Source organism: Streptomyces sp. NPDC107559 (assembly GCF_055657365.1).
Map to the genome: position 1 here is coordinate 626,754 of NZ_JBVKBD010000002.1, position 55,657 is coordinate 682,410.

The window sequence follows — 55,657 nt, forward strand, 5'->3', positions numbered from 1 at the left end:
TGACGCGGCGCCACCGCACGCCCGTCGAACCTTCTGAAGGAGACAGAGCATGACCCAGACAGCCTCGTGGATCCGGCGTCTCGACGCCTCGAGGGGCGCCGCGGTGCCGGATCTGCAGCTGGTCTGCTTTCCGCACGCAGGGGGATCGGCGGGCTTCTACCGCCCGCTCGCAGCCGAACTGGCCGGCCACGCAGAGGTGCTCGGGGTGCAGTATCCGGGACGCCAGGACAGGTATTCGGAGCCCGTGGTCACGGATGTCCACCAGCTCGCCGACCAGGTGGCAGAGGTGCTGGCGCAGGAGGACGGGGGCCGGCCGCGAGCTCTGCTCGGCCACAGCCTCGGCGCGGTCGTCGCCTACGAAGTCGCCGCTCGGCTGGGCGACACCGCCCCGGTCGCGCTCATCGTGAGCGGCCGGCCGGCACCCTCGCGTATCCGCCGGACCACCGCGTACCTGCTGGCGGAGGACGCGCTGATGGAGCAGGTGATGTCGCTCGGAGGTACCGAGAGCGAGTTGCTGGAGCATCCCGAACTGCGCTCTCTGCTCCTGCCGTTGATCCGGGGCGACTATCAGGCCAGTGAGACCTACCGGTTCCGTGGCGGCCCGCCGCTGCACTGCCCGGTCGTGGCCGTGACGGGCGACGGCGACCCGCTGACCCCCGTCGCTGACGCCCGGGTGTGGGCCGAGCACACCACAGGTCCGTTTCGACTGCACGTCCTGAGCGGCGGGCACTTCTTCCTCAACGAACACTGGGCGGCCGTCGCCCGCACCGTCCGTTCCAGCACGGAGGCGGTTCTCGCATGACCTCGGCGACACGGACCTCCCATGGCCCAGAGGATGCCTGACGGGGCTGTTGGCCGGTTTGTGACGACCTGGTCGTCACCGCCTGCGCTTTGGCCCCACACTGAGCCCGACCCTGGCCGGATCGGCCCTGCGATTTCCGCCCTTCACCATGAACCGAGGAGCCATCAATGAGCACAGCCCGCGTCGACCGTGTGCCGGACGCGGTCACAGTCCCGGCCGGCAGCTCGTGTGCCGACGCCGTCGCCACGGCCAAACTGTCCATGACCGGGCCGAACGCGATTGTCGCGGTCCGTGATGCCGACGGCCTGCTCCGGGATCTCTCCTGGGAACCTGGGGAGGAGGTAAAAGTCCTTCCCGTTCCCATGTCCAGTCCCGACGGACTGAACATCCTGCGGCACTCGACCGCGCATGTTCTCGCCCAGGCCGTACAGAGTCTCTATGCCGAAGCGAAGCTCGGCATAGGGCCGCCGATCGAGAACGGCTTCTACTACGACTTCGATGTCGCGAAGCCGTTCCAGCCGGACGATCTGGAGCGGATCGAGATTCGGATGCGGGAGATCATCAGGGGAGGCCAGCGCTTCCGGCGCCGAGTATTCCCGTCGATCGAGGCGGCGAAGCGAGAGCTCCACGACGAGCCGTACAAACTCGAACTGGTGGATCTGAAAGGTGATGACGGCGCCCCTTCAGCCTCTGACTCCCCGTCGGGGGAATTGGCCGTCTACGACAACCTTGACGCGCGCTCGGACGAGATTTGCTGGTCCGACCTCTGCCGAGGCCCACACCTCCCCTCGACCAAGTTGATCCAGGCGTTCAAGTTGACTCGCTCGGCGGCCGCGTACTGGCGGGGGAGTGAGGCCAACCCACAGCTGCAGCGTGTCTACGGGACGGCCTGGCCGACTCGGGAGGAGCTGAAGGAGCATCTGCGGCAGCTGGAGGAGGCGGGCAGACGCGATCACCGCAGGATCGGCGAGGACCTTGATCTCTTCACCTTCAGCAAGGAGATCGGAAAAGGACTCCCGCTGTGGCTGCCGAACGGCACGATCATCCGGGATGAACTCGAAGGCTGGGCGCGACAGACGGAGCGACGTCTGAAGTACCGGCGAGTGGTCACACCGCACATAACCAAGGACGAGCTTTACTACCTCTCGGGGCATCTTCCTTACTACCGCGAGGATCTCTACGCGCCGATCGACATCGAAGGTGAGCAGTACTATCTCCGGCCGATGAACTGCCCACACCACCATATGGTGTACAAGTCGAGGCCGCACAGTTACCGGGACCTTCCTTACAAGATTGCAGAGTACGGGACCGTTCACCGATTCGAACGGAGCGGCCAGCTCCACGGCCTCATGCGAACCCGCGGGTTCACCCAGAACGACGCGCACATCTATTGCTCGGCAGAGCAGGCGAAGGACCAGTTCCTGGAAGTCATGCGCATGCATGACGAGTACTACCGGGCGCTCGGTATCTCGGACTTCTACATGGTGCTCGCCTTGCGTGATCCCCGGAACACGGCCAAGTACCACGATGACGAGGAGATGTGGCGCCTGGCGGAGCAGATCACCCGTGACGCCATGGACGAGTCGAACATTCCCTACGTCGAGGAGATCGGTGGGGCTGCTCATTATGGGCCCAAGGTCGACTTCATGATCCGTGCGGTGACCGGCAAGGAGTTCGCTGCCTCGACGAACCAGGTCGACCTGTACACTCCGCAGCGCTTCGGCCTGACCTATCGCGACTCTGACGGTGGTGAGAAGCCGGTCGTCGTGATTCATCGTGCACCCCTGGGCTCACACGAGCGGTTCGTGGCCTACCTGGTCGAGCATTTCGGCGGGGCGTTTCCGGTCTGGCTTGCCCCGGAACAGGTCCGGGTCATCCCCCTCGCACCAGAGTTGCGGGAGTACGCGGACGAGGTCTGCGACGTTCTCCTCGGTGCGGACCTGCGTGCCGACGTCGACCGCGGTGACGCCCGCCTCTCGGCGAAGGTGCGAGCCGCGGTCACGCGCAAGGTGCCACTGATCGTCGTCCTGGGCCGCAAGGAGGCCGAGGATCGGACCGTGTCGGTGCGGTATCGCTCGGGCGAGGAGCGCTCGATGCCTCTCGAAGCGTTCGTGACGCAGGCCGCCGAACTGGTGCGCACCAAGAGCCTGGAGGGCGCCGGACACCAGTAGGACACGGCGAGGTCCGGGAGCGGGCCCGGGAGCGGGCCCGGGAGCGGGCCCGGGAGCAGTCCCGCTCCCGGGCCGGCCGCACAGTGCCCGGCAACGGCGCACCGCGGAGATCGAGCTCTTTACCTTTGTCCGAGAACGGCCACCGTAAAGCCGTGCAGGGCGATGCCGAACACCTGTATGGTCAGATGTCGCGCGCCCTGAATCGCGCGCAGAGCATCCTTGACATGCTCGCAGAGGTCTTCGTAACCTCTCGCGGGCTCGCGGAAGCTGACGGGGGAATAGTGCTTGACTTCTTGGGTCTCGATCCCATATCTGAACAAATATATCGTTTGCTGTTGACTCGGCACGACCTGGATGTCGAAGGAATGGCCAGGGAGCTCTCCGCTACTGCGAACGAGATTCGACGGGCCCTCGACAACCTCGCCGAATTGACTCTGTTGCGTCCTTCTTGGGATGTTCCGGGTGAACTGCGGCCGGTCAGCCCTCAAGTCGGAATGGAATTGCTCATCCAGCAGCGCCAGGCGGAAATGCTGCGCCAAAGTTATCAGTTCGCCGAGAGCCAGGTGGCCGTAGCGCAACTGGTCCAGGAATACACCGACCAGCGCTCCGGACAAGGCCGCCCCGAGGTCGAAAAACTGATGGGGATGGACGCGATCCAGGACCGGATCGAGCAACTGTCCCTGCGCGCCACCGAGGAAGTCGCGACCCTCATGCCCGGGGGGCCGCAGGACCCGGCGCTCATCGAGGCCGCGAAGAGGCTGGACTCGCAGGTGCGCGGTCGGGGAGTGGCGATGCGCACCGTCGGCCTGGAGAGTCTCCGCAAGGACCCTCCCACGCTGACCTATGCCCGCTGGCTGACCGAGATCGGTGCTGAAGTGCGCACTGCGCCCTCGCTGCCCATCCGGATGCTCGTCTACGACCGGCGCATCGCCCTTGTGCCGGTCGACCCGGACAACACCGCGCTCGGCGCTCTTGCAGTCACCGATCCCGGCACGGTCACGGCGATTCTCGCTCTCTTCGAACAGATCTGGTCCATGTCCCGACCCGTCGGCGATACGACCCCCGCCACTGACGACGACGGCCTGTCCCCGCAGGAGCGCGAGCTACTGCTCCTGCTGTCACAGGGCCTCACCGACGAGCGGGCCGGCCGCCAACTGGGCCTTTCCGCACGGTCGGTACGACGGATGATGGCCGGCCTCATGGAACGCCTCGGCGCGCGCAGCCGCTTCGAAGCAGGCTTGAGGGCCTCGGAGAACGGCTGGCTCTAACTGGCTGAGTCTGCCTCACCTGCCTGCCGGGCTTGGCGCACTTAAACGCAATGCCGTCGGCTTAGGGGTCTGGTGGGGGTGCGACCGCCGCGATCGCCAGCAGGGTTTCCGCTGGTCGCCGGGTTGGCTGGGGTGGTCGTGGCGGTCAGAATTCCAGGACAGGAAACGGGACATCTTGCGCTTCGTCTGACGGATCACGGCCCGGAGCCTGCGGGGCGGATTGATCTCCTCCTCGAGCTCACGGGCCACCGTCGACAGGTGCTGAGGGGAAAGGCCCTGTTCAGCGAAGTGATGCTCCGGCGGGCTGCCCGCAGGGCCGCGGCGAAGGGCAGCCGGTCCAGGTCCAGCGGTTTACTGCGGTTCACCGCTGCTCAGTGCATGAGGACTCTCAGGCAGCCGGTGTAGACCACCAGGTGCGCGTAGATCTCCTGGAACACCAGCTCGGGGCTCTTGCTCGGCATGACGGTGCGGGTACCGATCTGTGTCGTCTTCAGCTCGGCGAGGGTGTTCTCCACCTCCCACCGCTCGCCGTGGAGGGCGGCCAGTTCGGCGGTCGGCGCCGTGCCGGGATCCATGAGGGCAGCGGTGATCCGGTAGCGTCCGGCCTGGTCACGGCCCGGGATGTCCAGGCTGTACTCGATCACACGGGCCCGGATGTCCTGGGGCGGCCGGATGCTGCGTCCCCGCCCGCCGCGGACGGTGGACATCCATGAACCGTCGGGGAGAACCTGCTCGACCGGCAGTTTCCAGATGCCTGGGATCCACCACGGCAGATCGGCGCCGGTGGCGGCCAGGTGCTGACAGACATGGGCTCCGGGCAAGCCGCGGTCGGCCAGAACCAGCATGCCCGGCCGGAGCGAGCCGACAAGTCATTCGGCCAGGACCCGCTCCTCGGCCCGGTATGAGTCGACTGCGGCGTCGCAGATCACATGGGTTCCGGACTCGACCAGGACCATGATCCGGGCCAGCGGATATCCGGTGGGTCCCTCACCGGACTTGGTCCGCAGTCGGCCCGGCCCGGCCTCGTTGGCCTCCGGGTCGGCGCACTGCAACGTCGTCCCGTCCAAAGCCATCAGCCGCAAGCCCCGCCAGAATGCCCCAGGCGTCCGTTCGTCAGCCATCGCTGCCCCGGCGTGAAGAAGCAGCTCACGCAGTACCTCCACCCCGAGGCCCTGGCGAGCACGGAAGGCCGCCGCCTTGTCCGGAACCCGTCAGGCACCCCACCCGTCCTCGCGCCGCACCGCCTCGGCCAGCGGCCGCAGAACCTCCCGGTACGGATCGCCGGAGAACAACGCCCGCGCAAGCACGAAGTACACCATCAGCCGCGGCGGCAGCATCCGGACCCTCACCTCACGGCTCCGAGGCTTCGCCAGTAGGCCAACGGCATTGCACTTAAACGCCAAGCTTATTGAAGAAACTCGTACCAGCATCATCTCTGTCTGACTGGCCACAGCGTGTCCGCTGCACTGTGGGAAACGATCACTCTTTACGTGGGAAACGATCTCTGGAGAGTTGGCATTGGCGCTGACCGGCAAGTTTCGTCGGTTTCCCTGCCCGTGCCCGCCGCTCATCCGGCCAGCGGGTTGGGCAGCGGCAGATAGCGGGCGTCGGCACCGTCCGCTCCGGTCCAGCGCAGCAGCAGGTTGGTCTTGCCGGGCAGGGTGGGCGAGGCCAGCAGGGTGTCGATCTCGGCCAGGTCGTGGCGGGCCAGTTCACGGCGGGCGGCCGGCCAGGGGTCGAGACCGGGGTGGCGCTCGGCCAGCGCGCCGGCGATCTCGGTGAGGTGGTTGACCACCAGGCAGTAGACCAGCCGCTCCCAGCCCGCCTCCCTGGACACGTCCGGCAGCAGCTTGACGCCCTCGGCGTCCCGGAACAGCGCCTGCACCGGAACGCCGTCCGCGTCGACCGCGACCAGCGTGTTCTGGAGATGCGCCTCCAGTACGACGCCGTGGTCGGCGAAGGCCGCGATGGCCGGAGGGACGACGACCCCCAGGTAGGCCTCCCACCAGGCCCCCGGGTCCTTCGTACCGTCCAGCGGGCTGCCCGCGAAGCCCTCGGCCAGGGCCGCGGCGAGCAGCGGCGTGGCGCCCGGGCGCAGGTGGTCGCGCAGTCCGTCACGGACCAGGACGGCCAGTTCCTCGAAGGCGAAGCCGGCGGTGCGGTAGCCGCGGTCGCCGAGCCAGGCCGCGGGTCCCTCGAACGCCGCGAGGGCGCGCCCGGCAGCCGTGTCGGTCCGGCGCAGTTTCAGCAGGTCGTGACGCCACAGCCGACGGATGTCGTTGGTGATGCGGACATCCAGGCTGAACTTCAGGAAGAGGTCGCGCTCCGGGCTGTACGTCGTGCGGATCGCGGCCGTGGGCCAGACCGCGGAGGCGGTACCGCCCAGCCGGATCAGCCGGCCGTCGGCGAAGGCGGGGGCGAGGTCGCGGCCGACCAGATCGAGCTGCCAGGGATGCGCGGGCAGCAGCCGGTAGCCGGGCGGGGCCTCGCCGAGGGTGTCCAGGGCCGCGGTGTCGCCCTCCTCGACGACCGTGTCCTCGCGCACCCCGAGCAGGACGAGCGGGAAGCGGGCGTGCGCCTCGGGGGCGTACGGCAGCCAGCCGGCCACCGGGCCGCCGCCGCGCGCCTTCGGGGCGGGGTGGTGCGGGTGGCCGGTGACCAGGGACTGCTCGGAACGGAGGTAGGGGTCGTCGGGCGGAGTGGCGGCGGCGCGGGCGGTGAGCAGCGCGGCGACCGCGTCCCTGCTGTCGATCATCTCGGCGGGCAGTTCGTGGTTGGACAGCCCGGTGTGCCGACGCAGCTCCTCGGCGACGAGTTTGACCAGTTCCGGATGGTCGAGGCGGTGCCAGGCGCCCGCCGCGTACACCTCGGGTTCGGCGGGCCGCCGGGTTCCGAGCACCCGCAGCAGCCGGTCCCCGCCGGGCAAGCGGTACACCGGGCGCTCGCCGGGATCGGCGCGGTCGCCCAGCGGGCGGGCCACCTCGCGCAGCAGACAGTTGAGCAGGGGCGCGGCCGCGTAGGCGTCGGCCGGGTCGGTGCGTCCGCCGGTCGACACGCCGAGCCGCGGGGCGGCGAGCTGGACCGCGGCGTCACCGGCGGACGGGGCTGCGCCGTCACCGGCAGTCGGGCCGGGGCCGCCACCGGCGGGCACGGCGGTGGCACCGCCGGGCGGGGCGGCGTCGGCGTCGGCGTGCGGGGGCAGGAGGTCCACGCGATCCACTCGTTCCCTACGGTCCGTTCGGACGGAGATGATCAGTATCTCTGCTGTCACCACCTGCCTTGACCGACCAGTCCCACCCCACTCGTACCCGAGGAGCCCGACCGTGTACCGATCTTCCAGCGCCGAGGACGCGATCGCCGCCGAACTGGCCGATGTGCGTCCCGGCCTCGTGGCACGGTTCACGGCCGAGCTGCCCGGCGCCCGCGCGGCCGTCCTGACCCGGCTGTGGCGCGCGCTCGCCCATGAACCGCTGCCGTGGATCGTGCGCCGTGAACCCGGCGGCGACGGGCTCACCCTGCGGCTGTCCGACGGCCGCAGGCTGCACGGTCCGGCCCCGGATCCTTACGCCACCGCCGCGTATGTCACCTCGGTGGAGCTGGACGGGGTGGCGTACGACCGTCCGCAGCGGCTGCTCACCGCACTCGCCGTGCCGAACGGCGCGGCCTTCGCGGCCGAACTCGACGACAGTGTCGCGTCGTTGGCACTGTCCCGGGCCGGGCAGCCGGACCGGCCCGCCACGCGGTCGCCCGGCGGACGGACCACGGACGAGTCGCGGACGGACGAGTGGCCGACGGACGAGCCGCGGACGGACGAGTGGCCGACGGACGAGTGGCCGACGGACGAGTGGCCGACGGACGAGTGGGAGTGGGAGCAGCGGGTGGTCGACGGGCATCCGTACCACCCCAACTGCCGTTCCCGGCCGGGTTTCTCGGCCGCCGAGCAGCTCGCGTACGGGCCGGAGCACCGGCCCCTGGTGCGGCTGGGCCTGGTGCCGGTGGAGGCGGACGAGTGCCTGGTGACGGGCGAGTGGCCGCAGTGGCTGCGGGACGGGCGGCGGACGGTGCTGCCGGTGCACCCCTGGCAGGCGGCGCATGTGCTCAAGCGGGCGGGCGACACCGGGCTCGACGCGCATCCGCTGATGTCGCTGCGCACTCTGGCCGTGCCCGGCGGTCCGCACGTCAAGACCGCGCTCACCGCCCGGCTGACGTCCTCGGTACGGGACATCTCGGTCGGGTCCGTCTCGATGTCCGCGACCATGTCGGCGTTCGGACAGGAGCTGGCGGCGCGCACGGACGGCCTGCTGCACGTCACCCGCACGCTGGGCGCGGCCACCGCCCACTCGCCGGACCTGGCGGCCGTGCTGCGGGAGTCGCCGGGTGTCTACGCGGCGCCGGGCGAGCATGTGGTGCCGGTGGCCGCCCTCGGGGCGACCGGTCTGCCCCGGTCGCCGGACTGGCTGGCGGACTTCACGCGGCTCGCGCTGACCGTCGGGCTGCGGCTGCTGGAGCTCGGTGCGGCCCTGGAGGCGCACGGCCAGAACCTGCTGGTGGTGCTGTCGCCGACGGGAGCGCCGCTGCGTCTGGTCTACCGCGACCTCGCCGACATCCGCGTCGGCCCGCAGCGGCTGGCCCGACACGGCGTCCCGGTCCCCGCGTTGACCGGGCGGACCGTCACGGACGATGTGACGACCCTGCGACGCAAGCTCTTCGGCTCGCTGGTGGCGGGCTCGCTGGCCGCGACGGCCGGATCGGCGCCGGCGCTGCGCGGGGCGCTGGAGGCGGTCGTACCGGACCTGCCGCGCACCCCGGACCTGGTGGCGCTGGTCGAAGAGCCGCTGCCGGTCAAGGCGCTGACGCTGATGCGGCTGTCGCCGGGGGTGGCCGGGGACCAGTGGGCGCGGCTGCCCAATCCGCTCGTTTGAGAGCCGGTCCGGCGTTGGACGGACCCCGTTTTGTGGCGGGACCCGTTCGGTCAATAGGATCCGCCGATGATCAGAACACAACGGCTGGCGGTGGGGATCTGCGCCCTGCTCGCCGCGTTCACGGTAGGGATAGCGTTCCCCGCCGGAGCGGTCGCCGACGAGACCACCGCCGACGCACCGAAGGTCGACCTCGTTCTCGATGTGAGCGGGTCGATGCGGGCCAACGACATCGACGGCAAGTCGCGGATGGCCGCGGCGAAGCAGGCGTTCAACGAAGTGCTGGACGCGACGCCCGAGGAGGTCCAGCTCGGCATCCGCACGCTGGGCGCCAACTACCCCGGCGACGACCGCAAGACGGGCTGCAAGGACACCGCGCAGCTCTACCCGGTCGGCCCGCTGAACCGGACCGACGCCAAGACGGCGGTGGCGACCCTCTCGCCCACCGGCTGGACGCCGATCGGACCCGCCCTGCTGAAGGCCGCCGACGACCTCGACGGCGGAACCGGCTCCAAGCGCATCGTACTGATCAGCGACGGCGAGGACACCTGCGCCCCGCTCGACCCGTGCGAGGTGGCCCGCGAGATCGCGGCCAAGGGCGTCGGCCTCACCATCGACACGCTCGGCCTGGTGCCGAACACCAAGCTGCGCGCGCAGCTGAGCTGTATCGCCGAGGCGACCGGCGGCACCTACACCTCGGTCGAGCACGCCGACGAACTGACCGACAAGGTCAATCAGTTGGTGGACCGGGCGGCCGATCCGGTGGTGACGCCGGTGGCCACCCAGGGGGCGGACTCCTGCTCCCAGGCACCGACCCTGAAGTCCGGCCTGTACACCGACCGTGAGGAGTTCGGCCAGGAGCGCTGGTACCGGGTGGACGTCAACCCGGGCCAGGAGCTGCGGGCTTCGGTGAGCGTGGCGGACGACCGGGCCGTGAACCCCGACTACGGGGTGCTGCTGCGCGCGGTCACCGTGCACCAGCGGGAGATCGTACGGGGCGAGGCGGACGGCAACGGCCGTACGGACGTCGTCTCGACCGGCCTGCGTTACCCGAAGGCCGAGAGCGACGACGAGAACGCGCCCGCCGAGACGGTGTGCCTCCAGGTCACCCACTCCTTCTCCGCCGCCGCCGGGGTCAAGGCCACGCCCGGTCTGCCGCTGGAACTCACGGTCGACGTGGTCGACGGCCCGTCCCAGGCGAGCGACGTGGCCTCCTTCGGCCTCGGCCGCGGCTGGTGGCTGCTCGGCGCCCTGATCCTGGCCGGCTTCCTCGCCGGTGTGCTGTGGGGCTGGGTGTCCCGCTGGCGCGTCGCGGTCTGGAGGACCAACTGATGCGAATCACACGAACGCTGAGCCTGGCGCTGCTGACCCTCGGACTGGCCGCGGGCCCCGCGGCGGCCGACTCCTCGCCCTCCGCGAGCCCGTCCGACGATGCCAAGGCGCCCACCACGGCGGGCACTTCGTTCCGCACGGCGACCGAGGTCGAGCAGGGCGTGACGGCCACGGCGGGCGGTTCCGCCGGTGACTACCTGTACTGGTCGTTCCCGGCGGACGCCGGACAGCGGCCCACCGTCAAGGCGACGGTGAAACTGCCGGACACCCACGCGGCCCAGTCCTGGCAGATCGACGTGTACGACGGTCTGCGCCGCCGCCAGGCCTGCCAGTACGGGGCGCAGACGCGCACCGCCCAGCCGGGTTCGCCCTCGGTCGAACTGGCCTGCACACTGCGCACGGTGCGTGCCTGGACCGAGCCGTGGGACGACGCCCCGCTGCCCGGCACCTACTACATCAGGCTCACGGTCGTGGGCCTGAAGACGGCCGACCTGGGTCTGCCGGTGAGCACCGAGATGCGGGTCGAGTCCAAGGACATCGGTGGTGCGGCCGCCGTGGACGGCTCGCTGTCGGAGGCCCTGGTGCCGGGGATCGCGGTCACGTCCAAGAAGGACGAGTCGGACGCCTCCGACGACTCCGACGGCTCGGCGAAGTCGGCGGTGCTCTCCAGCATCGAGCCGGACGACGGCTGGTCGTCCAACTGGTGGTCCGACCGCTGGGTGTGGACCGCGGTGGGCGGCATGCTGGCCGCGCTCGCGGGCATCGGCGGTTACGCGCTGACCCGCGGCAACGGCCGCCCGCGCAATCTGCCGCCGGGCGTCTGACGCCCGTGCCCTCCGGGCCGGTCCCGGCCGCCTCGCGCGCGCCGGGCCCGGCCCGTTCGTCTTTCACCCGGCCGGATGTCGGGCGGTCGCGTCCCGGCGCGCCCACAGGTCGGCCGGAACGGCCTCGAGGGCACGCCCTTCGCGGTCCAGCAGCCGGGCGCTGTGCTTGATGGGCCGGATGGTCACCGCCCGGTCCGTGATGGTGAGTTCGGGCGCCCGCAGGGCGATGTCCCGCTCGAATCCGGGGAGGTCGCGCAGCGAGGACAGCCAGGCGATGCAGAAGACGTTGCTCGGGCTGGCCACCGCGGCGGCCAGCCGCACCTGTGGCATCCGGGCCAGCGCCTCACCGGCGACGGCCAGGTGCTCGGGCCGGGCGGACGCCCACAGCGAGGCGGTCACCGGCCGGCCCACCGCGCTGCGGGCCACCTCGCACCGGAGCAGGACGGACCGGGTGGCGACGAGCCGGCGCAGCCGACGGGCCGCGGTGCTGGTCCCGATGCCGAACCGTCCGGCGAGCTCGGTGGCGGTCACCCGTCCGTCACGGCTGAGTTCGACGACGATCCGGCGGTCCAGTTCGTCGCGCAGTCCGGCCGTGCGGTCCGACGGAACCGCGGTCGGCGGCCCGGGGGTGATGGCACGGCGTGCGGCGCTGTCCAGCGCGCCGATCCGCCACCGGGCTCCTTCGGTGAACGCCTCGGTGAACAGGTTGGTCCGGGTGGCCCGCACTCCGGGCAGCAGCCGCAGCCGGGAGCTGACGTAGCCGACCAGCCCGGACAGGCTCGACGCGGTGACCGTGACGAGCAGGTCCCGTCCGCCGGCCGTCTCCTCGACGGTGATGGCCTGCGGGTCCTGCGCCACGGCGGCGGCCACCGCGTCGGTGGTGGGCGCCTCGCACTCGACCTCGACCACGGCATGCGCGCTGTCGTCCATCGGGCCGGGATAGCCGGTGACCCAGGCGAGGCCCTTGTCGGAGATCCGCTGCCAGCGCCGGGTGACGGTCACGGCGTCGGTGCCGAGCGCCTCGGCGACGGCGGCCCAGGGGGCGCGGGGGGCGATCTGGAGCGCGTTGATCAGCTGGAGATCCGTTTCGTCCAGTTCGGCAGAGATCTGCATGAAAGCCCCCTTCGCTGACAAGATCCTGCGGAGATACGGGAAAACAACACCCCATCGCTAGCTTCTGTCAATCTCAGCGCCCAGCGAGCGATTGGAGCCAGACATGGAGCCTTCCGTATCGGCGTTCCCGCCCAGATCCGACGAGCCCGCGGCGACCGGCCCGGACCACGCCCAGGCCGCCGTCTCGGCGATCCGGGTGGTCGGACTGCTGGTGCTGGTGGAACTCGTCAGCGGCATCGTGCAGGGAATGATGGCCACGCTCACCCCGGCCATCGGCATCCACTACCAGGCGTCGGCCTCGGCTCTGACCTGGGTCAACACCCTCTTCTACGTGTCCGCCGCGATCTGGGTCCCGCTGCTCGGGCGGCTCGGCGACATCCACGGTCACCGGCGACTGCTGCGGCTGGCGGCCACCCTGTTCGCGGCAGGCACCGTCGCCGTCGCGGTGGCCCCGGACTTCGGCACGCTGCTGGCGGGCCGGGTGCTCCAGGCCGGGCTGCTGGCCCTGCTGCCCCTGGAGATGGCGCTGGTGCGGGACCGGCTCGACCCGGCGCGGGCGCGAGCCGGCATCGGCATCCTGATCGGGGCACTGACCACCGGGGTCTCGCTGGGGCTCGTCATAGCCTCCGAACTCTCCCGCGTGCTCGACGGCCTGACCCAGGTGCTCTGGGTCCCGGCCGTGGCCACCATGCTGATGCTGGCGGTGCCGTTCTTCTTCGTCCCGGAGTCCACCCGCCGGGCGACGGCGCGGGTCGACTGGGCCGGGACGGCCGCCCTGTGCCTGTTCCTGATCGCGCTGCTGCTCGGCGTCGGCCGCGGGCCGGCCTGGGGCTGGGACTCGGCGCGCACGCTCGGCCTCTTCGTCCTCGCTGCGGTGCTGCTGGCCTTCTTCGTCGGGTACGAGCGCCGCACGCCGGAGCCGGCGGTGGACGTACGGCGGCTGGGGCGCCCCCGGATGCTGGTGCTCTTCCTCGCCGCCACGCTGGTCGGCGCGGCCGCCTTCGGATCGCAGACCGCGCTGGTGACGTTCGTCGCCAGCCCGCCGGAGCGGCTCGGTTACGGACTGGGCATCGGCACCTCGCAGTTGGGCTGGTACATGTTGCCGATCGGCATCGCCGCCCTGGTGGGCGCCTCGCTGATGAACCGGGTCGGCAGGACCGTCGGCCACCGGGCACTGCTCTTCGGCTCCCTGGCCGTCACCGGCCTCGGGTTCGCCCTGCTGGCCGTGTGGCACGACACGCGGCCCGAGTACCTGATCGGCACGATCGTCATGGGCCTGGGCAACGGCGCCGCGATCGCCGCCCTGCCGGCCGCCATCCTGGAGCGCTCCGCCGAGACCGAGAGCGGCATCAACGCGGGGCTCTACAACACGCTGCGCACCGTGGGCGGTTCGATCGCCGGCGCGGTCTTCGCCGCCGTGCTGTCCTCGATGGTCCTCGCGCACACCTCGGTGCCGAGCGAGTCCGCCTACACCACGGTGCTCTGGCTCTCCGCCGCCGCCTGTCTGCTGGCCGCGTGTCTGACCCTCGCCGCCAGCCCCTCGTCCGCGGGGGCGACGGAGACGCCGGACGCGCTCGCCGAGCCCGCCGCGGCCTGAATCCCCGTCCCCGCAATCCACCCACCGGCACCCTAAGGGAAACCATATGACCGACATCGCCGATATGGCCGCCACGAGCGACACCACCGACAGCACCGGTACCGGTACCGAGGAGCTCAGGGCGAAGCTCAAGGCCGAGGTCTGCGCCGAGATCGACCGCTGGGCCGACCGGATCACCGCCCTGAGCGACGACATCATGCGCCACCCGGAGACCGGCTACCGGGAGACCCGCACCGCCGCCGTCGTCGCCGAGCAGCTGCGCGACATGGGCCTGGACCCGGTGACGGGACTCGCCCGGACCGGCGTCAAAGCCCGTATGAAAGGCCGAAGTGCGGGTGTGACGGCCGCCGTCCTGGGTGAGCTGGACGCCCTGGTGATCCCCGGCCACCCGCACGGCGACCCGGAGACCGGCGCCGCCCACGCCTGCGGGCACAACGCCCAGATCGCCTCCATGATCGGTGCGGGCCTGGGCCTGCGGACGGTGATGGACCGGCTCGACGGCGATGTCGTGCTCTTCGCGGTGCCCGCCGAGGAGTGTGTCCAGGTCCAGTGGCGCCTGGGGCTCGTCGACGACGCCGAGCTGCACCACACCGCGGGCAAGGCGGAACTGATCCGGCTGGGCGAGTTCGAGGACGTCGACCTGGCCCTGCTCACCCACGCGGGTGCCGCGACCCCGGCGCTGGGCGTGGGGGGCGAGGGCAACGGTTCCCTGGCCAAGCGGGTGCGCTTCACGGGCCGTTCGGCGCACGCGGGCGGGTCCCCCTGGCTGGGCATCAGCTCCTACAAGGCGGCCACCATCGCGGTCGCCGCCATCGACGCCCACCGCGAGTTCTTCAAGGACGAGGACAGCGTCCGGGTCCACCATCTGATCACCAAGTCCGGGGACTCGGTGAGCGCGATCCCGGCCCGTACCGAGATGGAGATGCTCATCCGGGCCGCGAGCGTGGAGGCGATGCGGGACGCCTCCGACCGGGTCGACCAGGCGCTGCGCGCGGGCGCGCTCGCCATGGGCGCCGAGGTGGAGATCACCACCGCGGTCGCCTTCCTGCCCTTCCGCAACGACCGGCCGCTGGCGGATCTGGCCCACGCCAACGGCTGCGCGCTCGTGGGCGAGGACGACTGCAAGCGGGTCGAGGGCAACTTCGGCGGCTCAACCGACATGGGCGACCTGGGGTACGTCATGCCGGTGGTGCAGCCGTTCGCCGCGTCCGGCAGGGACGGGGCCGCGCACGGGCCGGAGTTCTGGACCGAGGACCACTACGCGGCGGCGGTCGTCCCGGCGAAGCTGATGGCGATGACGGTGGTCGACCTGCTGGTGGACGGCGCGGCCGAGGCCCGGCGTGTCATCGAGGAGAGCGGCCCCAAGATCGGCCGGGACGAGTTCGTCGCCCTGCACGACTCCCTCAGCGGAACCCGCACCTGGTCGGCGGGCGCACAGGAGTAGGACACGAGCCGGCCGAGGCCGGGCCCGCCCCCACCGACCCGTGGGGCCGGGCCCGGCGGCATGTCGTCGCCGGGTACCGCGGCGCCCGGCGCCACGGCCCCGCACGGTCCACCGGGCGTGCGGGTCAGGCCAGTTCGGCCAGTTCCTTGGCCAGCGGGCCGTCGCCGGCCACCTCGGCCCGGCCCTCGCGCACCGCCTCGGCCAGGGTGAGCAGTCCCCGGGCCATGGCCTCGCAGGTGGCGGTGTCCAGGATCAGCAGCGCGTCGGGGCCGGCGGGCGCGGGCCCGTCGCCGTACGCCGGCCCGTCCGCGTCGCCGTCACCGGCGTGGAGATGGAACCTGCCCTCCTCCAGCCTGACTTCGAGGACGCCCCGGGCCGCGGGGACCTCCCGCAGCGCCCGCAGCAGGGGCAGCGCGAACCAGTGGGCGCGCACCGCGTCCGTGGGCCGCCGTTCGCCGAGCTCCCCCTCGCCCCACGCGCCCAGCGCCTGGAGCACCGGCAGCAACCGGCGGCCGCGGGAGGTGAGTTCGTAGACGTAGACGGCGCCCGGCGGGGGCAGCCGACGGCGGGTGGCCAGGCCGTCGCGCTCCATGTCCTTCAGCCGCGAGGCCAGTACGTCCGTGCTCACGCCCGGCAGGTCGGCGTGCAGGTCCGTGTAGCGGCGCGGGCCGGCGAGCAGCTCGCGGACGATCAGCAGGGTCCAGCGGTCGCCGACGACGTCGAGCGCGCGGGCGGCGGAACAGTACTGGTCGTAGCTTCGGCGAGGTGGCATGCGACGCAGTCTAGACATGTTGTTGGACTTTCCAAGCTCCCACTTGGTAAAACCAAGCAACACCAGATATCCGAGAGGCGGCGGCGCATGGAGTTCCGGCAGTCCAACAAGCTCAGCGAGGTCTGCTACGAGATCCGCGGTCCGGTGATCGAGCACGCCAACGCCCTGGAGGAGGCGGGTCACAGCGTGCTGCGCCTGAACACGGGCAACCCGGCGCTGTTCGGCTTCGAGGCGCCGGAGGAGATCCTCCAGGACATGATCCGGATGCTCCCCCGGGCCCATGGCTACACGGACTCGCGCGGCATCCTCTCCGCCCGCCGCGCGGTCGCGCAGCGCTACCAGGACCGGGGCCTGGAGGTCGACGTCGACGACGTCTTCCTCGGCAACGGCGTCTCCGAGCTGGTCTCCATGGCCGTACAGGCGCTGGTGGAGGACGGCGACGAAATCCTCATCCCCGCCCCGGACTTCCCGCTGTGGACGGCCGTCACCACCCTGGCCGGCGGCAAGGCGGTCCACTACCTGTGCGACGAACAGGCCGACTGGTACCCGGACCTGGAGGACATGGCGTCGAAGATCACCGAGCGCACCAAGGCGGTCGTGATCATCAACCCGAACAATCCCACCGGCGCGGTCTACCCCAAGGAGATCGTCGAGGGCATCCTCGACCTGGCCCGCCGGCACGGCCTGATGGTCCTCGCGGACGAGATCTACGACCAGATCCTGTACGACGACGCCGTGCACCACTCGGCCGCCGCGCTCGCCCCCGACCTGGTCGTCCTCACCTTCTGCGGCCTCTCCAAGACGTACCGGGTGGCGGGCTTCCGCTCGGGCTGGCTGGTCGTCACCGGCCCCAAGCAGCACGCGAAGAGCTATCTGGAGGGCCTGACCATGCTGGCCTCCATGCGGCTGTGCGCCAACGCGCCCGCCCAGTACGCCATCCAGGCGGCGCTCGGCGGCCGTCAGTCCATCCACGAGCTGACCGCCCCCGGTGGCCGGCTGTACGAACAGCGCACCGTGGCCTGGGAGAAGCTGAACGAGATCCCGGGGGTGTCGTGCGTGAAGCCGAAGGGCGCGCTGTACGCCTTCGCCCGGCTGGACCCCAAGGTCCACCGGATCCACGACGACGAGAAGTTCGTCCTGGACCTGCTGCTGCGGGAGAAGATCCAGGTGGTCCAGGGCACCGGGTTCAACTGGCCCGCCCCCGACCACTTCCGCATTCTCACGCTCCCCCACGCGGACGATCTGGAGGCGGCCATCGGCCGGATCGGCCGGTTCCTGAGCGGGTACCGGCAGTAGCCCTCCTACCCTGAGGGCATGGGTGATCTTTTTATCGTCCGGCACGGTGAGACCGAGTGGTCGCGGTCCGGACGGCACACCGGCCGCACCGACGTCCCGCTGACCGAGTGCGGCCGGGAGGAGGCGCGCCGCCTGGTGCCGCTGATCCGCTCGCACCGCGTCGGCGCCGCCTTCGTCAGCCCGTTGCAGCGGGCGCGGGAGACGGCGGAGCTCATCGGTCTGCACGACGTACGCGTCGACGTCGACCTCCAGGAGTGGGACTACGGCGCGTACGAGGGGGTCACGACCGTCGAGATCCACCGCACCCGGCCGGGCTGGTTCCTGTTCACCGACGGCGTGCCGGAGGGCCCGCCCGAGCATCCCGGGGAGACCCCGGAGCAGGTCGGCGAGCGCGCCGACCGGGTGCTGGCCAAGGTGGACGCCGCGCTCGCCAACACCGAGGGCGTCGTCGTCCTGGTGGCGCACGGCCACTTCCTGCGGGTCCTCACCGCCCGCCGGCTGGGACTGCCCCCGGCGGACGGCGCGCTGTTCCAGCTGGCGACGGGGGCACTGAGCCGACTGAGCACGGAACACGGGCGGCCGGTGATCGCCGGCTGGAATGTCAGAGCCAACCCGTAGCCTTCGAGTGGGTCGCCTCGCGGCCCGTGGGCCGGGGAGGGAGCCTGCCGTGACACGACCGCCGACCGCCGCGCAGCGGCGGGTGATCGACGCCGCCGAGCCCGTGACCGGACGGCTGCGGGGCACACCGGCGCAGCTCGCGGCGCTGGTGAGACACGGGCTCGCCTTCCGGCACCCGCGGCCGCCCCACGACCACTTCCTGACCCCGGCCGGGCACCGGATACGCGAGACGGCCGACCCCCTGCCGCAGGCGGCGGACCCGACCGGGACCCGAGCCGGGCAGGCGGCGGAGCGGACACCGCACGGGTCGCCGGCCGGGGTGCCCGCGGACGCCGGGGTGTTCGCCGCGCGGGTCGGCGGCGAGGACCGGCCTCAGGGGCCGGACGGGCCGGACACCGCCGCGGGCCGCGCGCGGGCGCGCGAGGTGCACAGCGCCTGGCAGGGGCTGCTGGAGCTGCGCCGGATGACCGGTCCGGGCGGCGCCACGGAGCTGCCCTGCGGCTGGGAGCGAGCGCATCTGGTGCGGGCGGCCGCGCTCGCCCTGGAGGCGGCGGGCCACCGGCCGGCGGGCCCGGACACGGCCGGCTACCGGGTGCGCGCGACCCCGCAGCCGGACGCCGTCGCCGTGCACGAACCGGACCGCGAGACCCTGCGGGCGTGTGCGCGGACCCTGGAGAAGGCGGGCTGGCAGGCCGGCGAACACACCGACCCCCGGACGCGGGACCGCTATCTGCTGGCATCCCCGCGCCGGGTCTGACGCCCGTGTCAAGATCGGCGGACCGGGCACCGACGCGCACGACGGCGAGAGCCCGACGACGCGAGCACGACAGACGCGAGCACGACAGCGGGAGCTCGACGACGCGAGCACGACGGCGAGAGCCCGACGACGCGAGCACGACGACAGGGAGATGCAGTGAGCGAGCCGTTTTCCGTGCGGGTGACCGTCCGCGGTTACGAGACGGACGTACAGGGCCACCTCAACCAGAGCGTGTACCTCAACTACGCGGAGCACGCCCGCTGGTCGTTGCTCAAGGCGGCCGGCATCAGCCAGGCGGGGCTGGTGGCCACGGGGGTCGGCCCGGTCGCGCTGGAGACGACCATCCGTTACCGGCGTGAGCTGCTGGCGGGTGACGAGGTCGAGGTGACCTGCGCGTTCATCTGGGGCGAGGGCAAGACCTTCCGGATCGAGCAGACGATCCGCCGGACGGACGACGGCACGGTGGCCGCCGAGGTCACCGGGGTCGGCGGACTGATGGACCTCAAGGAACGCAGGCTGGTGGCGGACCCGCGCGAGCGCTTCCGGACACTGGCGGCGGACCCGGCCCTGTTCGGACTGTGAGCCGGAGCGGACCGAACCGCCCGACCGCCCGACCGTCCGTCCGTCCGTCCGTCCCGGAGCACTGCCGGACTGCGGCCTACGCGTCGGTCAACTCCGGGTCGTGCTCGCCGTCGTAGGCAGACGACCGACCGTCGGCGCCGCCGGAACGGGGCCGACAGCCGCCGTGCTCCGCCCGGTGAACGCCTGCCGGTGTTCCTCGGCCGCTGCCCGGCGGTGCGCCGGTGTTCGCGGGCGATGCACGGGTGCGGTTGCCTGGAACCGTCATGAATCCGACTGTTCATATGTTCTTCGACTTACGGTGATTTCCTGCGGCCGTCCTCGCACGTTCCCCAGTCGGTGTGCACCCGACCGCCCTTCACAGCGACCCTCCTTGGAGACGACGTGCCGATCTTCCGCAGAATATCCGCCCGCCGCACGCTGCTCGCCGCTCTCGGCACGGCGATGGTGACCGCCGGATGGCCCTCGGCCGAGGCGGGCGCCTCGCCGCGGGGGCTCGACGACCCGGCGAAGAAGGACCTCGCCATGCGGCTGGTCTCCAGCGCGGAGAACTCGTCCCTGGACTGGGAGGCGCAGTACGGGTACATCGAGGACATCGGCGACGGCCGCGGCTACACCGGCGGCATCATCGGTTTCTGTTCCGGCACCAGCGACATGCTGGCCCTGGTGGAGCTGTACACCGCGCGGGTCCCGGGCAACGTCCTGGCCGGCTACCTGCCCGCGCTGCGCGCGGTCGACGGCAGCGGTTCCCACACCGGCCTGGACCCCGGCTTCCCGGCCGCCTGGCGCACGGCGGCCAAGTCGTCCGCCTTCCGCAGGGCCCAGCGCGACGAGCGCGACCGCGGCTACTTCGACCCGGCGGTGACGCGCGCGAAGCAGGACTGTCTCGACACGCTCGGCCAGTTCGTCTACTACGACGCCATGGTCATGCACGGCCCCGGCACGGACGCCCGCAGCTTCGGAGGCATCCGCGAACGGGCCCGGCAGCACGCGGTCACCCCCGCGGACGGCGGCGACGAGACGACGTATCTGAACGCCTTTCTCGACGCCCGGGTCCGGGCGATGAAGCAGGAGGCCGCCCACAGCGATGTCAGCCGGGTCGAGACGGCCCAGCGCGTGTTCCTGCGCGAGGGCAATCTCGGGCTCGCCACACCGCTCAAGTGGAAGGTGTACGGAGACAGTTACGAGATCGACTGAGTCGGTCGGCGGCGCGGTCGAGGGGTGCGGCGGCTGCCGTAATCCTCGACCGCGCGGGCCGGGCGGACCGGCTCAGCCCTCGGCCGTGATCCGCGCGAGGCGCTGGGCCTCGGTCCGGGCGGAACGCGCGATCGCGTCCTCGTCGACGGTCAGGAGCCGGCCGTCCGCCACGATCTGACGGCCGTCGACGAACGACGCGGTGACCGGGGCCGCGGCTCCGAACACCAGCGCGGTCACCGGGTCGGCGATGGAGGAGTGGGCGAGCGTGTCGAGCTTCCACAGCACCAGGTCGGCCAGCTTGCCCGGCTCCAGCGAGCCCGTCTCGGCCGCCCGGCCCAGGACCCTGGCGCCGCCGTAGGTGCCCAGGCGCAGCGCCTGACGGGCGTTCAGGGCGGCTTCACGACGGGCGCCGAGGCGGTTGATGAGCAGCGCGTTGCGCAGTTCGGTGTGGAGTTCGCCGGACTCGTTGGACGCGGTGCCGTCGACGCCGAGACCGACCGGGACACCGGCCGCGAGCATGTCCGGGACCCGGGCGATGCCGGCCGCCAGCCGAGCGTTGGAGGACGGGCAGTGCGCCACCCCCGTTCCCGTACGGGCGAACGCGGCGATGTCGGAGTCGTTCATGTGGACGCAGTGCGCCATCCACACGTCCTCGCCGAGCCAGCCGGTGGACTCGAAGTAGTCGGTCGGTCCCATGCCGAACAGCTCGTGGCAGAACTTCTCCTCCTCGACCGTCTCCGAGCCGTGGGTGTGCAGGCGCACGCCCTTGTCGCGGGCCAGTTCGGCACCCTGGCGCATGAGTTCGGTGGAGACCGAGAAGGGGGAGCAGGGCGCCACCGCCACTTGCGTCATGGCGTCGAAGGAGGCGTCGTGGTGCTCGTCGACGGTCCGCCCGGTCGCGGCGAGCGCGTCGTCGAGGGTCTCGACGGCGAAGTCCGGGGGCAGTCCGCCGTCCTTCTCGCTGCGGTCCATGGAGCCGCGGGCGAGGGTGAACCGGACGCCCGTCTCACGGGCGGCCGTGATGATGGCTCCGGACAGGTCGCCGGAGCCCTCGGGGTAGACGTAGTGGTGGTCCATGGCGGTGGTGACGCCGCCGCGGGCCATCATCGCGAGCGAGCCCTGGGCGGCCGCGTAGACCATGCTCTCGTCGATGCGCGCCCAGGTGGGGTACAGCGCGACGAGCCAATTGAAGAGGTTGTGGTCCGTCGCCAGACCGCGGGTGATCCACTGGTAGAAGTGGTGATGGGTGTTGATCAGCCCGGGGGTCACCAGGTGGCCGGTGGCGTCGATGCGGCGCACGACGTTCTCCAGGCCCTCCGGGGCCCGGCCCGCACCGACCGCCTCGATGCGGTTGCCCGCGATGACCACGTGTCCCGAGGTGTGTTCCGTGTCGTCGGCGTCCACGGTCGCGATCGCGCAGTTGTCGATGACGATGCGCTCGGCTGCTGCCATGGTTCGTCCTTTTCGCTCTGGGGAGGGCACGGCAGGACCCTAGGGGCTCCGGGCGCCGTGGTCCGGGACCGACGTCAGAGGTTGGTGAGGTCCACCGGTATGCGCGGCTCGCAGCCGTCGCGCAGCACGGTGGCCTCGATCAGGCCGTACGGGCGGTCGGCCGCGAAGTAGACCTCGTTGTCGTTCTTCAGGCCGAACGGCGCCAGGTCGACGAGGAAGTGGTGCTGGTTGGGGAGCGAGAAGCGGACCTCGTCGATCTCGGCGCGGTTGTCGATGATCCGCGCGCCCATCCGGTAGAGGGTCTGCTGGAGCGAGAACGAGTACGTCTCCGCGAAGGCCTGGAGCAGATGCCTGCGGACCTCCGCGTACGACGTCTCCCAGTCGGGCATCGGGACCGCGTCGTCGCTCCAGCCGAACCGCCAGCGGGCGGCGACCCGGGTGGCCAGGATGCGGTCGTGGGCCTCCGGAAGCGTCGTGTACTTGTCCTTCGCGTACCCCCAGAACTCCGAGTTCGTCGAGTTCAAGACGGTGAGGTCCTTCAGTCCCGAGACGACCTCCCACGACGAGCCGTCGTAGGTGATCTGCGCGAGGCGCGTCTCCCGGCCCTGGCGTACGAAGGAGTGCCGGGGCCGGTCGGCGCCGCCGGGCCCGGCATCGGTGCCGGTGCCGGGGGCGGCCTCGGACGTCTCGATGCGGTCCCAGGCGTACTCCTCGATCCGGATGCGGGCCTGGCTGATCGGCTCCTGGCTGGTCACGAAGTGTCGCGCCAGGTGGATGCCGAACTGCTCCGCCGACTCGATGCCGTGCTCCTTGGCGAACGCGTACACCGTGTTCTTGGTGGTGTCGGTCGGCAGGACGTTGGTGTTCGAGCCGGAGTAGTGGGCCTCGTCCATGTCGCCGGAGAGCGCGACGGAGACGTTCAGGTCCTTGATGTGGTGGGTGGCGCCGTCCCGCGTGATCTTCACGACGCGGGTCTCGGCCTTGCCGTACTGGTTCTGACCCAGCATCACCGGGCGGCCGGGGCGGGAAACTTCTGTCATCTTGCGCTAGCTCCCTCGGTAAACGGAGTAGCCGAACGGGTTGAGCAGCAGCGGTACGTGGTAGTGCTCGCCGGGCTGCACGGCGAACGTGATCGTCACCTCGGGGAAGAACGCGTCGCCGCCCCGGTGCGCGGGGGCATCCTGCCGCGCACCGGCTCGCTCGTCCGCGGTCCGCCCGAAGTACGGCTCCACGGCGAAGTCGAGCCGTACGTGGGTCGTTCCCTCCGGCAGGGCCGGCAGGTCCTTGCAGCGCCCGTCCGCGTCGGTCGCGGAGCCGCCGAGCGCCTGCCAGCCGGCGGCGCGCCCGCTGCGGGCGGCGAGCAGGACGGCGACGCCCTCGGCGGGGCGGCCGACGCTGGTGTCCAGGATGTGGGTGGACACCGAGGCGGTGGTGCCGGTGCTCATGCGGGGTCGGTCCCTTCGGCGAGGCGGGCCAGTCGGATGCGGTTGATCCTGCCCAGTTCGGTGCGGACGATCTCCCGCTCCGGCTCCGGCGGGTTGCCGAGCCGCCGCCGGAGCGCGTCGCGCATCTGCTCGCCGGTGAGTCCGGTCGCGCAGATCAGGAAGACATGGCCGAACCTGTCCTGGTAGGCCAGGTTGAGTGCGAGCATCTCCGCCTTGAGCTCCTCGCCCGCGTCCGCCATACCGCGCTGTTCCCGGGCGGAGGCCGGATCGCCCGGCGCGGGGCGGCCGATCGGCGGGTGCCCGGCCATGGCCTCCGCCAGGTCGGCCGCGGTCAGTGCGGCCATGGCGGTGTCATTGGCGGCGTAGAGGTCTTCGGCACCGGCGTAGGGGCGGGCGGCGAGCAGCCGGCCGGCCCATGCCGTGGAGGCGCACACCTCGTGGAGGGCGGCCAGGGCCTCGTGTTCCCCGAGGACGTTGAACCGGGCCAGACCCGGGTACGCGAAAGTCGAAGTCACGGGAGCCTCCGTAGCCGGATGCGGTCTGCTGGGCCGGACACGGCCGTCGTGCGGTGCGGACTGCCGTCAGCTAACGCCCTCCGCGAGACAGCGTCAACACTTTGTTGAAAATTCTGGGTAACTCGGCCCGACTTCAGCCCTGCTTCTCGCGGTTGAGGTAGTTGTAGACGGTGAAGCGGCTCACCCCGAGCGCGCCCGCCACGGTCTCCACGCCGTGCCGCACGGAGAAGGCGCCGCGCGCCTCCAGCGTCCGTACGACCTCCTGCTTGGCCTTGCGGTCCAGGTCGGCCAGCGGCTTGCCCATCCTGCGCTCCATGGCGGCCAGGATGTGGTCGAGGGAGTCGGCGAGCTGGGGCAGGCGCACGGCGACCGCTTCGGCGCCTCCCCAGGAGAGCACCACGTCGTCGGGGCCGGCCTCGTCGGGCGGGACTATCTCGCCGCCGATGGCGTCGACCAGCGGCTTCACGGCCGCGATGAACGCCCCCTCCCCGGCCGCGGTCATCCTTCGCCCTCCCCGATCACGTTGACCTGGAGCGAGATCCGGGTGGCGCCGGCCGCCAGGGTTCTGCGCAGCACGGCGTCCACGGTCGCGAGCACCGCGTCGGCGCCGCCTTCCGCCGTGTTGCCGAACGGGCCGACGTCGACGGTGTCCAGCGCGGCACCCTCGACGACCTCGCGGGCCACCAGCGCGTGCGCGGGAGCCTCCTCGAGATCGAAGGGCTCGGTCGTGAACTCCACTCTCAATCGCACGCGCTCAACCTAACGCGCGCCACCGGCTTTGACCGACCTCCTCTTGACATGCAACGAGCACCGACGGCAGTCTTTCATTGAGCAGAAATAAGTTTCCACAATGTGGAATACGAGACGTGGAATACGGGACCATACGCGGGTCACGGAAGGGAGCGTCGAGCCTCATGCCGGGTCATGACGCGCACACGGCCGCGGAACGGCGCTTCAGCGTGAACCTGTCGATCCTGTTCACGGAGCTCCCGCTCCTGGAGCGTCCAGCGGCCGCCGCCGCGGCCGGTTTCACCGCGGTCGAGCTGTGGTGGCCGTGGGTCGGCTCCCCCACCCCCGGGCAGTCCGAGCTCGACGCCCTGGGCGAGGCGATCGACAGCGCGGGCGTCCGGCTGACGGGCCTGAACTTCTACGCCGGGCGGCTCCCCGGCCCGGACCGGGGCGCGCTGTCGGTCCCCGGCGCGGAGTCGGAGCGGTTCCGCGCCAACGTCGAGGTGGCGGCGGAGCTCGCCGGGGCGCTGGGCTGCGGCGCGCTCAACGCCCTGTACGGCAACCGCGTCGACGGTGTGGCCGCCGCCGAGCAGGACGCGCTGGCGCTGGAGAACCTGGCGCTCGCGGCCGCCGCGGCCGACCGGGTCGGGGCCATCCTGCTGGTCGAGACCCTCAACCGGACGGAGTCGCCCCGCTATCCGCTGGTGAGCGCGCAGGCCGCCGTCGATGTCGTCGACCGCGTCAACCGGGTCACCGGCCTCGGCAACGCCCGCTTCCTGATGGACCTCTACCACCTGTCCATGAACGGCGAGGACCTGCCGCGGGCGATCGACCGGTACGCGTCGGTCACCGGCCATGTGCAGATCGCCGACAACCCCGGCCGAGGCGCGCCGGGCACCGGCGGCCTCCCGCTCGACGACCTCCTCCGGCGGCTGCAGAAGGCCGGTTACGAGGGCTGGATCGGCCTGGAGTACAAGCCGGGCGACCGCCCGAGCGCCGAGGCCTTCGGATGGCTGCCGCCCGGGGCCCGAGCCGCCCGCTGAACAGCCCGCCGAGCAGTCAGAGAGGCACTCACACCATGAGCAGCAGTCCCGCAGCCTCCGCCCGCAAGGACCGCCCCTCGATCGCGTGGATCGGCCTGGGCATCATGGGCTCCCCGATGTCCGAGAACCTGATCAAGGCGGGTTACGACGTCACCGGTTTCACGCTGGAACAGGAGAAGCTGGACCGGCTGGCCGCCGCCGGCGGCACCCCGGCCGGCTCGGTCGCCGAGGCCGTCCGGGATGCCGACGTGATCATCACGATGGTGCCCGCGTCCCCCCAGGTCGAGGCCGTCGCGTACGGGCCCGACGGCATCCTGGAGAACGCCCGGCCCGGCGCCCTGTACGTCGACATGTCGTCGATCACCCCGGGGACCTCGGTCGGCCTGGCGCGGGCGGCGGCCGCCAAGGGCATCCGGGTGCTGGACGCCCCGGTGTCCGGCGGCGAGGCGGGTGCCGTCGAGGCCGTGCTGTCCGTCATGGTCGGCGGCGAGCAGGCCGACTTCGACGCGGCCCGGCCCCTCTTCGAGGTGCTGGGCAGGACCGTCGTCCGGTGCGGTCCGCACGGCTGCGGGCAGACCGTGAAGGCCGCCAACCAGCTGATCGTCGCCGTGAACATCCAGGCGTGCGCCGAGGCCGTGGTGTTCCTGGAGAAGTCCGGCGTGGACCTGGCGGCGGCGCTGGACGTCCTCGCCGGCGGCCTGGCCGGCTCCACCGTGCTGACCCGCAAGAAGGGCAACTTCCTCGGCCGCGACTTCAGGCCGGGCTTCCGTGTCGACCTGCACCACAAGGACATGGGGATCGTCACGGACGCGGCCCGCGCCGTCGGTGCCGCGCTGCCCGTCGGTGCCGTGGTCGCCCAGCTGGTCGCCAGCCTGCGCGCCCAGGGCGACGGCGGCCTGGACCACTCGGCCCTGCTGCGCGCCGTCGAGCGCCTGTCCGGGACACCGGTCTGACGCACCCGGGACTCCGGGTACGCCGCCGCGGTCACTGCCACCCGGCCCACGGCGCGGCCGCGTACCGCGTACCGCGTACCGCGTACCGCGTACCGCGTACGGGGCGGAGGTTCCCGGAGTGCGGATCCGTCCCGCCCGCAGCAGCCTGAAGGCATGACACATCCACCGACGGAGTTCCCGCACATCGTGGTGCACGCCCCGGCCCTGGACGGCTCCCGGCGGGTCACCACGGGCGACCAGACCCTCGGCATCGCCAGCCACCTGGACGATGTCGTCGAGATCCTGCGCATGGCCGACCTGGACCGGATCGAGGTCGAGGAGAGCGATCTCATCGAGTGGCAGGGCGGCGGCCCGGACGACTGGCCCGGCCTTTCGGAGCACGAGCCGCAGCCGTGACGACGCGTACGGCCGCGGGCGTACCCGGGCTACGCAATCCTCAAATCATGCTCTGAAGACGGCCGCCAAGGCTTCAACCGGCCCCGCGGGCGGGCACATTCTTCTCAGGCGGGGCCTGCCGGCACGGGGGCGGCGGGCCCCGCAACGGGGGTGTGCCATGGACAGTGCCGCGCCGAGCCGGCTGGAACCGCACGCGATCGCCCTGCTGCGGGGCGGTCCCCGCGCCGCCGTCACGGTGGCCGTCCTGTCGCTGCATCTGCGCGGTGCCGTCGGGGCCGGCCGGGTGGGCACGATGCGCACCACCGGCCCGGCCGCGGACCGGTCCCTCCCGCCGCTCACCAGGGCCGTGCACGCCGCGCTCTACCGGCCCGCGGGCGTACGGCAGTTGCTGGACCGGCAGGCGGTGCGCCGGGCGCTCACCGGGCTGCGGGACGAACTCAGGACCGCCGGGCTGCTCCGTGCGTTTCCGCCCGGCCGCACCCGGGCCGGCCGCCGCACCCTGACGGCCCTGCGCGCAGAGCACCCGTTGCCCGCCCACGGTCCCGGGCTGCCGGTGGAGGACCAGCTGCTCGCGGTCGCCCTGTACGGCGACCGGGCGCTGACCGTGGTCGCGCCGCGCTTCACCCGGGAGGCGGGACTGACCGGGCGGGGCGGGACGACCGAGCGGGACCTGCCGCAGTCCTGGGGCAGCGGGGGCGGGGGCGACAGCTCCGGCTGCGGAACGGCGTGAGCCCTCCGTGCCGCCCGCTCAGACCTTCAGCGTCCGGATCGAGGTCGGCGCGTGTCCGGGCTCGGTCGCGATCTCCTCGAACTCGACGATGGCACCGATGTCGTTGGTCGTCGACATCGCGATGTTCGTGACGCGCTCCACGATCACCTCGACGACGACGGGCACCCGGTGCTCCGCGGCGAGCCTTTGCGCCTGTGCGAGGGCGGCGCCCAGTTTGCCCGGGTCGGTGACCCGGATCGCCTTGCAGCCGAGCCCCTCGGCGACCCGCACATGGTCGACGCCGTAGCCGCCGAGTTCGGGCGCGTTGATGTTCTCGAACTCCAGATTGACCTGGAAGTCGATGTCGAAGGCCCGCTGCGCCTGGCGGATCAGGCCCAGGTAGGCGTTGTTCACCAGGACGTGCACATAGGGGATGCGGTGCTGTGCGCCGACCGCCAGTTCCTCGACCAGGAACTGGAAGTCGTAGTCCCCGGACAGGGCGACGACGGACGCCTCGGGGTCGGCCCTGGCCACGCCGAGCGCGGCCGGGACGGTCCAGCCGAGCGGCCCCGCCTGCCCGCAGTTGATCCAGTGCCGCGGCCGGTGGACGTGCAGCAGCTGCGCGCCCGCGATCTGCGAGAGGCCGATGGCGGAGACGTACCGGGTCTCCGGGCCGAAGACCTTGTTCATCTCCTCGTAGACGCGCTGCGGCTTGATCGGGACGTCGTCGAAGTGGGTACGGCGTTGCAGGCGTGCCCGCTTCTCCTGGGTGGCGGCGGCCCAGCCGGAACGGTCGGGCAGCCGGCCGGCCGCCGCCAGCTCCCGCGCCACCTCGACGAGCAGGCGCAGGGCGGCCCCGGCGTCGGAGGTGATGCCGTGGTCGGGGGCGAGGATCCGGCCGATCTGGGTGGGCTCGATGTCGATGTGGACGAACGTCCGGCCCGCCGTGTAGACGTCGAGCCTGCCGGTGTGGCGGTTGGCCCAGCGGTTGCCGATGCCGAGGACGAAGTCGGATTCCAGGAAGGTCGCGTTGCCGTAGCGGTGCGAGGTCTGGAGGCCGACCATGCCGGCGTTGAGTTCGTGGTCGTCGGGCAGAACGCCCCAGCCCATCAGGGTCGGCACCACCGGGGTTCCGGTCAGCTCGGCGAACTCGACGAGGAGCCCGGCGGCGTCGGCGCCGACGACCCCGCCGCCCGCGACGATCAGCGGCCGCTCGGAGGCGTTGAGCAGTGCGATCGCCTTCTCGATCTGGGCGCGGGTCGCGGCCGGTCTGTGGACCGGGAGGGGCGCGTAGATCTCCGGGTCGAACTCGATCTCGGTGAGCTGCACGTCGACGGGGAGGTCGACGAGGACCGGGCCGGGGCGGCCGGACCGCATGAGATGGAAGGCCTGCTGGAAGACGCCGGGGACCTGGGCCGCCTCCATTACGGTGACCGCCCACTTGGTCACCGGTCTGGCGACGGAGGCGATGTCGACGGCCTGGAAGTCCTCCTTGTGGATCGCGGAGGTGGGGGCCTGGCCGGTGATGCACAGGATCGGGACCGAGTCGCCGAGGGCGGAGTAGAGCCCGGTGATCATGTCCGTGCCCGCCGGACCCGAGGTGCCGACGCAGACGCCGATGTTGCCCGCCCGGGCGCGGGTGTAGCCCTCGGCCATGTGCGAGGCGCCCTCCACATGGCGGGCGAGGGTGTGACGGATGCCCCCGGAGGCCTTGAGGGCCGCGTAGAAGGGGTTGATGGCGGCGCCGGGGACACCGAACGCGTCGGTGACGCCCTCGCGCTTGAGGATCTCGACTGCCGCACGGGCAGCGGTCATACGGGCCATGGATCACTCCTGCCTCGACTGTCGGATTCGCTCTCCCGTCGCGCCCCGCGAGCTTCCGTCATCCCTCGATATTTCCGCATTGCGGAATACAACTTCTGCTATCTGGAAGCAATGTAGGCGGGTGGAGCGAAGGCGGTCAAGGGACGGACAGGCGGGGCCCTCCTGGAGGACGATGGGGCGCTGTCCCCCTGTGCTGCCGTCCTGGAGCGGTCCATGTCCGAGAGCGTGCCGGTGCGTTGCCCGGCCTGTCGGCGCGAACACCTCTACGCCTCGCCGTCGTATCCGTGCGCGTGCGGAGCGCCGGTGGCCCCGCCGCTGGACCCGCGCGGCACGCCCAGGGCGCTGGCGCACCGGGTCTGGGAGGAACAGTGGGTCACCGTGCGGTGCGCGGCCTGCGGCCGCCGCGGCCAGTGGCCGGCGCCGGAGCTGGGCTGCCCGTGCGGCACGGTGCTGCGCCTCCCGGTCGCGGCCGCCCCCGCCGCCGGTGGGACGCGCCCGGCCTTCCGGCCCGCGCCCATCCGCAACGCGGTGGACGCGGTCACGGCCGCCGCCCGCTATCTGAACGGGCTCGGCTACCGGGACATCCGCCGGGACGGACGACGGCTTCCGGCCGGGATCGCGCTGATCGGCCACGGCCTCGTCGCCCAGGTGGATCCGACGGCGCGCCCGGCGCGCGTACGGGATGTGGAGTGCCTGTGGCTGACGGCCATGGCCGACTCCTCGTCCTGTGCCTACTTCTCGCTCGCGGGGTACGCCGAGGACGCCCGCGGCCGGGCCGACGTCCTGCTCGTCCCCCTCTTCGTCCTCGACCTGCTGGGCACACCGAGGCCGGTGAACGGCCCCGCCGACCGGCTGGACGAGTCGGGGGCGCCCTGACCGTCCGGCCCGGCGCCCCCGCCACCGGCCGCGGAACGCGGGACGCCGGACGCCGGACGCCGGACGCCGGACGCCGGACGCCGGACGCCGGACGCCGGACGCGGGACGCCCGGAAGACGCCGCCGTCTAGGAGACCGCCCCCTCCGTCCACTTCTCCCGCAGTTCGATCTTGCGCACCTTCCCGGACACCGTCATCGGGAAGCCCGCCAGGATCTGGAGCCTGCTCGGGACCTTGTAGTGCGCGAGCCGGTCCGTGCAGAAGGCCCGCAGTTCCTCCAGGGTGAGCGGATCGGCGGGGTCGCTCGGGATGACGCAGGCGAGGACCTCCTCGCCGTACCGCTCGTGCGGCACGCCGACGACCTGGACGTCCTGGATCTTCGGGTGGGCGTAGAGGAACTCCTCGATCTCCCGGGGGTAGATGTTCTCCCCACCCCGGATGATCATGTCCTTGATGCGGCCGACGATCTCGACGTACCCGTCCTCGCGCATCATCGCCAGGTCGCCGGTGTGCATCCAGCGTCCCGCGTCGACGGCCTCGGCGGTCTTCTCCGGCTCGTCCCAGTAGCCGAGCATCACGCTGTAGCCGCGGGTGCACAGTTCGCCCGCGGTGCCGCGCGGCACGGTCACACCGGTCGCCGGGTCGACGACCTTGACCTCGATGTGCGGCAGGACCCGGCCGACGGTGCCGGTGCGGTGTTCGAGGTCGTCGTCCCTGCGGGTCTGGAGCGAGACCGGGGAGGTCTCGGTCATGCCGTAGCAGATCGAGACCTCCGCCATGTGCATCTCGGCGACCACGCGTTTCATCACCTCGACCGGGCAGGGCGAGCCCGCCATGATGCCGGTCCGCAGCGACGACAGGTCGTACGACGCGAAGTCGGGGAGGTTCAGCTCCGCGATGAACATGGTGGGGACGCCGTACAGCGAGGTGCACCGCTCCTGCTCGACGGCCCTCAGGGTCGCCGCCGGGTCGAACGACCGGGCGGGGATCACCATGCACGCACCGTGCGAGGTGGCGGCCAGATTCCCCATCACCATGCCGAAGCAGTGATAGAGCGGGACCGGGATGCAGACCCGGTCCTGTTCCGTGTAGCCGACCGTACGTCCCACCCAGTAGCCGTTGTTGAGGAGGTTGTGGTGGGAGAGCGTGGCGCCCTTCGGGAAGCCGGTGGTGCCCGAGGTGTACTGGATGTTGACGGGGTCGTCACAGCTCAGCTCCGCCTGCGCCGCGGCGACCCGGTCGGGCGCGACGCGTTCGGCGGAGGCCGTGAGGGCGTCCCAGGACGGATCGCCGATGTAGACGACGTCCCGCAACTCGGGGCATTTGTACCGGACTTGGTCGACCAGCGCCCGGTAGTCGCTGCCCTTGTGGGTGAGGGAGGCGACCAGCAGCGCGATGCCGGCCTGGTTCAGCACGTACTCCAACTCGTGTGCGCGGTAAGCAGGGTTGACGTTCACCATGATCACGCCGAGGCGGGCGGTGGCGTACTGGACGAACACCCACTCGGGGCAGTTGACCGCCCAGATGCCCACCCGGTCGCCCTTGGCGATGCCCTGGGCGAGCAGTCCGCGGGCCACCTCGTCGACGGCGGCGCCGAACTCGGCGTAGGTCCAGCGCCGTCCGGACGGCACGTCGACCAGTGCCTCGCGGTCGGGGTGGGCGGCGATCGTCCGGTCGAGGTCGGCCCCGATCGTGGCGCCGAGCAGGGGGACCTCGCCGATCCCGTGGGCGTAGGAAGTCGCGGTCACCGGAAGTCCTCCTCGCGGTACTCGGCGTCCGAGCCGGCGGCCGTGGCCTCGCGCAGCTCGATCCGGCGGATCTTGCCGGAGACGGTCTTGGGCAGGCCGCCGAACTCCAGGCGGCGGATGCGCTTGTAGGGCGCGAGGACCTCGCGCGAGTGCTCGAAGAGCACCTTCGCGGTGTCGGGGCCCGGCTCCCAGCCGTCGGCGAGGACGACGTACGCCTTGGGCACGGCCAGACGCAGCGCGTCCGGCGCGGGCACGACGGCCGCCTCGGCCACCGCCTCGTGCTCCAGCAGGGCGCTCTCCAGCTCGAAGGGGCTGATCTTGTAGTCGGAGGCCTTGAACACGTCGTCCGCGCGCCCCACGTAGGTGATGTAGCCGTCCGCGTCCCGGGCGCCGATGTCGCCGGTGCGGTAGTAACCGCCCGCCATGGCCTCCGCGGTACGGTCCGGGGCGCCGTGGTAGCCGGTCATCAGGCCGACCGGCCGTGCCGACAGGTCGAGCGCGATCTCGCCCTCGGCGACGCCGGGCGCGCCGGACACCGGGTCGAGCAGTTCGACGCGGTAGCCGGGGCAAGGGCGGCCCATGGAACCGGTCTTCAGCGGCTGGCCGGGGCTGTTGGCGACCTGTACGGCGGTCTCGGTCTGGCCGAAGCCGTCCCGGACGGTCACCCCCCAGGCCCGCCGGATCTGCTCGATGACCTCGGGGTTGAGCGGCTCGCCCGCGGCGACGACCTCGCGCGGCGGGGTGCTCAGCCGGGTCAGGTCGGCCTGGATGAGCATCCGCCAGACGGTGGGCGGGGCGCAGAACGTCGTCACGCCGGCCCGGTCCATCTCCGCCATCAGCCGGGCCGCGTCGAAGCGGGTGTAGTTGTGGATGAAGACGGTCGCCTCGGCGTTCCACGGCGCGAACAGGTTCGACCAGGCGTGCTTGGCCCAGCCGGGTGACGAGATGTTCAGGTGCACGTCGCCGGGCTTGAGCCCGATCCAGTACATCGTGGCCAGGTGCCCGATCGGGTACGAGGTGTGGGTGTGCTCGACGAGCTTGGGGCGGGCGGTGGTCCCCGAGGTGAAGTAGAGCATCAGCGGGTCGTCGGCCAGGGTCGGGCCGTCGGGGACGAAGCCGGCGGCCGCGCCGTACAGGTCCTCGTAGGGCAGCCAGCCGAGGGGGGCGCCACCGACGGCGATCCGGGTGTAGGGGCCGGGCACCTCGTCGAACTTGGCGGTGTCCTCGGCCCGCACGACCACGTGCCGGACCCGGCCGCGCTCGACGCGGTCGCGCAGGTCGGCGGGGCCGAGCAGCGGGGTGGCCGGGATGACGACGGCGCGCAGCTTCATGGCGGCCAGGGCCGTCACCCACAGCTCGGCCTGGTTGCCGAGCATGACGAGGATCCGGTCCTCGGCGCGCACCCCCTGCCCGCGCAGCCAGTTCGCGGCCTGGTCGGAGAGCAGGGACAGTTCGGCGAAGGACAGCCGGGTCCCGGAGCCGTCCTCCTCGACGATGTGCAGCGCGGTGCGGTCGTTGCCGCGCGCGATCGCGTCGAACCAGTCGAGCGCCCAGTTGAAATGGGGCGGGCGCGGCCAGGCGAAGCCCTCGTAGGCGGTGGCGTAGTCCTCGCGGTGTTCCAGCAGGAAGTCCCGCGCGCTGCGGAAGAGCTCCGTCGCCGTCGTCATTTGTCCTCCTCGGTGCCGGACCATTGCCGGGCGGCTCTCCGTCATCGTGTAATCCGTGATGCAGGTCTCACTACCCCCGAACGGGGGTGTGTGCAGCAAGGGAGCCACGAAAAGGGGCGAGGACATGGCAGCGAACGCGGCCGGAGCGGCGGAGATCCGCGGCGCGCTGGCCCGGCTGCGCCGTACGACCGGGCTGCCGGTGGCCTTCGGCGGTCTGGTCGACGCCGGGCGGCAGCAGATGCGGATCAGTGAGCTGAGCGGCAACGCGACGCCGGCGCTGCGCGCGCTCGCGGTGAGCTCGGGCAACGGTCTGGGCGGCAAGGCGGTGGCCCTGGCGCGCGCGTGCGCGGTGACGGACTACTCCTCCTCGCGGCAGATCAGCCACGAGTACGACTCCGCGGTCGCCGCCGAGGGGCTGCGCTCGGTGCTGGCGGTGCCGGTGGTGGTACGGCGCCGGGTGCGCGGGGTGCTGTACGGCGCGCTGCGCACGGCCCAGCCGCTGGGCGACCGCATGCTGAGCGCGGCGGTCGAGGCGGCGCGGGACGTGGAGCAGGCGCTGGTGGTGCGGGAGGAGGCGGACCACCTGCTGTCGGCGGCCCGGCCGACCGGGGCCGCGGACCCGGGTGCCGCGGCCGCCTGGGAGCAGATGCGGGAGGCGCACGCGGCGCTGCGCGCGCTGGTGCCGCGGATCACGGATCCGGTGCTGCGGGCCGAGCTGCTGGCCGCCTGCGGGCTGCTGACGCCCTCGCCCGCGGCGGGCACCCCGGGGGGTCCCCGAGGGGGTACGAGTGGCTCGGCGCGGCTGACGCCCCGGGAGGTGGACGTGCTGGTGTGGGTGGCGGCCGGGGCGACGAACGGGGTGGCCGCGGAGCGGCTGGGGCTACGCTCGGAGACGGTGAAGGGCTACCTCAGGTCGGCGATGCGCAAGCTGGGCGCGCACACCCGGGGGGAGGCGGTGGCGGCGGCCCGCCGGACGGGGGTGCTGCCTTAAGGGATCATGATCTACCGACTCCACCAAGGGATCGTAAAATCGTCGAGTTTCGGACAAAATGACGCCGTTTCATTCATGTGTCCGGGTTGTGAATTTCTCCATGCATCGCCATTTGTTATATCCCTCACCACTCAGTCCGTCCGAATTTCAAAGGGATGTTGCCTAGAATTTGGTACGGACACGACACACGGAGGGGAGCGGTAACCGTGCGACGGGACTTCCAGGAGCCTGCCCGATGCCGCCCCGACCTGGTCATCGGCAGGGAGGACCTGTTCACGGCCGCCCGTGAGCAGCTCGGCCGCTCCGGCAGCGTGCTCCTGCACGGGCCTGCCGGAATAGGGAAATCGACCGTGCTCCAGGCATTGGCCGCGGAATACTCGCAGGTGGCCCACACCGTCTTGCGCTGCTCCGCGACGGAGTCAGAATCCCACCTTCCGTTTCTCGCCCTGGCCGACCTCCTCGGACTGGCTCTCGACCAGGTCTCCGACAAGCTGCCCGCCGCCCAGCGCACCGCGCTGGAGTCGGCGATCACCGGCCGCGGGGAGTCCACCCTCCAGCGTGACGGCCTCGCCCTGCGCCTCGCCGTGCTCTCGGCGCTGCGCGCCCTCGCCACCGACGGCCCCCTCCTGATCGTCGCCGACGACCTCCAGTGGCTGGATTCGGCCAGCGCCGAACTCCTCGGCTTCGCCGCCCGCCGCCTCGGCGACACCCCGGTGCAGATGCTCTGCGCGGTCCGGACCGAGGGCCAGGAGTACGACCGCCATCTACGCGCGTCCCCGCCCGACACCGTCGCCATCCGCCTCAACCCGCTCTCGCGGGCCCAGGTCTCCGAGCTGCTCGACGACCGCGGCTACACCGACCTGCCCCGCTCCACGGTCCGCGAGATCCACCGCACCAGCGGCGGCAACCCGCTGTTCGCGCTCGAGCTGGGCCGGGCTCTCGGCGAGAACCCCACCCCGCCCCGCCCCGGCGAGCCGCTGCCGGTGCCCACCTCCCTGCGGGCCCTGGTCCTGCACCGGCTCGGCATGCTCTCCGACGACGTCCGCCGCACCCTGCTGGTGGCCAGCGCCGGCGCCCGCCCCACCCTGTCCCTGCTGCTGGCCGCGGGCCGCGAGAACGCCGAGGCGGAGACCGCACAGGCCGCGCGGCTCGGCCTGCTGGCGACGGAGCCGGAGGGCCCGGCCGTACGGTTCGCGCATCCGCTGATCTCCGCCGCGCTGTACGCGGAGGCGCCCGCCCAGGACCGCCGGGCCGCGCACGCGGCGCTGTCCACCGCGGCCTCCGACCCGATCGAGCGGGCCCGGCACCTGGCCCTGGCGACCACCGGCACCGACCCGGACGTGGCCGCCCGGCTGGCCGGCGCCGCCGCGCTGGCCCGGGACCGCGGCGCCCCGTCGGTCGCCGCGTCCCTCGGACTGCTCGCCGCCCGCCACACCCCGGCCGGCGCCACCCCCGGCCCGGACGACCGGCGGTTGCAGGCGGCCGAGGACGCGATCACGGCCGGCGAGGTGGAGCTCGCCCGGGACATCGCGCACGAGGTGCTGACCCGGGCCACCGTGCCCGCCGAACGGGTACGGGCCTGGATGATCGTCATCGAGGCGGCCGGACAGGCCCTCGGCGAGGTCGACGCCGTCTTCCCGCAGGTGCTGGTCGACGCGGGCGAGGACCCCAAGCTGCTCGCCCTGGTCCACTACCAGCTGGCCTGGCGCGGCCTGGTCGTCGAGGGCGACTTCTCCGAGGCCCGCACCGAGGCCGCGCACGCGGCGGAGCTCGCCGCGACCGCAGGCGACCGGCGCACCGAGCTCATGGCGCTGTCCTTCCAGGCCTCGACCGAGACCCTGATGGGCCACGCGGACGCCCCCGTGACCATCAAGCGGGCGCTCAAGGAGCCCCAGGACCCGTATGTGGCCTGCCACCACAACGGCGCGGGAGCGGCCCGGTTCCGCTGGCTGCTGATGAGCGATCAGCTGCCCGAGGCCCGCAGCACCATCACCGCGCTGCTGCGCGAGGTGCAGCGGCGCGGCATGGTCGAGAGCGAGGTGCACTTCCAGCGCTTCCTGGCCGAGACCGAGCTGCGCTCCGGCCACTGCGGACGGGCCCTGGACCTGGCCCGCGAGAGCCTGCGGCTGGCCCGCGACTCCGGGATCGGGCTCGGCGCCTCGGCGATGCTCGCCTCCCTCGCGGAGGCCTCCGGCGGTGACGTGGACCAGGCGCTGGAGCTGGCCCGGGAGGCGGCCGAGCGGGCCGAGGAGGACGGCGACCAGATGTACCTCTCCCGGGCCCTGGCCGCCTTCGGGTACGCCCAGCTGGTGGCCGGGGACGCGGCGGGCACGGTCCGTTCGCTGCGCCGGGTGCGCGAGCTGGAGTCCGGGCTCGGCATCATCGACCCGGCGCGCGGCCGCTGGCAGAGCGACCTCGCCGAGGCCCTCGTACGGATCGGGGAGCCGGGCGAGGCGCAGGAGCTGATCGACGTCTCCCGCGCGCACGCGCTGCGGCTGGGCCGGGAGAGCGTGCTGGCCGTACTGGACCGTTCTGAGGCGCTGGTGCGGGCGGCCCGCGGCGACCAGGAGGCCGCGCTCTCGCAGCTGACGTCCGTTCAGGACCGGCTCGCCAAGCTGGGATACGGCCTGGAGGAGGCGCGGGCCGCGTTCGCGCTGGCCCGGCTGCGCACCCTCAGGCCGGGGCCGACGTCGTACGACGAGGCCGCCCGGCTGTTCCGGCGCTGCCGCGCGCTGCCGTGGCTGCGGCAGGTGGACGCGGCGTCCGCCGCGGAGCCGGAGGACGCGGCCGTCGACGCCCCGCGGGACCCCGCGCTGGACGCGCTGGAGGGCCTCGCCGCGATGGAGCGTCAGGTCGCCGCACTGGTCATGGAGGGCGCCACCAACCGGGAGATCGCCGCCCGGCTGTACATCAGCGTCAAGACGGTCGAGGCGACGCTGACCCGGGTCTACCGCAAGCTGGGGATCCGCTCGCGGGTGGACATCGTCCGGCTGGCGGCGGGGCGCCGCGCGAAGTGAGCGCGGCGCGGGTTTACTGCACTGGCGGGTTTGCCGAGGGACCATCGAGGGTTTTCCCTGCCCAACTCCCTTAGGGGGTTCCCTCATTGGGAGGCGGCTGCACCGGGTCCTAGTTTTTGGGGTGTGCCGCACGCCCAGGCACACGAGGGTCGGTCCCGCGACCCCCGTGCACCCCCCACGCCCGCGCGCCCCCCACCGGCATCCCCCACTGAGGAGACTCATGTTCGGGCTCAACCGCGCACACAGAGCCGCCGCCGTCGTCGCGGCGGCGGCCGCCGCCGTCACCACCGCGTTGCTCAGCGCCCCCACCGCTGTCGCCGCGCCCCAGCCCATCGTCGGCGGCACCACGACCACCACGACCGCGTACCCGTTCATGATGCAGATCACCGACGCCTCGCAGAACCAGTTCTGCGGCGGGACCCTGGTGTCGGCGACCAAGGTGGTCACGGCCGCGCACTGCATGGTCGGCGAGAGCACCGGCAGCGTCCGGGTGGTCGGCGGCCGCACCTACCTCAACGGCACCAACGGCACGGTCAGCAAGGTCAGCAAGATCTGGATCAACCCGTCCTACACGGACGCCACCAACGGCGACGACGTCGCCGTGCTGACCCTGGCGACCTCGATGCCGTACACGACGGCGTCGTACGTCGCCTCCTCCCAGACCGGCGTGTACGCGGCCGGCACCACGGCCCGCATCCTGGGCTGGGGCACCACCTCGGAGAGCGGGAGCTCCTCCAACCAGCTGCGGACCGCGACCGTGCCGATCGTGTCCGACTCCAGCTGCAAGAGCTCCTACGGTTCGGACTTCGTCCAGACCGACATGGTTTGCGCCGGATACACCTCCGGCGGCGTAGACACCTGCCAGGGCGACAGCGGCGGTCCCCTGCTCATCGGGGGCGTCCTGGCAGGGATCACTTCTTGGGGCGAGGGCTGCGCGGAGGCCGGTTACCCGGGTGTCTACACCCGGCTGACCACCTTCTCCAGCCTGGTGACCGCACAGGTCAACTCGTGACCCGGAAGGTTTCCTGAGCACCCCTCAGGTGAAGACCGGGGGCGTTGCGAGCTACCACGAGCAGCCCGCAACGCCCCCTATCCATGCGCTCACCCCGGTACGACGGTCCCGAACCGCACGCCGCCCGCGCTCTCCGGATGCATGAGCGCGAGCAGCCGCTCCCCCTCCGCGACGACCTCGTCCCGCAGGGCCCTGCCGAGCGTGCCGAAGAGCTCCACGACCAGGCCGTCGTCGGCCGGCTTCCACACCCCGGCGAGGAAGCCGTCGACGAGGAGGGTGCAGTACGCCTGGTTGCCCCGCCAGCTGCGCCCCCACAGCTCCCGCGGTACGACCCGGGTGCGGTCGGCGTGGGAGAGCAGCAGGTTGTCGAACTCGGGCAGGAAGCGCGGCGGGGCCGGGGTGTCCGGGTCGGGCCGGGGCGCGTCGGGCAGGTCGAAGAGCTCGGCGCCGCTCTCGTCCCGGAACGTGACGAGCCGCGGCCTGAGCCGCTCGAAGACCTCCCGCAGCCGGGTCAGCCCGGCCCAGGTCTGCATGTCCTTCACGGAGGCCGGTCCGAAGGCGGCGAGGTAGCGCAGGACGACCGCCTCGGCCGCCGGGGCGGGCTCGGCGGGCCGGCCGAGCCAGCGCTCGGCCGTGGTGAGCGCGACCTGACCGCTGCGTCCCCACAGCCCGCGCGGGGTGACCTGGACGAGCGGCAGCCGGCAGCGCGCGGCGACCGCCAGGGCCTGCGGGTCGGCGTCCGGCCACTGCGCGAGCAGCGCCTCGCGCAGCTCCTTCATGGTGCGCGGCGCGTCCTCGACCAGCTCGCGGGCGAGGGAGGACAGCCGGTCGAGGTCGACGCCGGTGAGCCCCTTGCGGAAGTTCGTCAGCTCCCGGTCGCGGGCGGGCTGGACGAAGGGCCGCAGGGTGAGGCAGTCGGCGGCGGTGTGGGTGTGGATCGTGGAGCGCATGGTGACGATCCGGACGACCTCTCGAGCGGCCATGGCACCCGAGAGCTCCTGCGGGGTGAAGCCGTCGAGGCGGGCGGCGAGCGCGTAGTACGGCGGCTTGACGTTCTGCGCCTGGAGACCGAGCAGGTGCTCGATCGCCGCCCCGGCGGACAGCGGTGAGCGGCGCAGGAGCAGCTGCCGGTCGAGGGTCGCCCGGTTGAGGGCGCGGACGCCGAGCACAGGGGCGGTCGCGGACGCCGTCGTCTTCGTCATGCCCCGCACGCTAGCGCCGCTTGCGGACACCTGCGGTCCGCAATCCGGCCGCGCCCACCGGCCGGCGCCGGGCCGCGGGCGCACTCGACGGCACTCGAAGGCCCTCCAAGGCCCTCGAAGGCACTCGAAAGCGCCCACGCCACGCCCATGCCGTTTGCCCCGTATATCCTGCTACGTGATCTCACAAGGACAGCGGGGAAGACGAAGAGGACAGAAAGGAACCGGGAACACGACGCGAACCGTGCCCGCAGCGCACACCGCGCCCGTGGATCACGCAGCCGAAGGCTCGACCGAGAGGCAGCCATGATGCCCGAGCGACGCCACGCAGCCGCCGGAGCCAGGAAGCCCGTCTGGCGCCGCCCCCTGCCGCCACGCCCGCCGCAGCCGCCGGCGCCCGCGCCGTCGGCCCGCCCCCCGGGCCCCGGGCCGACCCCCGCGGAGGCGGGCAGCATCGTCGAGGCGGCCCTGTACCGCGACGGCGTCCGGGTCTCCTCCCCCGGCTCGCTGGCGGAGACCTTCCGGGAGTTGCGCGAGCAGCCGTCCGGCATGGCGTGGATCGGTCTGGCCCGCCCGACCGAGGGCGAACTGCTCTCCCTGGCCTCGGAGTTCGACCTCCATCCGCTCTCCGTCGAGGACGCCCTCGAGGCCCACCAGCGGCCGAAGCTGGAGCGTTACGGCGACACGCTGTTCGTCGTCCTGCGCGCCGCCCGCTACCTCGACGCCCCCGAGGAGGTCGACTTCGGCGAACTGCACGTCTTCGTCGGCCCCGACTTCGTCATCACCGTCCGCCATGGCGCCGCCCCCAACCTCTCCGCGGTCCGCCGCCGCATGGAGGACACCCCCGACCTGCTGAAACTTGGACCGGAGGCGGTGCTGTACGCCATCCTCGACGCGGTGGTCGACGGCTACGCCCCGGTCGTCGCCGGGGTCCAGAACGACATCGACGAGATCGAGACGGAGGTCTTCCGCGGCGACCCCGAGGTCTCCCGCCGGATCTACGAACTCTCCCGCGAGATGGTCGAGTTCCAGCGCGCCACCCGCCCGCTCGTGGGCATGCTGCACGGTCTGATGGCCGGGTTCGCCAAGTACGGCACGGACGAGGAACTCCAGCGCTACCTCCGCGACGTGGCCGACCACGTCACGCACACCAGCGAACGCGTCGACAGCTTCCGCCAGGCCCTCCAGGACATCCTCACGGTGAACGCCACCCTGGTCACCCAGCAACAGAACGCGGAGATGCGGGCGTTGGCGGAGGCGGGGTTCGAACAGAACGAGGAGATCAAGAAGATCTCCTCGTGGGCGGCCATCCTGTTCGCGCCGACCCTGGTCGGCACGATCTACGGCATGAACTTCAGCCACATGCCGGAGCTGCACTGGGTGTTCGGATATCCCTTCGCGATCATCCTGATGGCGGTCGTGTGCACCAGCCTGTACTTCGTCTTCAAACGGAAGCACTGGCTCTGAGCAGCCGGCCGGCGGGGCCGCGTCCGTGCCGACTGCTCCGTCACGGTGACGATCGGCCCGACGGGTCGCGATCCGCGGCGGGCGTCAGGAGGTGTCCTCGGCCGGGGTGTCGTGCTCGGCCTTGCGCTCGGCCTTCTCCCGTACGTCGCGCGGTGTCGGTGCGGTGACGCTGCGCTGCTCGGCGGACCGTTCCCGGGTCTGCTCGTCGGTCTGGCGTGTGTCGCGCCTGTCGGGGGTCTGCATGGGATTCTCCTCTCGGGTCCGCTGATCTCCGTGCGGTGCTAGGCCTTCGCCCGCACGCCGTCGGCGATGCGCTTGCCGATGGTCTCGTCGATGTTCGACCAGTAGGTGAAGGCGCGTTCCAGGACCGGCTCGCTCACCCCGTCGAGCAGGTGCCCGACGACGTTGTCGACCAGCCGGTCGCGGGCCGCGTCGTCCATCACCTCGCGCACCAGGGTGCCGGGCTGCCCCCAGTCGTCGTCCTGCGGGTGGGAGACGTAGGCGGCACGGGTGATCTCGCCGTCCGCCGCCCAGCTGGGCGGGCTTCCGTAGCGGGCCGTGTCGGCGGCCGGGCCGCCCTTGGAGTTCGGGGCGTAGACGGGGTCGGTCGTCCTCCGGTAGGCCATCGCGCCGTCCTTGGAGTAGGTGTGGACGTCGACGACGGGCGCGTTGACGGGAAGCTGCTGGTAGTTGCCGCCGATCCGGTGGCGGTGCGCGTCCGCGTACGAGAACAGCCGGGCCAGCAGCATCCGGTCCGGGCTGGGCCCGATGCCGGGGACGAGGTTGTTCGGCTGGAAGGCCGCCTGCTCGATCTCCGCGTGGTGGTCGGTCGGGTTGCGGTCGAGCGTCATCCGGCCGACCGGGATGAGCGGGTAGTCGCCGTGCGGCCACACCTTGGTGAGGTCGAAGGGGTTGAACCGGTAGCCCGCCGCGTCCTCGTACGGCATGACCTGCATCTGCAGGGTCCAGCTGGGGAAGTCCCCGTCACGGATGTGCTCGAAGAGGTCACGCGTGTGGTAGTCCGTGTCGACGGCTGCCATCTGATCGGCCTCGTGCTGGGTGAAGAACTCGATGCCCTGATCGGTCTTGAAGTGGTACTTCACCCAGAACCGCTCGCCGTCGGCGTTGATCCACATGTACGTGTGCGACGAGTAGCCGTTCATGTGCCGCCAGGTCCGCGGGACGCCGCGGTCCCCCATCAGCCAGGTGACCTGGTGGGCGGACTCCGGCGAGAGCGTCCAGAAGTCCCACTGCATGTCGTGGTCGCGCAGGTTGTTGTCCGCGCGGCGCTTCTGGGACCGGATGAAGTGCTGGAACTTCATCGGGTCCTTGACGAAGAAGACCGGCGTGTTGTTGCCGACCATGTCGTAATTGCCTTCGCCGGTGTAGAACTTCACCGCGAAGCCGCGCGGGTCGCGCCAGGTGTCCGGGCTGCCCCGTTCCCCCGCCACGGTCGAGAACCGGATCACCAGGTCGGTGCGCGTGCCCGGCTGGAACACGGCCGCCTTGGTGTAGCGGCTCACGTCGTGGGTCACTTCGAAGTGGCCGAACGCACCGCTTCCCTTCGCGTGCGGCTGGCGCTCGGGGATGCGCTCCCGGTTGAACTGGGCCATCTGCTCGATCAGATAGGCGTCCTGCAGCAGGATCGGTCCGCCGGGGCCGACGGTCAGTGAGTGTTCGTCGCTCTCCGCCGGTGCCCCGGAGTCGGTCGTGGTGTGGATCTCGGTCATGACGCTCCTTCTTCCCCCGGGTTCGTCCGTCGGGTCCGGTCGGGTCCCATAAGGCGCGTGACCCCGGGCGGCGGCGTCAAACGTCCTGCGCGCCTCTTCTCCCGGAAACCCGGTCGTCGAACGGGTGGAGAGGACAGGGGTCAGCGGGTCGCTTCGCCCTGGGCGATCTCGATCTCGTGGTGGAAGTCCAGGACGCCGGCCGACGCCGCGGTGCCGGACAGGAGCGCGCAGGCGACCAGCAGGAGGGCGACGCGGTGCGGCACGCGGGAGGGGCGGCCGGGCGGGGTGAGGAGGGCGGCGACCCGCTGCGGGACGGGACCGGTCGCCGCCGCGGCCGCGAAGTCCGGGCGGGGCGAGGGGGCGGCGTGGCCCGCCAGGGCGGCGCGCGCGATGGCGTGGGCGGTCAGGCGCCGGTCGCCGACCGCGCTCGCCGCGGCCTCGTCGGCGGCGCGCTCGGCGGCCAGGCGGATCGCCTCACGGGCCGGGCGCAGCGCGGGATGGCAGTGCGCGGCGAGTTCGGCGGCGGCGAGGAAGTAGTGGTGTCCGCCGGCGTTGTGCGCGCGCTCGTGGGCGAAGAGGGCGTCGCGCTCCCTGGGGCCAAGGCTGCGCAGCATCGCGGTGGTGACGACGATGCGGTGCGGGCGGCCGGGCAGGGCGTAGGCGTCCGGGTGGGGGGAGTCGACCACGCAGAGGTCGCCCGCGGCGGGGCGCCGGCCGGCCTGTCGGCGGGCGACGCGGAACGCCCTGGACTGGCGCAGTGCGGTGCGCACGAGCGTGACGGCGCCGAGGGTCAGCGCGCCGGTGGCCAGCGCGGCGGCGGGGACGACGACGAGGTCGGAGGGGGCGTTCAGCGGGTGGACCAGTTCGCCGAGCGCGGCGAAGGCGGGCACCCGGAGCACTCCGGTCAGGACCAGGGCGCCCAGCGAGGCCACGCAGGCGCCCGCGAGCACCAGGGCGCAGACGGTGAGGGTCCACAGCGCGACGACGGGACGTGCCCCCTCCAGGGCACGCCGGGCCAGCGGCGGCGCCGCGAAGGGCAGCAGCAGGGGCGCGATCAGCAGGCTGACGATCATGCCTCGTCCGCCTCCAGGAGCTGGCGCAGCACGCGCTCGTCGTCCGGGCCCAGCTGGGCGACGAAGCGGGCGAGGACCGTCTCACGGTCGCTGTCGCGGTCGAGCTCGGTGTGCATCCGGCGGGCGGTCAGACCCTGGGGGTCCTGGGCCGGGTGGTAGGCGAAGCCGCGGCCCTGCCGCTCCCGCTGCACGACGCCCTTCTCGTGCAGTCTGGTCAGGATCGTCGTCACGGTCGTACGGGCCAGGCCGGAGTCGAGGTCGAGTTGTACCTGCACCGCCGTGAGCGGCAGGTCCGCGGCCCACAGCACGGCCATGACGGCGGCCTCCAGCTCACCCGCCGGCCGACGTTCGTCCTTGGCCTCGGTCATGGGAACGATCCTCCCCCCACATTCGTCTACAGTGTCGTAGACCGTCTACATCATTGTAGTCAATCGAGCAGTTGTTCACGCGGTCGTACAAGCAGTCGTCCCCGCTGTCACCCACCGGAAGGCCTCACGTCGATGACCACCTCACTCCACCTATCGTCGCAGCTCGCTGTCAACGTGCTCGACGCCCGGTCGCTGCTGGCCGCCTTCGGGGTGCTCGGCGTGGGCGTGGTGCTGTTCGCCGAGACGGGGCTGCTGATCGGCTTCTTCCTGCCCGGCGACTCCCTGCTGTTCACCGCGGGTCTGCTGTGCTCCGGCAGCGCGGACCGCGGGGTGAAGCTGTCGCTGGGACCGCTGCTGGTGGTCGCGGCGGTGGGCGCGCTGGCCGGTTCGCAGGTCGGCTATCTGCTCGGCCGGAAGGCGGGCGGGACCCTGCTGGCCCGCACCCGCTCGGCGCGGCTGCGCGAGGGCGCCGAGCGCGCGGAGGAGCTGCTGGAGCGGTACGGGTACGCGAAGGCGATCCTCCTGGCCAGATTCGTGCCGGTGGTGCGGACCGTGCTCAACCCGGTCGCCGGCGCGCTGAACGTGCCGGGGCGGGTCTTCACCGTGTGGCAGGTGGCCGGCGGGCTGGTCTGGACGCTGGGCCTGACCCTCGCGGGGTACGCGCTCGGCTCCTCGGTCCCGAACGTCGACCACTATCTGCTCCCCCTGGTCGCGCTGATCGTCGCGGTGTCCCTGCTCCCGCTCGCCGCGGAGCTGTACCGCGGCCGACGGGCCGCGCGCACGGGCTACGGCTCGGGGGCGGGCTCGGACTCGGGGGCGGGGGCGGGGGCCGTCGGCGGTACGACGCCCATCGGGTCGGACGGCGGTACGACGGCCGCGCGGACGGACGGTACGAGGGACGGGCGGACGGACGGTACGAGGGACGGGCGGACGGACGGTACGAGGGACGGGCGGACGGACGGTACGAGGGACGGGCGGACGGACGGTACGGGGGCTGCGCGCACCGACGGCTCGGCGGACGGTCCGACGGACGGGCGGACCGGCGCGAAGGCGACGGAGTGGTGAGGGGCCCGGCCCCGCTCCGCAGGCCGGGGACCGTGTCGTGAGGCGCGCGGACGTCACCGAGCTGTCGGGCAGCGTGGCCCTCGGCGCCTGGACCGCGTTCGGCCTGCTGACCCTGGCAGTGGTCGGCGCCGACGGCGCCCCACTGTTCCTGGACGACACGCTGCACGCCTGGTCGCTGGCCCACCGCCCGGACGTGGCGGTGGCCGTCGCCCGCGCGCTGACCGCCACCGGGACCGGCGTGATCGCCTACCTGCTCGCCGCGCTGGCCGGGGTGCTGGCCGGCCGCACCCCGCGGCAGCGGCTGACCGGCGTCGTGCTCGCCGTCGGCTGTCTCGCCACCGGCCAGCTGCTGCGGTACACCGTGATGGTCCTGGTGCACCGGCCGCGACCGCCGCGCCAGGACTGGGTGACACACGCCTCGGGCTGGTCCTTCCCCTCCGGCCACACCACCACGGCGACACTGACGGCCGGACTGCTGATACTCGCGCTGACCATGTCCGCCCCGCGCGGCGGCACCGCGCTGCGCGTCGCCGTCGGCTGCTGGGGCGCGCTGGTCGGCCTGACCCGCGTCTACCTCGGCGTCCACTGGTTCACCGACGTCGTCGGCGGCTGGCTCCTCGGCCTGGGCTGGCTCGGGCTGTGCCTGTGCGCGATATCGCGGTGGCTGCCCGCCCGCTTCCTCCCCCGCCCGCCCTCGGCCGCCCCCGGACACCCCGGCCGCCACACCCTGCAGGAGGACCATGAATCCCCGCGTCCTGGTCGTCGAGGACGATCACGCCCTGCGTGACGTGCTGGTGCGCGGACTGCGGGAGGAGGAGTTCCGTCCCGTGCCCGCCGCCGACGGCGCCACCGCCCTGCGGCTGGCCGACGCCGGCGGGCTGGCCGCGGCCGTACTGGACGTCGGGCTGCCCGACGCGGACGGGCGGGACGTGTGCCAGGCGATGCGGGCCAACGGTTTCGCCGCCCCCGTGCTGTTCCTGACCGCGCACCACGGGCTCACCGACCGGCTGTCGGGGTTCTCCGCGGGCGGCGACGACTATCTGCCGAAGCCGTTCCACCTCGCCGAGCTCGCCGCCCGGCTGCGGGCCGCCGTCCGCCGCGCCGGACCCGCGCCGAGCGCCGTGGCCGGAGACCTGGTCCTGGACGCCGTACGGCACACGGTCACGGTGCACGGCAACCGCGTCGAGCTGACCCCGACCGAGTTCCGGCTGCTGGCCGCGCTCATGTCCGCGGCCGGGGACATCGTGCGCCGGCGTGAGCTGGTCCGGGCGGGGTGGCCGGAAGGTGCGCAGGTCAGCGACAACACGCTCGACCAGTACCTGACCCGGCTGCGCCGCAAGCTGCGCGACGCGGGCAGCCGGCTCACCGTCACCACCGCCCGCGGCATCGGTCACCGCCTGTCGTGAGAGGCCCGCTCCCCCACCGCCTGGCACCGCGCACCCTGCGCGGCCGCCTCTCCCTGGTCGCGCTCACCACCGCGGCCCTGCTGATGACGATCCTGACCGTGGTGTTCAACACGGTCGTGCGGCACCACCTCCGGGCCCAGGCGGACGACGAGCTGCGCGCCCGCGCGGCCGCCGTCGCCACCACCGTCGACACCGGCGGCCGTACCGTGCGTGTCCTGGAGGCGTCCGACGACGGACTCCTCGACAGCAACGTGTGGATCTACGCCGGACCCACGACGGTCGAACAGCCCCCCCTCCCCGGCCCCCGAGATCGGCCGTGCGGCCGGGCTGCTCGCGGCCCGGGCCGGCGGGAAGTGCACGACCGTCGAGGGCGACCGGCCCGTCCGGCTGTGCGCCCGGCCCGTGACGCACGGCAGGCTCGCGGCGACCGTGGTCACGGCCCTGGACCTGTCGCCGTACCGGAGCTCGGCGGATCTGCTGCTGCTCGGCTCGCTCGCCCTCGACGCGGTGATGCTCGCCTGCACCTACGCCCTGACCCGGCTGGCCGTCGGGCGCGCGCTGCGGCCCGTGCGGGCCATGAGCGACCGGGCCATACAGTGGAGCGCGGTGGAGTCCGAGAGACGCTTCGGCGCCGTGGCACAGCCCGCCGAACTCGCCCGCCTGGGCGCCTCGCTGGACTCGCTCCTCGACCGCATCCGGGCCGTCCTGCGGCACGAGCGGCGGCTGACCGGGGAACTCTCGCACGAGCTGCGCACCCCGCTGAGCCGGATCATCGCCGAGCTCGACTGGTGGCGTTCCCGGCCGCGCACGCAGGCCGAGACGCTGGCCGTGCACCGCACGGTCACCGAGGCCGCCGAGTCGATGCGGACCATCTGCGACACGCTGCTGGGCGACGCCCGCGAGGAGGCCAGGCACGACGCGGCGACCGCTCCCGGGACGGCCGAGGTACTGCCCGTGCTGCGCCGGCTGGCCGCGCACCAGGAGGACCCGGCGCGGTCGATGATCGTCGTCACCGCGGCGGACGACCGCCTGGAGGCCGGCGTGTCCCCCGCTCTCCTGGAGCGGATCCTCGGCCCGCTCCTCGCCAACGCGTTGCGGTACGCGCGCTCGGGCGTCACCGTGCACGTCGGGCACGTACGGCACACCTGGCCGGGGCACCCTCTGCCCGACACCGGACCCGCCCGACCCGCCCGACCTGCCCGACCTGCCGGACCTGCCGGACCCGCCGCCGTTCACGCCGTGTCCGCCGTACGGATCGAGGTCACCGACGACGGGCCGGGCGTGCCGGAGGCGTTCCTCGGGCAGCTGTTCCAGCCGGGCCGGCGGGCCGATCCGTACGACGGACACGGCGGAGCGGGCCTCGGGCTGCCGCTGGCTCGGCGCCTGGCCCGCTCGGCCGGCGGCGAGGTGCACCACGACCCCGCGCACACCGCGGGGGCGAGGTTCACGGTCACCCTGCCCGCCGGGTGAGCCCTCCGGACCCGGCCCCTTCACCGGCACCGCCATCCGCACCACCCTCGGCACCGGCACCGGCACCCGCTTCCGTGACGTCCTCGGTCGGCTGCGACAGATGGTCACCGAGCGAGGCCCGGGAGCCTGAGCGGCTCCTGACCACCGTCGCGTCGGGACGCGCCTCGGCGTTGCACACCCGGTGACCCTCTATACACGCCGCGTATACCACCTATGTATAGTCACGCCATGCCTTCTCTGACCAAGAAGATCCAGATCCGCACGACAAGGAACAAGACGAGGAAAACGGGGGCCCGGTTGCGTGCCGTCACCGTCTCGGTGGCGGCCGCCGCCCTGACACTGACCCTGACCGGGTGCACCCGGCTGGAGACCACGGCGCCGAGCACCGCCCGCGCCCATCCCACCGTCCAGGCGCGCTACGGGAGCGTCGACTGCCGCAGGGCGAAGTGCATCGCGCTCACCTTCGACGCCGGGCCGAGCGAGAACTCCGCCCGGCTGCTGGACATCCTGAAGGAGAAACAGGTCCCTGCGACCTTCTTCCTGTTGGGCAAGCGCCACATCGAGAAGTACCCGGAGCTCGTCAGACGTATGGCCGCCGAGGGGCACGAAGTCGCCAGTCACACCTGGGACCACCGGATACTCACCGAGATCGAGCCGGACGAGATACGCGCGGAACTGGAGCGGCCCAACAAGGAGATAGAGCGCCTGACCGGACACCGGCCGACCCTGATGCGCCCGCCGCAGGGCCGCACCGACGACACCGTGCACAGGATCTGCCGCGAGCTCGGCATGTCGGAGGTCCTGTGGAGCGTGACCGCGAAGGACTACACGACGAACGACTCCGACCTGATACGCAAGCGCGTCCTCGCCCAGTCGTCCCGCGACGGGATCATCCTGCTGCACGACATCTACCCCGGAACCGTGCCCGCGGTGCCGGGGATCATCGACGCGCTGAAGGCGCGGGGGTACGTGTTCGTCACCGTGCCCCAACTGCTGGCACCGGGTGAGGCGGAGCCCGGGAAGGTGTACCGGCCCTGACCCTGTTTCCTCCTACGTCGTTCCCTGCTACGCCTCAACGGCGAGCGCGCGCTGGGCGAATCGGGTGACACGAGGGCGAACACCCCGGTGTCCTCGGCCACTTGCCTACGATCGTCCCGTGGTCGACTTCCAGCTCGTACGCACGGTGCCGCTCGCCCTCGACGAGGCATGGCGCCGGCTCACGGTGTGGCCCCGGCACGGCGACGTGGTCCCGTTGACCCGGGTCACCGTGGTCACACCCCCGCCGACCCGCGAGGGCACCCTGATCGTCGCGCGTTCCGGGATCGGCCCGCTCTCCTTCGACGACCGGATGGAGGTCACCGTCTGGCGGCCGCCGGACGGTGACGAGGCCGGCCTGTGCCGGTTGGAGAAGCGGGGCCGGGTCGTCCTGGGCTGGGCCGAGATCGAGGTGCGGCCGGGGCCCGGCGGGCGGACGCGGGTGATCTGGCGCGAGGAGCTGCGGGTGCGGCTGCTGCCGTCCTTCTGCGACCCCCTGCTGCGCTCGGCGGCACGCACGGTCTTCGGACGGGCGGCCAACCGCCTGCTGCGCAAGCCGTGATGCCTGCGGCAACGGCGGTGCGCGGGCCAGCGGTTCAGGCCACCGAACCGATCCGGACCGCCGGCGGTGGCGTGGACGACACCGGCGTCACCGGCGAAACCGTCGGCACTGTCGGTACCGGCGTCGTCGAGGCGACGTCGTGATGGATCGGTGTGTGCGCGCCGGTCAGGGAGACCCCGCTGCCGCCGCGCCGGGCGGCGACGATCTCCGCCGCGATCGACAGCGCGGTCTCCTCGGGCGTACGGGCGCCGAGGTCGAGGCCGATGGGTGATCTGAGCCGCGCCAGTTCCGGCTCCGTCACCCCGACCTCCCGCAGCCGCCGGTTGCGGTCCAGATGGGTGCGGCGGGAGCCCATCGCGCCGACGTAGGCCACCGGAAGCCGCAGGGCCAGCCGGAGCAGGGGTACGTCGAACTTGGCGTCGTGGGTCAGTACGCACAGGACGGTACGGGCGTCGACGTCCGTACGCTCCAGGTACCGGTGGGGCCACTCGACGACGACCTCGTCGGCCTCCGGGAAGCGGGCGCGGGTCGCGAACACCGGGCGGGCGTCGCACACCGTCACATGACAGCCCAGGAACTTGCCGATCCTGACCAGTGCCGAGGCGAAGTCGACGGCGCCGAAGACGATCATGCGGGGCGGCGGCACCGACGACTCGACCAGCACCGTGAGCGGTGCTCCGCAGCGCGATCCCTGCTCTCCTATCTCCACGGTGCCGGTGCGACCGACGTCCAGCAGGGCCCGCGCCTCGGCCGCGACCGTACGGTCCAGCTCGGGATGGGCGCCGAAACCGCCCTCGTACCCGCCCCCGGGCCGGACCAGCACGGCGCGCCCCGAGAGTTCCGCCGGGCCGCGCACGATCCGCGCCACCGCCGCCGCCTCGCCGCGCGCCGCGGCGGCCAGCGCGGCCTCGGTCACCGGCCGGACCGGATCGCCCGCCCGTACCGGGGTGACCAGGATGTCCAGGACTCCGCCGCAGGTCAGGCCGACGGCGAAGGCGTCCTCGTCGCTGTAGCCGAACCGTTCCAGGGCCACTTCGCCGTCCTGGAGGGCCTGTCGGCACAGGTCGTACACCGCGCCCTCCACGCACCCGCCGGAGACCGAGCCGATCGCCGTGCCGTCGGCGTCCACGGCGAGGGCGGCGCCCGGCCGACGGGGCGCGCTGCCGCCGACGGCCACCACGGTGGCGACGGCGAAGTCACGGCCCTGCTCGACCCACCGGTACAGCTCTTCGGCGATGTCCAGCATGTCTCGGTCTCCTTCTCTGCCGGGCGGTCCGGGTCCTGGGCGGATCAGGTCAGGTGCTCCTGCGCCGTCCCGGTCAGGTGCTCGGGGCGTACCGGTGTCCGGGCGAGCTCCAGACCCGTCGCGTCCCGGATGGCCGCGAGGACCGCCGGGGTGGACGACAGGGTCGGGGCCTCGCCCACGCCGCGCAGCCCGTACGGGGCGTGCTCGTCGGCGAGTTCGAGCACGTCGACCGGGATGGTCGGCGTGTCGAGAATGGTGGGGATCAGATAGTCCGTGAAGGAGGGGTTCCTGACCTTCGCCGTCCTCGGGTCGACGATGATCTCCTCCATGACCGCCATGCCCAGGCCCTGGGTGGTGCCGCCCTGGATCTGGCCGACGACGGACAGCGGGTTGAGCGCCTTGCCGACGTCCTGGGCGCAGGCCAGCTCGACCACCTTGACCAGGCCGAGCTCGGTGTCGACCTCGACGACGGCGCGGTGCGCGGCGAAGCTGTACTGGACATGGCCGTTGCCCTGGCCGGTGCGCAGGTCGAAGGGCTCGGTCGGCCGGTGCCGCCACTCCGCCTCGACCTCGACGCTCTCGTCGCCGAGGACGTCCGCCAGGTCCCGCAGCACCTCGCCGCCGTCGGTGACGACCTTGCCGTCCTCCAGCACCAGCTCGGCCGTGGCCCAGGCGGGGTGGTACGTGCCGAACTTGCGGCGGCCCAGTTCCAGCACCTTCTCGCGGACCAGCTCGCAGGCGTTCCTGACGGCGCCGCCGGTGACGTAGGTCTGGCGGGAGGCGGAGGTCGAACCGGCCGAACCCACCCGGGTGTCGGCGGGGTTGATGGTCACCCGGGTGACGCCCAGTTCGGTGCGGGCGATCTGCGCGTGGACGGTGACACCGCCCTGGCCGACCTCGGCCATCGCGGTGTGCACGGTGGCGACGGGTTCGCCGGCGACGACCTCCATCCGGACCTTCGCCGTCGAGTAGTCGTCGAAGCCCTCGGAGAAGCCGACGTTCTTGATGCCGACCGCGTAGCCGATGCCGCGTACGACGCCCTCGCCGTGCGTGGTGTTGGACAGACCGCCGGGCAGCTGTCGTACGTCCGCGCCCTCGCTGCTCTCCCACTGGCGCTCCGGCGGCAGCGGCATCGCCTTGACGCGGCGCAGGAGTTCGGCGACCGGCGCCGGGGAGTCGACCCGCTGCCCGGTGGGCAGGAGCGTGCCCTGCTCCATGGCGTTGCGCTGCCGGAACTCCACCGGGTCCAGGCCGAGCCGGGCGGCCACCTTGTCCATCTGCGCCTCGTAGGCGAAGCACGCCTGGACCGCGCCGAAGCCGCGCATGGCCCCGCAGGGCGGGTTGTTGGTGTAGAGGGCGATGGCCTCGATGTCGACGTCGTCGACGGCGTACGGGCCCACGCCCAGGGAGGAGGCGTTGCCGACGACCGCGGGGGACGCGGAGGCGTAGGCGCCGCCGTCCAGGACGATGCGGCACCGCACGTGCGTCAGCTTGCCGTCCCTGGTGGCCCCGTGCTCGTAGTGCAGGCGGGCCGGGTGGCGGTGGACATGGCCGAAGAAGGACTCGAACCGGTTGTAGACCATCTTGACCGGTCTGCCGGTGCGCAGCGCCAGCAGACAGGCGTGGATCTGCATCGACAGGTCCTCGCGGCCGCCGAAGGCGCCGCCGACACCGGCCAGCGTCATGCGCACCTTGTCCTCGGGCAGGCCGAGCACGGGGGCGATCTGGCGCCGGTCGGAGTGCAGCCACTGGGTGGCGATGTAGAGGTGGACGCCGCCGTCCTCCTCGGGCACGGCGAGCCCGGACTCCGGGCCGAGGAAGGCCTGGTCCTGCATGCCGAAGGTGTAGTCGCCCCGGACGATCACGTCGGCCCGTGCCGCGGCCGCGTCGGCGTCGCCGCGGACGATCGGCTGGCGGTGCAGGATGTTCGGGTGCGGGACGTGGGCGATGTGGTGATCGGTGCGGCCCTCGTGGACCAGGACCGCGTCCGGCGCGGTGGCGGAGGCCTCGTCGGTGACGACCGGGAGTTCGCGGTACGCGACCTTGATCTTCGCGGCGGCGCGGCGCGCGGTCTCCGGGTGGTCGGCGGCGACGACCGCGACGGGTTCGCCGTGGTGGCGCACCTTGCCGTGGGCGAGGACCGGGGTGTCCTGGATCTCCAGGCCGTAGTGCTTCACGTCGGCCGGCAGATCGTCGTACGTCAGGACGGCGTGGACGCCGGGCTGGGCGAGGGCTTCGCTCGTGTCGATCGAGACGATCTCGGCGTGCGCGAGGGGGGAGCGCAGGATCTGGCCCCAGAGCATGTCCTCGTGCCACAGGTCGGACGAGTACGCGAACTCGCCGGTGACCTTGAGGATGCCGTCGGGGCGCAGGGTGGACTCGCCGATGCCGCCCCTGGTCCGGGAGCCCTGGGTGAGCGTGGTGGGAACGCCGTTGGTCGGCATGGTCAGACCTCCTCCGCCTGCCGGGCGGCCGCGAGGCGGACCGCGTCCATGATCTTCTCGTAGCCCGTGCAGCGGCACAGGTTGCCCGAGAGCGCCTCGCGGATGTCCGCGTCGGAGGGGTCGGGGTTGCGCTCCAGCATCTCGTCGGCCGCGACCAGCAGGCCCGGGGTGCAGAAGCCGCACTGGACGGCACCGGCGTCGATGAACGCCTGCTGTACGGGGGAGAGTTCGACGCCGTCGCCGGTGTGCGCGTGCTGGCCCCTGGCGGCCCAGCGCCTGGCCTCGTCGAGCGAGGTCCCAGCGGTCCCCTGGGTCCCCGCGGCCCCGGCAGTCGTCGAGGACTCGGCGGTCCCCGCCGTCCCCGCGGATCCCGAACTGTCCGCCGTGCCGAGCGTGTTCGCCGCGGTGGGGCCTTCGGCGACGGCGGCGGTGACGGCGGCGGCAGCATCGGCGGATGCGGAGGCAGGGCGCCCGCCGCGCTCCGCACGCTGTTTGGCGTACTCCGCCAGGCCCTCGACCGTCACGACGTCACGGCCCTCGGCCTGGCCCGCCGCCACCAGACAGGAGCAGACCGGCACACCGTCGAGCCGGACCGTGCAGGAGCCGCACTCGCCCTGCTCGCAGGCGTTCTTGGAGCCGGGCAGGCCCATGCGCTCGCGCAGGACGTACAGCAGGCTCTCGCCCTCCCATACGTCGTCGGCCTCCTGCGGGCAGCCGTTGACGGTGAAACTGACGCGCATCACGCGACTCCCTCCGTGCGGGCGGCGGTGCCGCGGTAGGACTCCCAGGTCCAGGTCAGCGTGCGGCGGGCCATCACGCCGACGGCGTGTCTGCGGTAGCTCGCGGTGCCCCGGACGTCGTCGATCGGGTTGCAGGCGGCGGCACAGAGGTCGGCGAACTGTCTGGCGACCGACGGAGTGATGATCTTTCCGTTGTCCCAGAAGCCGCCCTCGTCGAGCGCCGCGGTCAGGAACTCCTCCGCCACCCTGGCCCGGACCGGGGTGGGAGCGGCGGAGCCGATGCCGGTGCGCACCGTGCGGGTCTCGGGGTGCAGGGCCAGGCCGAACGCGCAGACCGCGATGACCATGGCGTTGCGGGTGCCGACCTTGGAGAACTGCTGAGGTCCGTCGGCCTTGGCGACATGGACGGCGCGGATCAGTTCGTCGGCGGCGAGCGCGTTGCGCTTCACGCCGGTGTAGAACGCGTCGATCGGGATCATGCGCGTACCGCGCACCGACGCGACCTCGACCTCGGCGCCTGCGGCCAGCAGGGCGGGGTGGGCGTCGCCCGCCGGGGAGGCGGTGCCGAGGTTGCCGCCGACCCCGCCCCGGTTGCGGATCTGCGGGGAGGCGACCGTGTGCGAGGCGAGGGCCAGGCCGGGCAGCTCGCCGCGCAGGTTCTCCATGATCTTCGTGTAGGGGACCGAGGCGCCCAGCCGCACGCTCCGCTCGCCGACCTCCCATTCGTAGAGTTCTCCGACACGATTGAGGTCGATCAGGTGTTCGGGTCGCCGATGGTCGAAGTTGAT

General features: G+C 72.2%; 52 protein-coding genes and 1 pseudogene (2 of these 53 only partly in view). 29 read left to right on the forward strand and 24 right to left on the reverse strand.

Annotated elements, in window-relative coordinates:
* The 4 genes from ACZ7OY_RS09255 to ACZ7OY_RS09270 form a co-directional block, all read left to right on the forward strand.
* Positions 1–3, forward strand: the 3' portion of a protein-coding gene (locus ACZ7OY_RS09255) for an LLM class flavin-dependent oxidoreductase (protein ID WP_471910810.1). Its footprint begins 999 nt before the window's first position; the window shows 3 of its 1,002 coding nt (coding positions 1,000–1,002); its start codon lies beyond the left edge, outside the window; it ends in the stop codon at positions 1–3.
* Positions 4–49: 46 nt separating this feature from the next.
* Positions 50–802, forward strand: a complete 753-nt coding sequence (locus ACZ7OY_RS09260; protein ID WP_471910811.1) for a thioesterase II family protein — start codon at positions 50–52, stop codon at positions 800–802.
* Between the two features lie 167 nt (positions 803–969).
* Positions 970–2,973, forward strand: a complete 2,004-nt coding sequence (thrS, locus tag ACZ7OY_RS09265; protein WP_471910812.1) for a threonine--tRNA ligase — start codon at positions 970–972, stop codon at positions 2,971–2,973.
* A gap of 125 nt (positions 2,974–3,098) precedes the next feature.
* Positions 3,099–4,241, forward strand: a complete 1,143-nt coding sequence (locus ACZ7OY_RS09270; RefSeq protein WP_471910813.1) for a helix-turn-helix transcriptional regulator — start codon at positions 3,099–3,101, stop codon at positions 4,239–4,241.
* Between the two features lie 371 nt (positions 4,242–4,612).
* On the opposite strand, the gene ACZ7OY_RS09275 is transcribed toward ACZ7OY_RS09270, so the two are convergent.
* The 4 genes from ACZ7OY_RS09275 to ACZ7OY_RS09290 all read right to left on the reverse strand — a co-directional run bounded on the left by ACZ7OY_RS09275 (position 4,613) and on the right by ACZ7OY_RS09290 (position 7,296).
* A complete protein-coding gene (locus ACZ7OY_RS09275) occupies positions 4,613–5,086 on the reverse strand; it encodes a transposase (protein ID WP_471910814.1) in 474 nt (157 codons plus the stop codon).
* Between the two features lie 24 nt (positions 5,087–5,110).
* A complete protein-coding gene (locus ACZ7OY_RS09280) occupies positions 5,111–5,314 on the reverse strand; it encodes a hypothetical protein (RefSeq protein WP_471910815.1) in 204 nt (67 codons plus the stop codon).
* A 138-nt stretch (positions 5,315–5,452) separates the two neighbouring features.
* Positions 5,453–5,812 carry a transposase domain-containing protein gene (locus tag ACZ7OY_RS09285; RefSeq protein WP_471910816.1) on the reverse strand — a complete coding sequence of 120 codons (360 nt, stop codon included), beginning with the start codon at positions 5,810–5,812 and terminating at the stop codon, positions 5,453–5,455.
* A complete protein-coding gene (locus ACZ7OY_RS09290) occupies positions 5,809–7,296 on the reverse strand; it encodes an IucA/IucC family protein (RefSeq protein WP_471911201.1) in 1,488 nt (495 codons plus the stop codon). The genes ACZ7OY_RS09285 and ACZ7OY_RS09290 overlap by 4 nt, the downstream gene beginning before the upstream one ends.
* 268 nt (positions 7,297–7,564) lie before the next feature.
* Here ACZ7OY_RS09290 and ACZ7OY_RS09295 point away from each other — a divergent pair, with 268 nt between their 5' ends.
* The 3 genes from ACZ7OY_RS09295 to ACZ7OY_RS09305 all read left to right on the forward strand — a co-directional run bounded on the left by ACZ7OY_RS09295 (position 7,565) and on the right by ACZ7OY_RS09305 (position 11,316).
* Entirely contained in the window at positions 7,565–9,163 is a 1,599-nt protein-coding gene (locus ACZ7OY_RS09295; RefSeq protein WP_471910817.1) for an IucA/IucC family protein, read from the forward strand.
* Between the two features lie 66 nt (positions 9,164–9,229).
* A complete protein-coding gene (locus tag ACZ7OY_RS09300) occupies positions 9,230–10,492 on the forward strand; it encodes a VWA domain-containing protein (protein ID WP_471910818.1) in 1,263 nt (420 codons plus the stop codon).
* Positions 10,492–11,316, forward strand: coding sequence for a hypothetical protein (locus ACZ7OY_RS09305; RefSeq protein WP_471910819.1), 825 nt, complete (start codon positions 10,492–10,494; stop codon positions 11,314–11,316). Before ACZ7OY_RS09300 ends, ACZ7OY_RS09305 begins: the two co-directional genes overlap by 1 nt.
* Positions 11,317–11,379: 63 nt before the next feature.
* Here ACZ7OY_RS09305 and ACZ7OY_RS09310 read toward each other — a convergent pair whose 3' ends face one another.
* A complete protein-coding gene (locus ACZ7OY_RS09310) occupies positions 11,380–12,429 on the reverse strand; it encodes an Lrp/AsnC family transcriptional regulator (protein WP_471910820.1) in 1,050 nt (349 codons plus the stop codon).
* A gap of 103 nt (positions 12,430–12,532) precedes the next feature.
* Here ACZ7OY_RS09310 and ACZ7OY_RS09315 point away from each other — a divergent pair, with 103 nt between their 5' ends.
* Positions 12,533–14,026 (forward strand): MFS transporter, encoded by a 1,494-nt coding sequence (locus ACZ7OY_RS09315; protein WP_471910821.1) that lies wholly within the window; start codon positions 12,533–12,535, stop codon positions 14,024–14,026.
* Between the two features lie 46 nt (positions 14,027–14,072).
* Complete coding sequence (locus tag ACZ7OY_RS09320; RefSeq protein WP_471910822.1) at positions 14,073–15,470, forward strand: amidohydrolase; 1,398 nt, start codon at positions 14,073–14,075, stop codon at positions 15,468–15,470.
* Between the two features lie 124 nt (positions 15,471–15,594).
* On the opposite strand, the gene ACZ7OY_RS09325 is transcribed toward ACZ7OY_RS09320, so the two are convergent.
* Entirely contained in the window at positions 15,595–16,242 is a 648-nt protein-coding gene (locus ACZ7OY_RS09325) for a winged helix-turn-helix transcriptional regulator (protein WP_471910823.1), read from the reverse strand.
* An 87-nt stretch (positions 16,243–16,329) separates the two neighbouring features.
* Between ACZ7OY_RS09325 and ACZ7OY_RS09330 the strand changes: the two genes are divergently transcribed.
* The 5 genes from ACZ7OY_RS09330 (at position 16,330) to ACZ7OY_RS09350 (ending at position 20,689) form a co-directional block, all read left to right on the forward strand.
* Positions 16,330–17,538: a pyridoxal phosphate-dependent aminotransferase gene (locus ACZ7OY_RS09330; RefSeq protein WP_351601656.1), complete on the forward strand. Its 1,209-nt coding sequence runs from the start codon at positions 16,330–16,332 to the stop codon at positions 17,536–17,538.
* Positions 17,539–17,556: 18 nt separating this feature from the next.
* Entirely contained in the window at positions 17,557–18,156 is a 600-nt protein-coding gene (locus ACZ7OY_RS09335; protein WP_471910824.1) for a histidine phosphatase family protein, read from the forward strand.
* 49 nt (positions 18,157–18,205) lie between these two features.
* The gene (locus ACZ7OY_RS09340; protein ID WP_471910825.1) at positions 18,206–18,913 is read left to right on the forward strand and encodes a hypothetical protein; all 708 of its coding nucleotides are present in this window, start codon (positions 18,206–18,208) and stop codon (positions 18,911–18,913) included.
* Between the two features lie 156 nt (positions 18,914–19,069).
* Complete coding sequence (locus ACZ7OY_RS09345; protein WP_471910826.1) at positions 19,070–19,495, forward strand: acyl-CoA thioesterase; 426 nt, start codon at positions 19,070–19,072, stop codon at positions 19,493–19,495.
* A 441-nt stretch (positions 19,496–19,936) separates the two neighbouring features.
* Positions 19,937–20,689 (forward strand): chitosanase, encoded by a 753-nt coding sequence (locus ACZ7OY_RS09350; RefSeq protein WP_471911202.1) that lies wholly within the window; start codon positions 19,937–19,939, stop codon positions 20,687–20,689.
* A gap of 72 nt (positions 20,690–20,761) precedes the next feature.
* Here ACZ7OY_RS09350 and ACZ7OY_RS09355 read toward each other — a convergent pair whose 3' ends face one another.
* From ACZ7OY_RS09355 to ACZ7OY_RS09380, 6 genes are all read right to left on the reverse strand, one after another.
* Positions 20,762–22,141, reverse strand: a complete 1,380-nt coding sequence (locus ACZ7OY_RS09355) for an 8-oxoguanine deaminase (protein WP_471910827.1) — start codon at positions 22,139–22,141, stop codon at positions 20,762–20,764.
* 74 nt (positions 22,142–22,215) lie between these two features.
* The gene (gene pucL / locus ACZ7OY_RS09360) at positions 22,216–23,181 is read right to left on the reverse strand and encodes a factor-independent urate hydroxylase (protein ID WP_471910828.1); all 966 of its coding nucleotides are present in this window, start codon (positions 23,179–23,181) and stop codon (positions 22,216–22,218) included.
* A gap of 6 nt (positions 23,182–23,187) precedes the next feature.
* Positions 23,188–23,586: a hydroxyisourate hydrolase gene (uraH, locus tag ACZ7OY_RS09365; RefSeq protein WP_471910829.1), complete on the reverse strand. Its 399-nt coding sequence runs from the start codon at positions 23,584–23,586 to the stop codon at positions 23,188–23,190.
* On the reverse strand, positions 23,583–24,101 hold the full coding sequence (uraD, locus tag ACZ7OY_RS09370) for a 2-oxo-4-hydroxy-4-carboxy-5-ureidoimidazoline decarboxylase (RefSeq protein ID WP_471910830.1): 519 nt from the start codon (positions 24,099–24,101) through the stop codon (positions 23,583–23,585). Before uraD ends, uraH begins: the two co-directional genes overlap by 4 nt.
* Before the next feature lie 133 nt (positions 24,102–24,234).
* On the reverse strand, positions 24,235–24,603 hold the full coding sequence (locus tag ACZ7OY_RS09375) for a helix-turn-helix domain-containing protein (protein WP_471910831.1): 369 nt from the start codon (positions 24,601–24,603) through the stop codon (positions 24,235–24,237).
* Entirely contained in the window at positions 24,600–24,851 is a 252-nt protein-coding gene (locus tag ACZ7OY_RS09380; RefSeq protein WP_471910832.1) for a hypothetical protein, read from the reverse strand. The genes ACZ7OY_RS09375 and ACZ7OY_RS09380 overlap by 4 nt, the downstream gene beginning before the upstream one ends.
* A gap of 164 nt (positions 24,852–25,015) precedes the next feature.
* Between ACZ7OY_RS09380 and ACZ7OY_RS09385 the strand changes: the two genes are divergently transcribed.
* The 4 genes from ACZ7OY_RS09385 to ACZ7OY_RS09400 all read left to right on the forward strand — a co-directional run bounded on the left by ACZ7OY_RS09385 (position 25,016) and on the right by ACZ7OY_RS09400 (position 27,952).
* On the forward strand, positions 25,016–25,873 hold the full coding sequence (locus ACZ7OY_RS09385) for a TIM barrel protein (protein ID WP_471910833.1): 858 nt from the start codon (positions 25,016–25,018) through the stop codon (positions 25,871–25,873).
* A gap of 35 nt (positions 25,874–25,908) precedes the next feature.
* Positions 25,909–26,826, forward strand: coding sequence for a 2-hydroxy-3-oxopropionate reductase (locus ACZ7OY_RS09390; RefSeq protein ID WP_471910834.1), 918 nt, complete (start codon positions 25,909–25,911; stop codon positions 26,824–26,826).
* Between the two features lie 153 nt (positions 26,827–26,979).
* Complete coding sequence (locus tag ACZ7OY_RS09395) at positions 26,980–27,222, forward strand: hypothetical protein (RefSeq protein ID WP_351602926.1); 243 nt, start codon at positions 26,980–26,982, stop codon at positions 27,220–27,222.
* Between the two features lie 97 nt (positions 27,223–27,319).
* A complete protein-coding gene (locus tag ACZ7OY_RS09400; RefSeq protein ID WP_471911203.1) occupies positions 27,320–27,952 on the forward strand; it encodes a TIGR04222 domain-containing membrane protein in 633 nt (210 codons plus the stop codon).
* 18 nt (positions 27,953–27,970) lie between these two features.
* Here ACZ7OY_RS09400 and gcl read toward each other — a convergent pair whose 3' ends face one another.
* Positions 27,971–29,755 carry a glyoxylate carboligase gene (gcl, locus tag ACZ7OY_RS09405; protein ID WP_471910835.1) on the reverse strand — a complete coding sequence of 595 codons (1,785 nt, stop codon included), beginning with the start codon at positions 29,753–29,755 and terminating at the stop codon, positions 27,971–27,973.
* 213 nt (positions 29,756–29,968) lie between these two features.
* Here gcl and ACZ7OY_RS09410 point away from each other — a divergent pair, with 213 nt between their 5' ends.
* Entirely contained in the window at positions 29,969–30,631 is a 663-nt protein-coding gene (locus ACZ7OY_RS09410; RefSeq protein ID WP_471910836.1) for a hypothetical protein, read from the forward strand.
* A 126-nt stretch (positions 30,632–30,757) separates the two neighbouring features.
* Here ACZ7OY_RS09410 and ACZ7OY_RS09415 read toward each other — a convergent pair whose 3' ends face one another.
* Together ACZ7OY_RS09415 and ACZ7OY_RS09420 are read right to left on the reverse strand one after the other, a co-directional pair.
* Positions 30,758–32,377: an AMP-binding protein gene (locus ACZ7OY_RS09415; protein ID WP_471910837.1), complete on the reverse strand. Its 1,620-nt coding sequence runs from the start codon at positions 32,375–32,377 to the stop codon at positions 30,758–30,760.
* Entirely contained in the window at positions 32,374–34,044 is a 1,671-nt protein-coding gene (locus ACZ7OY_RS09420) for an AMP-binding protein (RefSeq protein ID WP_471910838.1), read from the reverse strand. The genes ACZ7OY_RS09415 and ACZ7OY_RS09420 overlap by 4 nt, the downstream gene beginning before the upstream one ends.
* A 124-nt stretch (positions 34,045–34,168) precedes the next feature.
* Between ACZ7OY_RS09420 and ACZ7OY_RS09425 the strand changes: the two genes are divergently transcribed.
* The 3 genes from ACZ7OY_RS09425 (at position 34,169) to ACZ7OY_RS09435 (ending at position 39,064) form a co-directional block, all read left to right on the forward strand.
* Positions 34,169–35,035, forward strand: coding sequence for a helix-turn-helix transcriptional regulator (locus ACZ7OY_RS09425; RefSeq protein WP_471910839.1), 867 nt, complete (start codon positions 34,169–34,171; stop codon positions 35,033–35,035).
* Positions 35,036–35,190: 155 nt separating this feature from the next.
* Positions 35,191–38,052, forward strand: coding sequence for a helix-turn-helix transcriptional regulator (locus tag ACZ7OY_RS09430; protein WP_471910840.1), 2,862 nt, complete (start codon positions 35,191–35,193; stop codon positions 38,050–38,052).
* A gap of 220 nt (positions 38,053–38,272) precedes the next feature.
* The gene (locus ACZ7OY_RS09435; RefSeq protein WP_471910841.1) at positions 38,273–39,064 is read left to right on the forward strand and encodes a S1 family peptidase; all 792 of its coding nucleotides are present in this window, start codon (positions 38,273–38,275) and stop codon (positions 39,062–39,064) included.
* Positions 39,065–39,153: 89 nt separating this feature from the next.
* On the opposite strand, the gene ACZ7OY_RS09440 is transcribed toward ACZ7OY_RS09435, so the two are convergent.
* Entirely contained in the window at positions 39,154–40,266 is a 1,113-nt protein-coding gene (locus ACZ7OY_RS09440; protein WP_471910842.1) for a winged helix DNA-binding domain-containing protein, read from the reverse strand.
* Positions 40,267–40,572: 306 nt separating this feature from the next.
* On the opposite strand from ACZ7OY_RS09440, the gene ACZ7OY_RS09445 reads away from it, so the two are divergent.
* Positions 40,573–41,730, forward strand: coding sequence for a magnesium and cobalt transport protein CorA (locus tag ACZ7OY_RS09445; protein ID WP_471911204.1), 1,158 nt, complete (start codon positions 40,573–40,575; stop codon positions 41,728–41,730).
* A gap of 84 nt (positions 41,731–41,814) precedes the next feature.
* Here ACZ7OY_RS09445 and ACZ7OY_RS09450 read toward each other — a convergent pair whose 3' ends face one another.
* The 4 genes from ACZ7OY_RS09450 to ACZ7OY_RS09465 form a co-directional block, all read right to left on the reverse strand.
* Positions 41,815–41,973 (reverse strand): hypothetical protein, encoded by a 159-nt coding sequence (locus ACZ7OY_RS09450; RefSeq protein ID WP_471910843.1) that lies wholly within the window; start codon positions 41,971–41,973, stop codon positions 41,815–41,817.
* Between the two features lie 38 nt (positions 41,974–42,011).
* Complete coding sequence (locus ACZ7OY_RS09455; protein ID WP_471910844.1) at positions 42,012–43,460, reverse strand: catalase; 1,449 nt, start codon at positions 43,458–43,460, stop codon at positions 42,012–42,014.
* 140 nt (positions 43,461–43,600) lie between these two features.
* Entirely contained in the window at positions 43,601–44,533 is a 933-nt protein-coding gene (locus ACZ7OY_RS09460; RefSeq protein ID WP_471910845.1) for a M48 family metalloprotease, read from the reverse strand.
* Positions 44,530–44,901, reverse strand: coding sequence for a BlaI/MecI/CopY family transcriptional regulator (locus ACZ7OY_RS09465; protein ID WP_471910846.1), 372 nt, complete (start codon positions 44,899–44,901; stop codon positions 44,530–44,532). The genes ACZ7OY_RS09460 and ACZ7OY_RS09465 overlap by 4 nt, the downstream gene beginning before the upstream one ends.
* Before the next feature lie 132 nt (positions 44,902–45,033).
* Here ACZ7OY_RS09465 and ACZ7OY_RS09470 point away from each other — a divergent pair.
* The 6 genes and pseudogenes from ACZ7OY_RS09470 to ACZ7OY_RS09495 all read left to right on the forward strand — a co-directional run.
* Positions 45,034–45,681 (forward strand): annotated as a pseudogene (locus ACZ7OY_RS09470) (DedA family protein); the annotation flags it as partial.
* A gap of 322 nt (positions 45,682–46,003) precedes the next feature.
* Positions 46,004–46,753 carry a phosphatase PAP2 family protein gene (locus ACZ7OY_RS09475; protein WP_471910847.1) on the forward strand — a complete coding sequence of 250 codons (750 nt, stop codon included), beginning with the start codon at positions 46,004–46,006 and terminating at the stop codon, positions 46,751–46,753.
* Positions 46,707–47,372, forward strand: a complete 666-nt coding sequence (locus tag ACZ7OY_RS09480; RefSeq protein ID WP_471910848.1) for a response regulator transcription factor — start codon at positions 46,707–46,709, stop codon at positions 47,370–47,372. The genes ACZ7OY_RS09475 and ACZ7OY_RS09480 overlap by 47 nt, the downstream gene beginning before the upstream one ends.
* Positions 47,373–47,774: 402 nt before the next feature.
* Complete coding sequence (locus ACZ7OY_RS09485) at positions 47,775–48,842, forward strand: sensor histidine kinase (protein ID WP_471910849.1); 1,068 nt, start codon at positions 47,775–47,777, stop codon at positions 48,840–48,842.
* Between the two features lie 228 nt (positions 48,843–49,070).
* Positions 49,071–49,880: a polysaccharide deacetylase family protein gene (locus ACZ7OY_RS09490; RefSeq protein WP_471910850.1), complete on the forward strand. Its 810-nt coding sequence runs from the start codon at positions 49,071–49,073 to the stop codon at positions 49,878–49,880.
* A 118-nt stretch (positions 49,881–49,998) separates the two neighbouring features.
* The gene (locus tag ACZ7OY_RS09495) at positions 49,999–50,439 is read left to right on the forward strand and encodes an SRPBCC family protein (RefSeq protein WP_471910851.1); all 441 of its coding nucleotides are present in this window, start codon (positions 49,999–50,001) and stop codon (positions 50,437–50,439) included.
* A 34-nt stretch (positions 50,440–50,473) separates the two neighbouring features.
* On the opposite strand, the gene ACZ7OY_RS09500 is transcribed toward ACZ7OY_RS09495, so the two are convergent.
* The 4 genes in view from ACZ7OY_RS09500 to ACZ7OY_RS09515 are tightly spaced (at most 44 nt apart) and all read right to left on the reverse strand, a layout consistent with a single transcriptional unit that may run on beyond the window.
* A complete protein-coding gene (locus ACZ7OY_RS09500) occupies positions 50,474–51,685 on the reverse strand; it encodes an XdhC family protein (RefSeq protein ID WP_471910852.1) in 1,212 nt (403 codons plus the stop codon).
* 44 nt (positions 51,686–51,729) lie between these two features.
* Positions 51,730–54,129, reverse strand: a complete 2,400-nt coding sequence (locus ACZ7OY_RS09505) for a xanthine dehydrogenase family protein molybdopterin-binding subunit (protein WP_471910853.1) — start codon at positions 54,127–54,129, stop codon at positions 51,730–51,732.
* A gap of 2 nt (positions 54,130–54,131) precedes the next feature.
* A complete protein-coding gene (locus tag ACZ7OY_RS09510) occupies positions 54,132–54,869 on the reverse strand; it encodes a (2Fe-2S)-binding protein (protein WP_471910854.1) in 738 nt (245 codons plus the stop codon).
* A protein-coding gene (locus ACZ7OY_RS09515) for an FAD binding domain-containing protein (RefSeq protein WP_471910855.1) crosses the window boundary here: on the reverse strand, positions 54,869–55,657 show its 3' portion. The gene runs 102 nt beyond the window's last position; only the last 789 of its 891 coding nucleotides appear in the window; the start codon falls outside the window, past its right edge; it ends in the stop codon at positions 54,869–54,871. The genes ACZ7OY_RS09510 and ACZ7OY_RS09515 overlap by 1 nt, the downstream gene beginning before the upstream one ends.

Bases quoted from the DNA above. Each gene is read 5' to 3' on its own strand.
- ACZ7OY_RS09260 (WP_471910811.1), top strand. From the start codon at position 50: ATGACCCAGACAGCCTCGTGGATCCGGCGTCTCGACGCCTCGAGGGGC.
- thrS (WP_471910812.1), top strand. From the start codon at position 970: ATGAGCACAGCCCGCGTCGACCGTGTGCCGGACGCGGTCACAGTCCCG.
- ACZ7OY_RS09275 (WP_471910814.1), bottom strand. From the start codon at position 5,086: ATGCTGGTTCTGGCCGACCGCGGCTTGCCCGGAGCCCATGTCTGTCAG.
- ACZ7OY_RS09280 (WP_471910815.1), bottom strand. From the start codon at position 5,314: ATGGCTTTGGACGGGACGACGTTGCAGTGCGCCGACCCGGAGGCCAAC.
- ACZ7OY_RS09285 (WP_471910816.1), bottom strand. From the start codon at position 5,812: ATGAGCGGCGGGCACGGGCAGGGAAACCGACGAAACTTGCCGGTCAGC.
- ACZ7OY_RS09300 (WP_471910818.1), top strand. From the start codon at position 9,230: ATGATCAGAACACAACGGCTGGCGGTGGGGATCTGCGCCCTGCTCGCC.
- ACZ7OY_RS09305 (WP_471910819.1), top strand. From the start codon at position 10,492: ATGCGAATCACACGAACGCTGAGCCTGGCGCTGCTGACCCTCGGACTG.
- ACZ7OY_RS09310 (WP_471910820.1), bottom strand. From the start codon at position 12,429: ATGCAGATCTCTGCCGAACTGGACGAAACGGATCTCCAGCTGATCAAC.
- ACZ7OY_RS09315 (WP_471910821.1), top strand. From the start codon at position 12,533: ATGGAGCCTTCCGTATCGGCGTTCCCGCCCAGATCCGACGAGCCCGCG.
- ACZ7OY_RS09320 (WP_471910822.1), top strand. From the start codon at position 14,073: ATGACCGACATCGCCGATATGGCCGCCACGAGCGACACCACCGACAGC.
- ACZ7OY_RS09325 (WP_471910823.1), bottom strand. From the start codon at position 16,242: ATGCCACCTCGCCGAAGCTACGACCAGTACTGTTCCGCCGCCCGCGCG.
- ACZ7OY_RS09330 (WP_351601656.1), top strand. From the start codon at position 16,330: ATGGAGTTCCGGCAGTCCAACAAGCTCAGCGAGGTCTGCTACGAGATC.
- ACZ7OY_RS09335 (WP_471910824.1), top strand. From the start codon at position 17,557: ATGGGTGATCTTTTTATCGTCCGGCACGGTGAGACCGAGTGGTCGCGG.
- ACZ7OY_RS09350 (WP_471911202.1), top strand. From the start codon at position 19,937: ATGGTGACCGCCGGATGGCCCTCGGCCGAGGCGGGCGCCTCGCCGCGG.
- ACZ7OY_RS09355 (WP_471910827.1), bottom strand. From the start codon at position 22,141: ATGGCAGCAGCCGAGCGCATCGTCATCGACAACTGCGCGATCGCGACC.
- pucL (WP_471910828.1), bottom strand. From the start codon at position 23,181: ATGACAGAAGTTTCCCGCCCCGGCCGCCCGGTGATGCTGGGTCAGAAC.
- uraH (WP_471910829.1), bottom strand. From the start codon at position 23,586: ATGAGCACCGGCACCACCGCCTCGGTGTCCACCCACATCCTGGACACC.
- ACZ7OY_RS09375 (WP_471910831.1), bottom strand. From the start codon at position 24,603: ATGACCGCGGCCGGGGAGGGGGCGTTCATCGCGGCCGTGAAGCCGCTG.
- ACZ7OY_RS09385 (WP_471910833.1), top strand. From the start codon at position 25,016: ATGCCGGGTCATGACGCGCACACGGCCGCGGAACGGCGCTTCAGCGTG.
- ACZ7OY_RS09390 (WP_471910834.1), top strand. From the start codon at position 25,909: ATGAGCAGCAGTCCCGCAGCCTCCGCCCGCAAGGACCGCCCCTCGATC.
- ACZ7OY_RS09395 (WP_351602926.1), top strand. From the start codon at position 26,980: ATGACACATCCACCGACGGAGTTCCCGCACATCGTGGTGCACGCCCCG.
- gcl (WP_471910835.1), bottom strand. From the start codon at position 29,755: ATGGCCCGTATGACCGCTGCCCGTGCGGCAGTCGAGATCCTCAAGCGC.
- ACZ7OY_RS09410 (WP_471910836.1), top strand. From the start codon at position 29,969: ATGTCCGAGAGCGTGCCGGTGCGTTGCCCGGCCTGTCGGCGCGAACAC.
- ACZ7OY_RS09420 (WP_471910838.1), bottom strand. From the start codon at position 34,044: ATGACGACGGCGACGGAGCTCTTCCGCAGCGCGCGGGACTTCCTGCTG.
- ACZ7OY_RS09425 (WP_471910839.1), top strand. From the start codon at position 34,169: ATGGCAGCGAACGCGGCCGGAGCGGCGGAGATCCGCGGCGCGCTGGCC.
- ACZ7OY_RS09430 (WP_471910840.1), top strand. From the start codon at position 35,191: ATGTTGCCTAGAATTTGGTACGGACACGACACACGGAGGGGAGCGGTA.
- ACZ7OY_RS09435 (WP_471910841.1), top strand. From the start codon at position 38,273: ATGTTCGGGCTCAACCGCGCACACAGAGCCGCCGCCGTCGTCGCGGCG.
- ACZ7OY_RS09440 (WP_471910842.1), bottom strand. From the start codon at position 40,266: ATGACGAAGACGACGGCGTCCGCGACCGCCCCTGTGCTCGGCGTCCGC.
- ACZ7OY_RS09445 (WP_471911204.1), top strand. From the start codon at position 40,573: ATGCCCGAGCGACGCCACGCAGCCGCCGGAGCCAGGAAGCCCGTCTGG.
- ACZ7OY_RS09450 (WP_471910843.1), bottom strand. From the start codon at position 41,973: ATGCAGACCCCCGACAGGCGCGACACACGCCAGACCGACGAGCAGACC.
- ACZ7OY_RS09455 (WP_471910844.1), bottom strand. From the start codon at position 43,460: ATGACCGAGATCCACACCACGACCGACTCCGGGGCACCGGCGGAGAGC.
- ACZ7OY_RS09460 (WP_471910845.1), bottom strand. From the start codon at position 44,533: ATGATCGTCAGCCTGCTGATCGCGCCCCTGCTGCTGCCCTTCGCGGCG.
- ACZ7OY_RS09465 (WP_471910846.1), bottom strand. From the start codon at position 44,901: ATGACCGAGGCCAAGGACGAACGTCGGCCGGCGGGTGAGCTGGAGGCC.
- ACZ7OY_RS09480 (WP_471910848.1), top strand. From the start codon at position 46,707: ATGAATCCCCGCGTCCTGGTCGTCGAGGACGATCACGCCCTGCGTGAC.
- ACZ7OY_RS09490 (WP_471910850.1), top strand. From the start codon at position 49,071: ATGCCTTCTCTGACCAAGAAGATCCAGATCCGCACGACAAGGAACAAG.
- ACZ7OY_RS09500 (WP_471910852.1), bottom strand. From the start codon at position 51,685: ATGCTGGACATCGCCGAAGAGCTGTACCGGTGGGTCGAGCAGGGCCGT.
- ACZ7OY_RS09505 (WP_471910853.1), bottom strand. From the start codon at position 54,129: ATGCCGACCAACGGCGTTCCCACCACGCTCACCCAGGGCTCCCGGACC.
- ACZ7OY_RS09510 (WP_471910854.1), bottom strand. From the start codon at position 54,869: ATGCGCGTCAGTTTCACCGTCAACGGCTGCCCGCAGGAGGCCGACGAC.